55 protein-coding genes and 1 pseudogene (2 of these 56 running past the window's edge) are annotated in these 55797 nt (G+C 66.3%); 27 read left to right on the top strand and 29 right to left on the bottom strand.

Going from position 1 to position 55797, the window contains the following annotated elements; translation table 11 throughout:
• On the bottom strand, positions 1–685 hold the 5' portion of the coding sequence (locus AC0GNR_RS09975) for a YggS family pyridoxal phosphate-dependent enzyme (protein ID WP_472900804.1). It extends 20 nt beyond the left edge of the window; only the first 685 of its 705 coding nucleotides appear in the window; the start codon lies at positions 683–685; its stop codon lies beyond the left edge, outside the window.
• Positions 686–723: 38 nt separating this feature from the next.
• Between AC0GNR_RS09975 and AC0GNR_RS09980 the strand changes: the two genes are divergently transcribed.
• From AC0GNR_RS09980 to AC0GNR_RS09990, 3 genes are all read left to right on the top strand, one after another.
• Positions 724–1767, top strand: a complete 1044-nt coding sequence (locus AC0GNR_RS09980) for a type IV pilus twitching motility protein PilT (RefSeq protein ID WP_472900805.1) — start codon at positions 724–726, stop codon at positions 1765–1767.
• 173 nt (positions 1768–1940) lie between these two features.
• The gene (locus tag AC0GNR_RS09985) at positions 1941–3077 is read left to right on the top strand and encodes a PilT/PilU family type 4a pilus ATPase (RefSeq protein WP_472900806.1); all 1137 of its coding nucleotides are present in this window, start codon (positions 1941–1943) and stop codon (positions 3075–3077) included.
• A gap of 118 nt (positions 3078–3195) precedes the next feature.
• Entirely contained in the window at positions 3196–4098 is a 903-nt protein-coding gene (locus AC0GNR_RS09990; protein WP_472900807.1) for an NAD(P)-dependent oxidoreductase, read from the top strand.
• A 51-nt stretch (positions 4099–4149) separates the two neighbouring features.
• On the opposite strand, the gene AC0GNR_RS09995 is transcribed toward AC0GNR_RS09990, so the two are convergent.
• The 3 genes from AC0GNR_RS09995 to AC0GNR_RS10005 are packed head-to-tail and all read right to left on the bottom strand — an operon-like array spanning position 4150 to position 5895.
• The gene (locus tag AC0GNR_RS09995; RefSeq protein WP_472900808.1) at positions 4150–4809 is read right to left on the bottom strand and encodes a BON domain-containing protein; all 660 of its coding nucleotides are present in this window, start codon (positions 4807–4809) and stop codon (positions 4150–4152) included.
• Positions 4806–5426: an SIS domain-containing protein gene (locus tag AC0GNR_RS10000; protein ID WP_472900809.1), complete on the bottom strand. Its 621-nt coding sequence runs from the start codon at positions 5424–5426 to the stop codon at positions 4806–4808. The genes AC0GNR_RS09995 and AC0GNR_RS10000 overlap by 4 nt, the downstream gene beginning before the upstream one ends.
• 28 nt (positions 5427–5454) lie before the next feature.
• The gene (locus AC0GNR_RS10005; protein ID WP_472900810.1) at positions 5455–5895 is read right to left on the bottom strand and encodes a YraN family protein; all 441 of its coding nucleotides are present in this window, start codon (positions 5893–5895) and stop codon (positions 5455–5457) included.
• Here AC0GNR_RS10005 and rsmI point away from each other — a divergent pair.
• Entirely contained in the window at positions 5895–6830 is a 936-nt protein-coding gene (rsmI, locus tag AC0GNR_RS10010; RefSeq protein ID WP_472900811.1) for a 16S rRNA (cytidine(1402)-2'-O)-methyltransferase, read from the top strand. The genes AC0GNR_RS10005 and rsmI overlap by 1 nt on opposite strands.
• Positions 6831–6880: 50 nt before the next feature.
• On the opposite strand, the gene AC0GNR_RS10015 is transcribed toward rsmI, so the two are convergent.
• Positions 6881–7258, bottom strand: a complete 378-nt coding sequence (locus tag AC0GNR_RS10015) for a hypothetical protein (protein ID WP_472900812.1) — start codon at positions 7256–7258, stop codon at positions 6881–6883.
• 146 nt (positions 7259–7404) lie between these two features.
• Between AC0GNR_RS10015 and AC0GNR_RS10020 the strand changes: the two genes are divergently transcribed.
• The 5 genes from AC0GNR_RS10020 (at position 7405) to AC0GNR_RS10040 (ending at position 13366) form a co-directional block, all read left to right on the top strand.
• Positions 7405–8052 carry a hypothetical protein gene (locus tag AC0GNR_RS10020; protein WP_472900813.1) on the top strand — a complete coding sequence of 216 codons (648 nt, stop codon included), beginning with the start codon at positions 7405–7407 and terminating at the stop codon, positions 8050–8052.
• Between the two features lie 96 nt (positions 8053–8148).
• Positions 8149–8781 (top strand): DUF502 domain-containing protein, encoded by a 633-nt coding sequence (locus tag AC0GNR_RS10025; protein WP_472900814.1) that lies wholly within the window; start codon positions 8149–8151, stop codon positions 8779–8781.
• On the top strand, positions 8778–11477 hold the full coding sequence (locus AC0GNR_RS10030; protein WP_472900815.1) for a bifunctional acetate--CoA ligase family protein/GNAT family N-acetyltransferase: 2700 nt from the start codon (positions 8778–8780) through the stop codon (positions 11475–11477). The genes AC0GNR_RS10025 and AC0GNR_RS10030 overlap by 4 nt, the downstream gene beginning before the upstream one ends.
• A 40-nt stretch (positions 11478–11517) precedes the next feature.
• Positions 11518–12156 carry a dioxygenase family protein gene (locus tag AC0GNR_RS10035; RefSeq protein ID WP_472900816.1) on the top strand — a complete coding sequence of 213 codons (639 nt, stop codon included), beginning with the start codon at positions 11518–11520 and terminating at the stop codon, positions 12154–12156.
• A gap of 151 nt (positions 12157–12307) precedes the next feature.
• On the top strand, positions 12308–13366 hold the full coding sequence (locus tag AC0GNR_RS10040; protein WP_472900817.1) for a metal-dependent hydrolase: 1059 nt from the start codon (positions 12308–12310) through the stop codon (positions 13364–13366).
• 213 nt (positions 13367–13579) lie between these two features.
• Here AC0GNR_RS10040 and AC0GNR_RS10045 read toward each other — a convergent pair whose 3' ends face one another.
• The 4 genes from AC0GNR_RS10045 to AC0GNR_RS10060 form a co-directional block, all read right to left on the bottom strand.
• A complete protein-coding gene (locus AC0GNR_RS10045) occupies positions 13580–14050 on the bottom strand; it encodes a CopD family protein (RefSeq protein WP_472900818.1) in 471 nt (156 codons plus the stop codon).
• Positions 14051–14164: 114 nt separating this feature from the next.
• A complete protein-coding gene (gene dinG / locus AC0GNR_RS10050) occupies positions 14165–16558 on the bottom strand; it encodes an ATP-dependent DNA helicase DinG (protein WP_472900819.1) in 2394 nt (797 codons plus the stop codon).
• A gap of 102 nt (positions 16559–16660) precedes the next feature.
• Entirely contained in the window at positions 16661–17887 is a 1227-nt protein-coding gene (locus tag AC0GNR_RS10055) for a type II toxin-antitoxin system HipA family toxin (protein ID WP_472900820.1), read from the bottom strand.
• Positions 17888–17889: 2 nt separating this feature from the next.
• On the bottom strand, positions 17890–18234 hold the full coding sequence (locus AC0GNR_RS10060) for an XRE family transcriptional regulator (protein WP_304841056.1): 345 nt from the start codon (positions 18232–18234) through the stop codon (positions 17890–17892).
• A 109-nt stretch (positions 18235–18343) separates the two neighbouring features.
• Between AC0GNR_RS10060 and AC0GNR_RS10065 the strand changes: the two genes are divergently transcribed.
• The 3 genes from AC0GNR_RS10065 (at position 18344) to AC0GNR_RS10075 (ending at position 19891) form a co-directional block, all read left to right on the top strand.
• A complete protein-coding gene (locus AC0GNR_RS10065; RefSeq protein WP_472900821.1) occupies positions 18344–19219 on the top strand; it encodes an alpha/beta hydrolase in 876 nt (291 codons plus the stop codon).
• 46 nt (positions 19220–19265) lie between these two features.
• Positions 19266–19412: a hypothetical protein gene (locus tag AC0GNR_RS10070; RefSeq protein WP_472900822.1), complete on the top strand. Its 147-nt coding sequence runs from the start codon at positions 19266–19268 to the stop codon at positions 19410–19412.
• A 149-nt stretch (positions 19413–19561) separates the two neighbouring features.
• Positions 19562–19891 carry an addiction module antidote protein gene (locus tag AC0GNR_RS10075; protein ID WP_472900823.1) on the top strand — a complete coding sequence of 110 codons (330 nt, stop codon included), beginning with the start codon at positions 19562–19564 and terminating at the stop codon, positions 19889–19891.
• 187 nt (positions 19892–20078) lie between these two features.
• On the opposite strand, the gene AC0GNR_RS10080 is transcribed toward AC0GNR_RS10075, so the two are convergent.
• Positions 20079–20459 (bottom strand): VOC family protein, encoded by a 381-nt coding sequence (locus AC0GNR_RS10080; protein WP_472900824.1) that lies wholly within the window; start codon positions 20457–20459, stop codon positions 20079–20081.
• A 126-nt stretch (positions 20460–20585) separates the two neighbouring features.
• On the bottom strand, positions 20586–22127 hold the full coding sequence (locus tag AC0GNR_RS10085; RefSeq protein ID WP_472900825.1) for an NADP-dependent isocitrate dehydrogenase: 1542 nt from the start codon (positions 22125–22127) through the stop codon (positions 20586–20588).
• A gap of 149 nt (positions 22128–22276) precedes the next feature.
• On the opposite strand from AC0GNR_RS10085, the gene AC0GNR_RS10090 reads away from it, so the two are divergent.
• Positions 22277–23245, top strand: a complete 969-nt coding sequence (locus tag AC0GNR_RS10090) for a LysR family transcriptional regulator (protein WP_472900826.1) — start codon at positions 22277–22279, stop codon at positions 23243–23245.
• Positions 23246–23384: 139 nt separating this feature from the next.
• Here the strand turns inward: AC0GNR_RS10090 and AC0GNR_RS10095 are convergent, their stop codons facing one another.
• The gene (locus tag AC0GNR_RS10095) at positions 23385–23531 is read right to left on the bottom strand and encodes a hypothetical protein (protein WP_472900827.1); all 147 of its coding nucleotides are present in this window, start codon (positions 23529–23531) and stop codon (positions 23385–23387) included.
• 171 nt (positions 23532–23702) lie between these two features.
• On the opposite strand from AC0GNR_RS10095, the gene AC0GNR_RS10100 reads away from it, so the two are divergent.
• Positions 23703–24278, top strand: coding sequence for an ORF6N domain-containing protein (locus AC0GNR_RS10100; protein WP_472900828.1), 576 nt, complete (start codon positions 23703–23705; stop codon positions 24276–24278).
• A gap of 45 nt (positions 24279–24323) precedes the next feature.
• Here AC0GNR_RS10100 and AC0GNR_RS10105 read toward each other — a convergent pair whose 3' ends face one another.
• The 6 genes from AC0GNR_RS10105 to AC0GNR_RS10130 form a co-directional block, all read right to left on the bottom strand.
• Positions 24324–25220, bottom strand: coding sequence for a DUF2971 domain-containing protein (locus AC0GNR_RS10105; RefSeq protein WP_472900829.1), 897 nt, complete (start codon positions 25218–25220; stop codon positions 24324–24326).
• A 30-nt stretch (positions 25221–25250) separates the two neighbouring features.
• Entirely contained in the window at positions 25251–29054 is a 3804-nt protein-coding gene (locus AC0GNR_RS10110; protein ID WP_472900830.1) for a class I SAM-dependent DNA methyltransferase, read from the bottom strand.
• Between the two features lie 54 nt (positions 29055–29108).
• The gene (locus AC0GNR_RS10115; RefSeq protein WP_472900831.1) at positions 29109–29258 is read right to left on the bottom strand and encodes a hypothetical protein; all 150 of its coding nucleotides are present in this window, start codon (positions 29256–29258) and stop codon (positions 29109–29111) included.
• A 113-nt stretch (positions 29259–29371) separates the two neighbouring features.
• Positions 29372–29749 carry a type II toxin-antitoxin system RelE family toxin gene (locus AC0GNR_RS10120; protein WP_472900832.1) on the bottom strand — a complete coding sequence of 126 codons (378 nt, stop codon included), beginning with the start codon at positions 29747–29749 and terminating at the stop codon, positions 29372–29374.
• A complete protein-coding gene (locus tag AC0GNR_RS10125) occupies positions 29736–29987 on the bottom strand; it encodes a type II toxin-antitoxin system Phd/YefM family antitoxin (RefSeq protein WP_472900833.1) in 252 nt (83 codons plus the stop codon). Before AC0GNR_RS10125 ends, AC0GNR_RS10120 begins: the two co-directional genes overlap by 14 nt.
• A gap of 83 nt (positions 29988–30070) precedes the next feature.
• Complete coding sequence (locus tag AC0GNR_RS10130; protein WP_472900834.1) at positions 30071–30958, bottom strand: energy transducer TonB family protein; 888 nt, start codon at positions 30956–30958, stop codon at positions 30071–30073.
• Between the two features lie 137 nt (positions 30959–31095).
• Between AC0GNR_RS10130 and AC0GNR_RS10135 the strand changes: the two genes are divergently transcribed.
• Positions 31096–31755 (top strand): ArsR/SmtB family transcription factor, encoded by a 660-nt coding sequence (locus tag AC0GNR_RS10135; RefSeq protein ID WP_472900835.1) that lies wholly within the window; start codon positions 31096–31098, stop codon positions 31753–31755.
• 29 nt (positions 31756–31784) lie between these two features.
• Entirely contained in the window at positions 31785–32690 is a 906-nt protein-coding gene (locus AC0GNR_RS10140) for a sterol desaturase family protein (RefSeq protein WP_472900836.1), read from the top strand.
• Here AC0GNR_RS10140 and AC0GNR_RS10145 read toward each other — a convergent pair.
• The 7 genes and pseudogenes from AC0GNR_RS10145 to AC0GNR_RS10175 all read right to left on the bottom strand — a co-directional run bounded on the left by AC0GNR_RS10145 (position 32611) and on the right by AC0GNR_RS10175 (position 38816).
• Positions 32611–32928 (bottom strand): annotated as a pseudogene (locus AC0GNR_RS10145) (chromate resistance protein ChrB domain-containing protein). The gene AC0GNR_RS10140 and the pseudogene AC0GNR_RS10145 overlap by 80 nt on opposite strands.
• On the bottom strand, positions 32925–33560 hold the full coding sequence (locus tag AC0GNR_RS10150; RefSeq protein ID WP_472900837.1) for a rhodanese-like domain-containing protein: 636 nt from the start codon (positions 33558–33560) through the stop codon (positions 32925–32927). Before AC0GNR_RS10150 ends, AC0GNR_RS10145 begins: the two are co-directional and overlap by 4 nt.
• A gap of 18 nt (positions 33561–33578) precedes the next feature.
• On the bottom strand, positions 33579–34949 hold the full coding sequence (chrA, locus tag AC0GNR_RS10155) for a chromate efflux transporter (RefSeq protein ID WP_472900838.1): 1371 nt from the start codon (positions 34947–34949) through the stop codon (positions 33579–33581).
• The gene (locus AC0GNR_RS10160) at positions 34946–35902 is read right to left on the bottom strand and encodes a chromate resistance protein ChrB domain-containing protein (RefSeq protein WP_472900839.1); all 957 of its coding nucleotides are present in this window, start codon (positions 35900–35902) and stop codon (positions 34946–34948) included. The genes chrA and AC0GNR_RS10160 overlap by 4 nt, the downstream gene beginning before the upstream one ends.
• Before the next feature lie 135 nt (positions 35903–36037).
• Positions 36038–37087, bottom strand: a complete 1050-nt coding sequence (locus AC0GNR_RS10165) for a DMT family transporter (RefSeq protein WP_472900840.1) — start codon at positions 37085–37087, stop codon at positions 36038–36040.
• Between the two features lie 68 nt (positions 37088–37155).
• Positions 37156–38481, bottom strand: a complete 1326-nt coding sequence (locus tag AC0GNR_RS10170) for an MFS transporter (protein WP_472900841.1) — start codon at positions 38479–38481, stop codon at positions 37156–37158.
• 56 nt (positions 38482–38537) lie between these two features.
• Positions 38538–38816: a metal-sensing transcriptional repressor gene (locus AC0GNR_RS10175; RefSeq protein WP_472900842.1), complete on the bottom strand. Its 279-nt coding sequence runs from the start codon at positions 38814–38816 to the stop codon at positions 38538–38540.
• Positions 38817–38882: 66 nt separating this feature from the next.
• Here AC0GNR_RS10175 and AC0GNR_RS10180 point away from each other — a divergent pair, with 66 nt between their 5' ends.
• From AC0GNR_RS10180 to AC0GNR_RS10225, 10 genes are all read left to right on the top strand, one after another.
• On the top strand, positions 38883–39302 hold the full coding sequence (locus AC0GNR_RS10180; protein ID WP_472900843.1) for a hypothetical protein: 420 nt from the start codon (positions 38883–38885) through the stop codon (positions 39300–39302).
• A gap of 160 nt (positions 39303–39462) precedes the next feature.
• Positions 39463–40104 carry a HupE/UreJ family protein gene (locus AC0GNR_RS10185; protein ID WP_472900844.1) on the top strand — a complete coding sequence of 214 codons (642 nt, stop codon included), beginning with the start codon at positions 39463–39465 and terminating at the stop codon, positions 40102–40104.
• A gap of 20 nt (positions 40105–40124) precedes the next feature.
• A complete protein-coding gene (locus tag AC0GNR_RS10190; RefSeq protein ID WP_472900845.1) occupies positions 40125–40772 on the top strand; it encodes a transmembrane anchor protein in 648 nt (215 codons plus the stop codon).
• A 196-nt stretch (positions 40773–40968) separates the two neighbouring features.
• Positions 40969–41541 (top strand): class I SAM-dependent methyltransferase, encoded by a 573-nt coding sequence (locus tag AC0GNR_RS10195; protein ID WP_472900846.1) that lies wholly within the window; start codon positions 40969–40971, stop codon positions 41539–41541.
• A 241-nt stretch (positions 41542–41782) separates the two neighbouring features.
• A complete protein-coding gene (locus AC0GNR_RS10200) occupies positions 41783–42406 on the top strand; it encodes a TetR/AcrR family transcriptional regulator (protein ID WP_472900847.1) in 624 nt (207 codons plus the stop codon).
• Entirely contained in the window at positions 42403–43611 is a 1209-nt protein-coding gene (locus AC0GNR_RS10205) for an efflux RND transporter periplasmic adaptor subunit (RefSeq protein WP_472900848.1), read from the top strand. Before AC0GNR_RS10200 ends, AC0GNR_RS10205 begins: the two co-directional genes overlap by 4 nt.
• Positions 43608–44798 carry an ABC transporter permease gene (locus tag AC0GNR_RS10210; RefSeq protein ID WP_472900849.1) on the top strand — a complete coding sequence of 397 codons (1191 nt, stop codon included), beginning with the start codon at positions 43608–43610 and terminating at the stop codon, positions 44796–44798. Before AC0GNR_RS10205 ends, AC0GNR_RS10210 begins: the two co-directional genes overlap by 4 nt.
• 111 nt (positions 44799–44909) lie before the next feature.
• The gene (locus tag AC0GNR_RS10215; protein WP_472900850.1) at positions 44910–45626 is read left to right on the top strand and encodes an ABC transporter ATP-binding protein; all 717 of its coding nucleotides are present in this window, start codon (positions 44910–44912) and stop codon (positions 45624–45626) included.
• Positions 45627–45806: 180 nt separating this feature from the next.
• A complete protein-coding gene (locus AC0GNR_RS10220) occupies positions 45807–46910 on the top strand; it encodes a patatin-like phospholipase family protein (protein WP_472900851.1) in 1104 nt (367 codons plus the stop codon).
• Positions 46907–48349 (top strand): GntP family permease, encoded by a 1443-nt coding sequence (locus tag AC0GNR_RS10225; RefSeq protein WP_472900852.1) that lies wholly within the window; start codon positions 46907–46909, stop codon positions 48347–48349. The genes AC0GNR_RS10220 and AC0GNR_RS10225 overlap by 4 nt, the downstream gene beginning before the upstream one ends.
• Positions 48350–48408: 59 nt before the next feature.
• Here AC0GNR_RS10225 and AC0GNR_RS10230 read toward each other — a convergent pair whose 3' ends face one another.
• From AC0GNR_RS10230 to AC0GNR_RS10240, 3 genes are all read right to left on the bottom strand, one after another.
• On the bottom strand, positions 48409–49491 hold the full coding sequence (locus AC0GNR_RS10230; RefSeq protein ID WP_472900853.1) for a TRAP transporter substrate-binding protein: 1083 nt from the start codon (positions 49489–49491) through the stop codon (positions 48409–48411).
• A 225-nt stretch (positions 49492–49716) separates the two neighbouring features.
• Positions 49717–52209: an ATP-binding protein gene (locus AC0GNR_RS10235; protein ID WP_472900854.1), complete on the bottom strand. Its 2493-nt coding sequence runs from the start codon at positions 52207–52209 to the stop codon at positions 49717–49719.
• A gap of 336 nt (positions 52210–52545) precedes the next feature.
• A complete protein-coding gene (locus tag AC0GNR_RS10240) occupies positions 52546–52974 on the bottom strand; it encodes a BLUF domain-containing protein (protein WP_472900855.1) in 429 nt (142 codons plus the stop codon).
• A gap of 270 nt (positions 52975–53244) precedes the next feature.
• On the opposite strand from AC0GNR_RS10240, the gene lhpI reads away from it, so the two are divergent.
• Entirely contained in the window at positions 53245–54183 is a 939-nt protein-coding gene (gene lhpI, locus AC0GNR_RS10245; RefSeq protein ID WP_472900856.1) for a bifunctional Delta(1)-pyrroline-2-carboxylate/Delta(1)-piperideine-2-carboxylate reductase, read from the top strand.
• Positions 54184–54210: 27 nt separating this feature from the next.
• Here the strand turns inward: lhpI and AC0GNR_RS10250 are convergent, their stop codons facing one another.
• Positions 54211–55797: the 3' portion of an SLC13 family permease gene (locus AC0GNR_RS10250; RefSeq protein ID WP_472900857.1), read on the bottom strand. 312 nt of this gene lie beyond the right edge of the window; only the last 1587 of its 1899 coding nucleotides appear in the window; its start codon lies off the right edge, out of view; it ends in the stop codon at positions 54211–54213.

Consider the following 55797-nt stretch of genomic DNA (forward strand, 5'->3'; position numbering starts at 1 on the left):
TGCCAAAAATCGCCCGCCCCACCCGCACCATCGTCGAGCCGGCCGCCACCGCCGCATCCAGGTCGTCGCTCATGCCCATGGACAAGGTGTCCAGCCCCAGGCCTTGGGCGTTCAGGTGGTCAAACAGGGCTTTGGCCTGCAAAAACACCGCCCGCTGCGCTTCAAAGCCGTCGGCTGGCTCGGGTATACACATCAAGCCACGCAGCTTCAGGTGCGGTAACTGCGCCACCGCCTCGGCCAGCGCGGGCAGCTCGGCGGGCGACACGCCCGATTTGGTGGGCCCCCCGTCCACATTCACCTGCAAACACACCTGCAACGGCGGCAACTCTGGCGGGCGCTGCTCGCTCAGCCGCTGGGCAATCTTGAGCCGGTCCACCGACTGCACCCAGTCAAAATGCGCCGCCACCAGGCGCGTCTTGTTGCTTTGAACCGGCCCGATGCAATGCCACTGAAAAACTGCGCCGGGGTGCGAAACACGCAGCGCCTGGATTTTCTCCACGCCTTCCTGGATGTAGTTTTCCCCAAAGGCGTGCTGCCCTGCGGCCAGCGCCTGGGCCACCGCATCGGGGCCAAACGTCTTGGAAACCGCCAGCAACGTGACGGCGTTCACGTCCCTGCCCGCCTGTGCACAGGCGGCTGCCATCTGGCGGTGTACCTGTTGGAGATTGTCTTCAATCGTCGTCATAATCAGTCCGTCTTACCAATACAGCACGGGACCCCGGGATGGATATCACGCAACTGCTCGCCTTCAGCGTCAAGAACAAAGCATCGGATCTTCACCTCTCGGCCGGTCTTCCGCCCATGATACGGGTGCATGGTGACGTGCGCCGCATCAACGTCGAGCCGCTGGACCACAAGATGGTGCACAGCATGGTGTACGACATCATGAACGACAGCCAGCGCAAGCAATACGAAGAGTTTCTGGAATGCGACTTCTCGTTTGAGATCGAAGGTCTGGCGCGGTTTCGGGTCAATGCCTTCAACCACAACCGCGGCGCCGGTGCGGTGTTCCGAACCATTCCCAGCAAGATCCTGACGCTGGAGCAGCTCAACGCGCCCAAGATTTTTGGCGATCTGGCGCTGCGTCCGCGTGGCCTGGTGCTGGTCACCGGCCCCACCGGTTCGGGCAAGTCCACCACGCTGGCGGGCATGGTCAACCACCTCAATGAAACCGAATACGGGCACATCCTGACCGTGGAAGACCCGGTGGAATTTGTACACGAGTCCAAAAAATGCCTGGTCAACCAGCGCGAAGTGGGCCCGCACACGCTGAGCTTTTCCAACGCCCTGCGCTCGGCGCTGCGCGAAGACCCCGACGCGATTCTGGTGGGTGAAATGCGCGACCTGGAAACCATTCGCCTGGCCATGACGGCGGCCGAAACCGGCCATCTGGTGTTTGGCACGCTGCACACGTCGAGCGCAGCCAAGACGATCGACCGGATCATTGACGTGTTCCCGGCGGAAGAAAAAGACATGGTGCGCGCCATGTTGTCCGAATCACTGGTGGCCGTGATCTCGCAGACGCTGTGCAAGGTCAAAGACGGTAGTGGTCGCGTGGCGGCGCACGAAATCATGCTGGGCACCAGCGCCATTCGCAACCTGATCCGCGAAGCCAAGGTGGCTCAGATGTATTCGGCCATCCAGACCGGCAACGGCGTGGGCATGCAAACGCTGGACCAAAACCTTTCCGAACTGGTCAAGCGCAACGTCATCAGCCCGGCTGAAGCGCGCAGCAAAGCCAAGATACCTGAAAATTTCCCGGGGTGAACATGCCCCACCCCCGTCGCTTGCCCACTGCGTGTGGCCGCATCCCCCCTCAAGGGGGCAACGCGAGTGGCCCGGCAAAGCCGGTTCCACCGCGTTCTGGGTTGGCGTGTTTGCTTCCAGCATCTCCCTCTCTCCGGAGCAAGGGTCTCGAATTTCTCACAAGGTAGCTCTTCATGGAACGCGACCAGGCATCCAAGTTCATCAACGATCTGCTCAAGCTCATGCTGAGCCGGGCCGGCAGCGACCTGTTCATCACCGCCGACTTCCCGCCCGCCATCAAGGTGGACGGCAAGGTGGTGAAGGTGTCGCCGCAGCCGCTGAACGCTTCGCACACCCTGGCGCTGGCGCGCGCCATCATGAACGACAAGCAGGCTGCAGAGTTCGAGCGCACCAAAGAATGCAACTTCGCCATCTCGCCACCGGCCATCGGCCGCTTCCGCGTGAGTGCTTTTATTCAGCAAGGCAAGGTCGGCATGGTGCTGCGAACCATTCCTGCGGTGCTGCCCACCATCGACAAGCTCGGCCTGCCCCAGGTGCTGAAGGACGTGGTGCTGTCCAAGCGCGGGCTTTGTATTCTGGTGGGCGCCACCGGCTCGGGCAAATCCACGTCGCTGGCTGCCATGGTCGACTGGCGCAACGAAAACACCCACGGCCACATCATCACGATTGAAGACCCGGTGGAGTTTGTGCACCCGCACAAGAACTGTGTGATCACGCAGCGCGAAGTGGGCCTGGACACCGACAGCTGGGAAGCCGCCCTGAAGAACACGCTGCGCCAGGCGCCCGACGTGATCCTGATGGGTGAGATCCGCGACCGCGAGACCATGGAACACGCGATCCAATTCTCGGAAACCGGTCACCTGTGTCTGGCCACGCTGCACGCCAACAGCGCCAACCAGGCGCTGGACCGCATCATCAACTTCTTCCCGGAAGACCGCCGACCGCAACTGTTGATGGACCTGTCGCTCAACCTGCGCGCCCTGGTGTCGCAGCGCCTCGTGCCACGCCAGGACAACAAGGGCCGCCACGCTGCCGTGGAAGTGATGCTGAATTCGCCCCTGATCTCCGACCTGATCTTCAAAGGCGATGTGGCCGAGATCAAGGAGATCATGAAGAAGAGCAACAACATGGGCATGCAGACCTTTGACCAGGCGCTGTTCCATGCGTTTGAGGCCAACCTCATCACCTTTGAAGACGCGCTGCGCAACGCCGATTCGCTCAACGACCTGCGTCTGCAGATCAAGCTCAACAGCCAGCGTGCGAAGACGCAAGACCTCGCCGCTGGCACCGAGCACCTCACGATCGTCTAGCGAAACACCCCCGCCGGGCTTCGCCCGCCCCCCTCAAGGGGGCAACGCGAGCGACCCGGCAACGCCGGTTCCACCGCGTTCTGGAGCAACTCCCCCTCTCTCTTGCAGGACCCTTCTGATGAGCAGCATCGCATCCAAAACCTACGAATCCGCCCCGCTGAAAAAAGTCGCGTTTCTGGGGCTCGGCGTCATGGGCTACCCCATGGCCGGTCACCTCGCGCGGGCCGGGCATGCCGTCACGGTCTACAACCGCTCGCCCGCCAAGGCCCAGGCCTGGGTTGCCGAGTTCGGTGGCGCCGCCAAGAGCTCACCGCGTGAGGCCGCAACGGGCGCCGACATCGTGTTTTCTTGCGTGGGCAACGACGACGACCTGCGCTCCATCGTGCTGGGCGCCAATGGCGCTTTCGCCGGGATGCAGCCGGGCGCCGTGTTGGTGGACCACACCACCGCCTCGGCCGACGTGGCGCGTGAACTGCATGGCGCCGCCAAAAACCTGGGGCTTTCGTTCATCGACGCGCCCGTGTCGGGTGGCCAAGCCGGTGCACAAAACGGCGCCCTGACCGTGATGAGCGGCGGCGATGAGACAGGTTTTGAAGCGGTCAAGCCAGTGGCGCTGGCGTTTTCACGCGCGTTCACCCTCATGGGCGCCAGTGGCTCGGGGCAACTGACCAAAATGGTCAACCAAATCTGCATTGCGGGACTGGTGCAAGGCCTGTCCGAAGCCATTGCGTTTGGCCAAAAAGCTGGCCTGGACATGAACCAGGTGCTGGACGTGATTGGCAAGGGCGCCGCGCAAAGCTGGCAGCTCGACAACCGCGGCAAGACCATGGTGGCCGACCAGTTCGACTTCGGTTTTGCGGTGGACTGGATGCGCAAAGACCTGGGGCTGGTGCTGGATGAAGCCAAGCGCAACGGCGCCCGCTTGCCCGTGACGGCGTTGGTGGACCAGTTTTATGCCGACGTGCAAGCCATGGGCGGCAACAGGCTGGACACATCCAGCCTGATCAAACGGCTGAAGTAAAGCCCCCCGCGCCGCCGGCGGCTCACCCCCAAGGGGGGGCGCTGGTGGTCCTTACTTGGCGGGCGCTGCTTTTTCGCTTTCAGCTGGCTTGGGCAGCAGACGCGCCAGCTCTTCTTCGCTGATGATTTCCAGCACGCGCACCACACGCTGCACGCCTTGGGTGTTGCGGGTGATTTCGGTGGCGCGGTCGGCCTCGCGCTGGGTCAGGCGCCCCATCAGGTACACCGTGCCGCGGGTGGTCAGCACCTTGACCGCAGACGCGGGCAAATCGCGCGCGTCGATCATGGCGGCTTTGACGCGGCCCGTGATCAAGGTGTCTGACGAACGCTGGGTGAGCGACGAAGCCCCCAGAACATCCAGCTCATTGACGACACTGCGCACGTTTTCCACGCCCGCCACGGTGGTTTCTGCCAGCGCTTTGTCTTGCTCGCTGGCCACTTCGCCGGTGAGCAGCACCTGGCGGTTGTAGCTGGTCACGGACACGTTGCCACGCTGGCCAATTTGTTCACGCAGGCGGTTGCCCGCGCGCAGCTCGATACCCTGGTCTTCCACCTGGGCGCCTGAGGTGCGGCGGTCGGTTGCCATCAAGGCACCGGTCATGGCGCCACCCACGATGAGCGGTGCGCAGGCAGACACCGCCGCCCCCAGCAACACAGCGCTCAGGGTGGTGGTGGCAACGCGGCGCCAGCGGTTTGGCTTCAAAGACTTCATGCGGGGTTCTCCTGTTCGTTGCTGACCGCGTCGGGCAGGCCCAGCAACTGGGCGTCCACACCGTCGCAAATACAGTGCAACACCATGTGGTGCACCTCCAGAATACGGGCCGGCACCTCGTGAGGCACACACACCAGCACATCGGTGTCGCGGAGCATTTGGGCCAGGCGGCCACCGCGCCCACCGGTGAGGGCCACCACGGTCATGTCACGTTCGTGCGCCGCTTCCACCGCCGCCAGCAAATTGCCCGAATTGCCGCTGGTGGACAGCACCAGCAACACGTCGCCGGCCTGACCCAGCGCACGCACCTGGCGGGCGTACACGGCACGGGCATCGAAGTCGTTGGCAATGCCGGTGAGCACGGCGGCGTCGGCCGAGAGCGAAAACGCGGCCAGCTCGGGGCGCTCGCGGTCGTAGCGGCCCATGAAGCTGGCGGCAAAGTGCTGTGCCGCAGCGGCAGACGGGCCGTTGCCACAAGCCAGCACCTTGCCGCCGCCCGTGACGCTGACCAGCACTGCGGTGGTGGCGGCTTCGACCACCGGGGCCAACGACTGCGCGCACTGGTATTTCAGGTCGGCGCTGTCGATGAATTGTTGTTGTATTCGTTGCAAAAGCATGGGGCGATCATAGCGGTCAGGGGGTGTATCAAAAGCTTGCGGATGCATCAAAAGCCGCACGCAGCCAGTCGATGTGCAGGGGCTCTGGCGCTTCGGCTGGCTGGGCCAGCCGACCCTGTATCAGCACCACATCAAACCGGCATGGGGGTTCTGATCCGAGTTGCAGCAAAAAGTGCCGCGCCGCCAGCACAATGCGGCGCTGTTTGGTGGCGGTGATGCTGGCAGCGGCGCCGCCCTGGCGGGCGCTGGCGCGCTGGCGCACCTCCACAAACACCAGCGTGCCATCGGCCTCGCGCATAATCAAATCGACCTCGCCGCCGCCCCGGCCCGGGGTTTTGAAGTTGCGCTGCACCAGCGCCAAACCGTGGCGCTGCAAATGCGCCAGTGCCATGTCTTCTGCGGCGTCGCCCAGGCCCTTGGTTGTGGGCTGGGCGGGCACCGGTGCCACCTGTTTTCTGGAAAACCACATTGTCTGCAAGCACTCCATCCCTGTTGGCCGCCGCGCGCGAGGCAGCCGCTCACCAGCATTATCCGCAGGGCGCGCTCTATATGGTCGCCACCCCCATCGGCAATCTGGCTGACATTGGGCTGCGCGCCTTGCAGGTGCTGTCGCTGGCCGACACCGTGGCCTGCGAAGACACGCGCCACACCGCTGGCCTGCTGCAAGGCTACGGGCTGCACAAGCCGCTGATGGCACTGCACGAACACAACGAAGCCGAGGCCGCACAAACCGTGGTGCAGCGCCTGCAAGAAGGCCAGCGCGTGGCCTATGTGAGCGACGCTGGCACCCCTGGCGTGAGCGACCCTGGCGCGCGCCTGGTATCGGCCGTGACGGCCGCGGGCCTACGCTGCGTGCCCATTCCGGGCGCGAGCAGCATCACCGCGCTGCTGAGCGTGGCGGGCTCACCGCGCACCGGCGGCTGGGACGGCCGGTTTGTCTTTGCCGGTTTTTTGTCGCCCAAGGCGGCCGAGCGGCAGCGGGAAGTTCAGCAGATGGGCGGCGACGCACGGGCCTGCGTGCTGCTGGAAGCACCCCACCGCATTGAAGCACTGGCCAAAGACCTGGCCGCCCTGGGCGAGCGCATGCTGACCGTGGGGCGCGAACTGACCAAGCAGTTTGAAGAGGTGGCGCACCTGAGCGCGGCATCGTTTCCGGCCTGGCTGCAGGCCAATGCCCACCGCACGCGGGGCGAATTTGTGTTGCTGGTGCACCCGCAAGCGGCCGACAAGGCCGACACGGGCACGCTGGACGCTGCCACCCAGCGCACGCTGGACGTGTTGCTGGCTGAGTTGCCGCTGAAAACCGCCGTGAAACTGTGTGCCGAGATCACCGGCCAGCCGCGCAACACCTTGTACGAAACGGCCCTGGCGCAGCGCAAAAGCCGGCAGGCTGAAGAAGACTGAAGGGCCGCAAGTCGTGTGCGGCGCATCAAAGCACCGCACACACCGCCGTTTCAAGGCAGCATGCGCGCCATGGGGTCGTTGCCCGAGCGCGGTGCGCCAGTGGTGCCAGGCGCGGCGGCCTCGGGCACTTCGTGGGCCTGCACGTCCACCACATCACCCAGGTCGGCCCCACGCGCAGCGGGGTGGCCGGCGCCCGCGCGGCCTGGCCACACACCGCCCGCGTAGCGCTGCGAGGTTTGCCGAAAGTGGTTGAACATGACCACGGGCGCTGGCTTGCGCCCGGTCACCAAGGCCCATAGCGAAGCCACCAGCACCACAACCAGCACCGCCAGCAAGAGGCTCAGCACAAAAACGGCGAGCGCCAGGCCCAACGCCAGTTTGAAGATGCCGCTGACCACACGGCCCAGAAAATCAGAAAAACCATTCATAGTAGAAAGAGCCCGACGGGCCAGTGGAGTTCCACAAGGATCGGCACAAAGCGAGCCGATTTGTCCAACAATGGACCGCTCAGAAGCCCAAACGGGTATTACATGGGGACAAGCGCCCCGGTTGCAAGCATTTTCTGGAATCTGCCATGGCCCTTGCCCACCCCGAACGCCTTTACCGGCCACTGTTGCTGCTGGCCTTGGCCCTGCCCCTGGCGGCCCAGGCGCTGGAACTGTCCGACGTGGCGCTGGAAGGCGAGTTGCGCTTTTTGAGCGAACGCCCCGATCCCGGCGCCTACCACTACGCCTCGCAGGTGCAGATCAGCGACGACAGCCTGTCCAGCGGCGTGGTGCAACTGACCACCTGCCACCACCAGCTGGACCCCAACGCCAAGATCGTGATCGCCTTCAACCCCCAGCGGGTGCAGCGCATTGAAATTGCGTCCACCGAGGGCGTGGAGCGTGCGCAGGTGCAAGGCCACATGGTGGAACTGACCCAGGTCAAACGCGGCGGCAGCGCCTGCATCAACCTCACGTCCAAAGCCCTGGAGCAGGTGGACGCACACACCTGGCGCCTGCACGCCGGGCCACTGATGCGGCGCTACCTCGACGGCTACCTGCCCATGCAGGCCCGCCTGGCCTTTCAGTGGCCCGACGGCCTGCTGCGCCTGAAAGGCACCCAACCTGCCGGACAACCCGGCGTCACGGTGAACAACAGCAGCACCGGCGCGCAGCTCGACCTGGTGTTTGCCGGGCGCATGACCGCCACCCTCGACCTGGTGCGCGGCACACCCTGAACACGCCGCGCTGCGGCGTGTCATGCGGTTGCGGGTGCCGGCTGCTATGCTGAGAAATGCCGCACGCATTCGACGTGTGGCTTTTTACTGCCCGTCATGAAACCGATTTACCAATACTTCTTCCGCGGCCTGATCACGTTTTTGCCCTTGGCACTGACGATCTACGTGCTGTTCCTGTTTGTCACCTGGACCGAGGGCGTGGCCATGGCCCTGATCCGCCCCGTGATTGGTGACTTTTACCTGCCCGGGCTGGGCATTGTGCTGGGCGCCGGACTCATCATCGGCTTGGGCTTTCTCATCTCGCAGCCCTACACGTCGCGCCTGCTGTCGTGGGTGGAACTGCCGTTCACCAACCTGCCGGTGGTGAAAAGCATCTATTCGTCGCTGAAGAACTTTGCCGACTATTTCGCCCCCCACGAAAAAGACGCCCAGCAAGTGGTGCTGCTGCGCATGCCCGGCGGTGAACTCTCCACCGTGGGTCTGGTCACGCGCCAGTCCATGAAAGGCCTGGCCCGGGGGCTCAACGAACTGGAAGACCACGTGGCGGTGTACCTGCCCATGGGCTACATGATCGGCGGCTACACCGTGTTTGTGCCGCGCAGCTGGACCACGCCCATTGACATGACGGTGGAAGAAGCCATGCGCTCGGCGCTGATCGCCTTCATGTCGTCCAACCGCAGCGAAAAAATCGCCGACAAAACACCTATCCAGGAAAGCGCCCAACCATGAGCATCCGCCACCTCGACGCCCTGTTTGCCCCCGCCTCGGTGGCCGTGTTTGGCGCCTCCGAGCGCCCGGGCAGCGTGGGTGGCACGGTGTGGCGCAACCTGCTGGGCGACGGCACCAGCGGCTACCGCGGCCGGCTCTACCCGGTCAACCCCAAGCACAGCCACCTGAACGGCAGCACCGCCTACCCCAACGTGGACGCACTGCCCGAGGCGCCCGACCTGGCCGTCATTTGCTCCCCACTGGCCACCGTGGCGCCGCTCATTGCAGCGCTGGGCGCGCGTGGCACGCGGGCGGCCATTGTGGTCACCGCCGGGCTCAGCCAAGCGCAAAAGCAGGCCATGCTGGACGCGGCCAAGGTGCACACGCTGCGCATTCTCGGCCCCAACTGCATCGGCATGCTGGTGCCCCACCTGGGCCTGAACGCCAGCTTTGCCCACATCGGCGCGCTGCCGGGCGACCTGGCTTTTGTGTCGCAGTCGGGCGCGCTGGTCACGGCCATGCTCGACTGGGCGGGCTCGCGCGGCATCGGGTTTTCGCACTTTGTCTCGCTGGGTGAACGCGCCGACGTGGACTTTGGCGACATGCTCGATTTTTTGGGCACCGACCCCAAAACCCGCTCCATCCTGCTTTACATCGAAAGCATCGACGAGGCACCCAAATTCATGTCGGCAGCCCGCGCAGCCGCCCGCAACAAGCCGGTGATCGTGGTCAAGGCCGGGCGCTCGGCTGCTGGCCAGCAGGCCGCTGCCTCGCACACCGGCGCGCTCGCCGGTTCTGACGCGGTGTTTGACGCGGCCATTGCCCGCGCCGGCATGCTGCGCGTGGACACGCTGCACGAGCTGTTTCTGGCCGCTGAAACCCTCTCGCGCTTTCGCGACGGTCCTTCTGGCCAACTGATCGTGCTCACCAACGGCGGCGGTGCCGGCGTGATGGCGGCCGACGCCGCGGCCACCGAAGGCGTGCCGCTCGCGCCGCTGGACAGCGCCATGCTGGCCCGGCTGGACGCCGTGCTGCCCGCCAACTGGTCGCGCGCCAACCCCGTGGACATCATTGGCGACGCACCCGCCGCGCGCTACCAGGCCGCGCTGGAAGCGCTCTCGCACGAGACCGACAGCGCCGTGCTCTTCATCCACGCGCCCACCGCCATCGTGCCCAGCGCCGAGATTGCGCAGGCACTGCTGCCGCAAGTCACCGCGCAGCCCCGGCGCGTGCTGGGCTGCTGGCTGGGCGACGCCGCCGTGGCTCAGGCCCGCCACACCTTTCGCCAGGCCGGCGTGCCCGACTTCAACACCCCCGAAGAAGCGGTGCGCGCGTTTTCTTTTCTGCGCACCTACCGCCTGCACCAAGAAGCGCTGCTGCAAACCCCACCGGCACGCAGCGCCGCCCAGCCGGTGGACTTGCCGCGCCTGCGCGCCATCGTGGACGCCGTGCTCAGCAGCGGGCGCGAACTGCTGACCGAGCCCGAAGCCAAAGACTTTCTGGCCGCCGCCGGGCTGCCGGTGGTACCCACCCAAATCGTCGGCACCGACCCCACTGAAGCCGTGGCCGCCGCCGACGCCATGGGCTACCCCGTGGTGGTCAAAATTTTGTCGCACACCATCAGCCACAAGAGCGACGTGGGCGGCGTGCGCCTGAACATTGGCAGCGCCAACGAACTGCGCGAGGTCTGCACCAGCATGCTGGCCCGGGTACGCGAACTGCGGCCCGACGCCGACGTGCAAGGCTTCACAGTGCAGCCCATGGTGCGCAAAAAGCACGCCCACGAACTCATCATCGGCGCCAGCGTCGACCCCATTTTTGGCCCCGTCATCTTGTTTGGCGCCGGCGGTACGGCGGTGGAAGTGCTGGCCGACCGCGCACTCGCCCTGCCCCCGCTGAACACCCCGCTGGCGCTGGCGCAAATCAACCGCACCCGCATCGCCAAGCTGCTGCAGGGCTACCGCGACGAACCCGCCGCCGACACCAACGGCATCGCCCAGGTGCTGGTGGCCGTGTCGCAGTTGCTGGCCGACGTGCCCGAGCTGGCCGAACTCGACATCAACCCCCTGCTGGCCAACCACGAAGGCGCCGTGGCGCTGGACGCGCGCGTGCGGGTGTCGGCCGCGCGCCCGGCGGGTGCGGCCCACTTCGCCATCCAGCCCTACCCGCAGCATCTGGTGGAAAGCTGGGCCTGGCAGGGTGAGGCGATCACGCTGCGCCCCATTCGCCCGGAAGACGAAGCCCAGCACCGCCGTTTTCTGGAGCAGCTGGACCCGGAAGACATTCGGCTGCGCGTGTTTTACAGCCGCCGCAGCATCGAACACAGCGAGCTGGCGCGACTCACGCAGATTGACTACGCCCGCGAAATGGCCTTCATTGCCACCCGGCCCCTGTCCGATGGCAGCGAAGAAACGCTGGGCGCGGTGCGCGCCTCGGTGGACCCGGACAACGAAACGGCCGAGTTCGGCGTCATCGTGCGCTCCGACCTGAAAGGGAGCGGCCTGGGCCACCGGCTCATGAGCAAAATGATCGAGCACCTGCGCGCGCGCGGCACACAGCGCCTGGTGGGCACGGTGCTGCGCGTCAACACCGGCATGCTGGAACTTGCGCAGTCCCTGGGCTTCCAAGAACGCAGCGACCCTGGCGACCCGGACGACCACCAGGTGCGCTACGTGTCGCTGGAACTGCAAACCAACACGGAAGCCCGCGCTGTTTGAACCTGAACGGCCGCGGTGAAACCCATTGAAGGAGCCCGCCATGCCGACATTGCCCAGCCCCTCGCGCCGCCACCTGCTGGTGGGTGGCGCTTCCGTGCTCGCCGCCACGGCCGCACCCGCCTGGCTCACGCCTGCACTGGCACAGCCCAGCTTGCGGCCCACGCCCAGCCAGACCGAAGGCCCGTTTTACCCCGTGGCCCTGCCCGCCGACAACGACTTTGACCTGCTGAGCAACGGCCGCGCCGCCTACGGCAAAGGCCAGCCCGCCTGGGTCGAAGGCCTGCTGACCGACACGCGCGGCGTGCCCGTGTCGGGCGCCGTGGTGCAAATTTGGCAGTGCGACCAGGCCGGCCACTACCACCACCCCGGCGACGGCAGCAAAGCCGACCCCGCCTTTCAAGGCTTCGGCCAGGTCACCGTGGGGCGCGACGGCCGCTACCGCTTTCGTACCCTGCGCCCCGCGCCGTACAGCGGGCGCACGCCGCACATCCACTTCAAGGTGCAACTGGACGGCCAAGACCTGCTCACCACCCAGCTTTATGTGGCCGGCGACCCCGGCAACGAACGCGACTTTCTGTGGCGCCGCCTCAATGCCGAAGGCCGCGCCGCCTTGACGGTGCCGTTTGTGCCCGGCGATGACGGCGCGCGGGCCACGTTTCCCATCGTGGTGCAGGCTTAGGGACTCCCCCCGCGCCGCCTGCGGAGCCGGTTCCGCGGCATCCTGGATATGGGCACGTCGCGCCGGTCAGGCGTTCAGCCGCCGAAGGCTCAGCGCCTGAACATCTCCCGCTCCCACCCAAGGCTTTGCACCAGCCACTAAGCTCGCCCCCATGGATTCTTTGACCCAAATCGCCCTCGGCTCGGCCGTCAGCGTGGCCGTGATGGGCCGGCGCACCGCTGTGTGGAAAGCCGCCCTGTGGGGCGCTGTGGCGGGCACCTTGCCCGATCTCGATGCGTTCATCGACCACGGCAACGCCATCCTCAACATGACGCGCCACCGCGCCGAAAGCCATTCGCTGCTGCTGCTCACCCTGGCATCGCCGGTGCTCGCGTGGGTGGCGTCGCGCGTCCACCGAAACCCCAGCACGCCAGCGGCAAGCGACACCCTGCAACACAGCCCACAGCAAGGGCCAACGTTCTTGCGCTGGTGGCTCGCGCTGTGGCTGGTGCTGTTCACCCACCCGCTGCTCGACACCATGACGGTGTACGGCACCCAGTTACTGCAGCCGTTTTCTGACTACCCGTTTGGCGTCGGCAGCGTCTTCATCATCGACCCGCTCTACACCGTGCCACTGATCGTGGGCGTGGTGGCTGCGCTGCGGCTCAAAAGCGTGCGTGGCCTGCGCTGGAACCTGGCCGGTGTGGCCCTGAGCACGCTCTACCTGGCCTGGAGCTTCGGCGCCCAGCAACACGCCACCCAGGTGGCCCGCGCCTCACTCGCCACGCAAAACATCAGCGCCCAAGGCCTGCTCGTCACGCCGTCGCCGTTCAACACCGTGCTCTGGCGCCTGGTGGCCACCACGCCCACGCAATACCTTGAAGGCCACTATTCGCTGCTCGACAACGGCCGGCGCATCACCTGGACCGCGCACGACCGCGGTGCAGCGCTGATAGAGCAACACCGCAACGAACCGTCGGTGGCCCGCATGGCGGCGTTCACGCATGGGTTCTACAGCCTGTCAGAAACCGACGGCCGCCTGTTTGTGACCGACCTGCGCATGGGCCAGGAACCGGCCTACACCTTCCGCTTTGACCTGGGCAGCGCACCCGCCCGCGCCAACGGCCAGCACCTGCCGGTGCAGCAAAGCATGCGCCCCGACCTGGGCACCGCCCTGCCCTGGCTGTGGCAGCGCATGTGGGGCAACGACGTGGCGCTGCCGCGGTTGTAGGGGCTGGGGCGGCGGCTGCAGTTTTCATAAGCTTCGCAAGCGCAGAGCCCCCACCCCAACCCTCCCCCAGAGGGGGAGGGAGCGAACCGCTCTTCACCCTTCATGCAGTCAAGGGACGGTTTCTGCGCATGGACCCTTACCCCTCTGGGGGAAGGCTGGGATGGGGGCCGTCAGCTCAACAGCCCATCGGTTCAAAACCGCTGCCGCACCGCCTCAAGCCATCCAGAACGTGACCGCAATGATCACCACGCCCAGCGCCAGGTTGATGCCGACCGCCGTGCGGATGCTGGAGAGTGCGGCGCCGCCGGCAGGCCAGTCGCTGGCGGCCACGGCCTTGGTCAGGCGCTTGAACAGGGCAAACCGGATGTGGCCAAAGATCAGCATCATGATGATGCCGAGCGTGGCCATGATGGTCCAGTTCAAAGGCATGGCGAAGCCCAGGCCGGCTTGCACCGACTCTTTGGCCACGCGCCCGATCATCCACAAGCCGCTGGCCAGCACCACCCCAATGGCCACCAGCACGGCGGCAAAAAAGCGCTGCAGCGTGGCGTGCATCAGGCGCACGCGCACCGGCGCTTCAAGCTGCATGGCGGCCGGGCGCAGGAAGAAGTGGGCAAACACCATGCCACCGATCCACACCACAATGGCCAGGACGTGAAGCAGCTTGAGGGTGGCGTAAATCATGTGAAGGCTCTCGTTGAGGGTGAAACAGGTTTTTCAAATCGCACGGCATGTGCGGCGAACAAGAAGGACCCACGCGCTGGCAAAACGTTCAACGGCGCGGTCCCAAAGGGTGGTTTAGGCGCTCACGTCCGTCAGCACGCCGTCCTGGCGGCGCTGCAGCCGGTACGGTGGCAGGCCCTTGAGCATGCGCCGCCCATACGACTGGCGCAGCAGCCGCGCATCGTAGCAAACGACCACCGCTTCGTCGGTCTCGGCGCGGATGGCCCTACCCGTCCACTGCAAAAGCCGAGCGCCGGTGGCGGGCACCACCAGTTCGCTGAACGGGTCGCGGCCCTGGCTTTTGAGCCAGTCGGCACGGGCCTGGCCCACCGGGTCGCTGGGCGAGGCAAACGGCAGCTTGGTGATGAACACCCATTCGCACAGCTCGCCGGGCAAATCGAGCCCTTCACCAAACGACTGCAGACCAAACAAGATGGATGCGCTGCCCGCCGCCACGCGCTCGCCGTGTTTGCGCAGCAGCTGGGTGCGTGAGGCATCGCCCTGCACCAGCACCTTGTCGCGCAGGTCGCTGTGCAGGCCGCGTTCCAGCAGCTCTTGCGCGCGCCGCATCAACGCCTTGGACGTGAACAGCACCAGCGCCCCGCGCCGCACCTCGGCCAGGTCGGTCATCAGCGCGTCGAGCATTTCGCGGGTGTAGGCCTCCACGTCTTTCGGGTCGGCCTGGGTTTGCACCACCACCAGGCGGCCCTGGCGGGCGTGGTCAAACGGGCTTTGCACTTCGCGCGCCACCACCGCGTCGTCGTAGGCCAGGCCCGACTCGTGCAGAAAATGGTCAAACCCGCCACAGGTCACGAGCGACGCCGACGTGACCACCGCCCCGCGCACCTTGCTCCAGAGCTGGTTGCGCAGCAGGCTGCCAGGCTGCAGCGGGCAGGCGTGCGCGGTGAGCGTCACCAGCCCGTGGCTGATGCCCGCTTCAAGCCACTTGGCCAGCGGCGCCTGTCGGGGCTGGCCGGGTTCGCCAGACCCGGGTTCTTGCAGCCACAGCGTGGCGGTTTCTTGTGCGCTTTGCAGGCGCGGCGCCAGCACGCCCAGGCGGCTGTAGAGCTTGGCGCAGCGGGCGGCGTCGCCCGGGTTGTCGCGCGCGTTGGCCTTGAGCTGGGTGGCCAGCGCTTCAAACACCTTCAGCAGCGCGCTGGCGTTGGCTTGCAGCCGGGCCACGGTTTCCAGCCAATCGGGCGGCAGCGCGCCGCCTTCAAAGCGGTCCACCACCGGGGCGCCGCCGTCGGCAAAACCACCCTTGGCGGGTCCGCCGGCAAAGCCACCGCGCCCAGCCGCCCGCGCCGGGGCGCGGCCGGTCAGGGCCAGCCAGTCGGGGTTGTCGCCCATGCGTGCCATGGCCATGCGCGCCAGCTCGCCTTGCGCGGCTTTCAGCTCGCGCGCCAGCGTGGCCACGTCGGCGTTGGGCGTGTGCTGCAGCGCGCCGGCCACCTCGTCCACCGCGCGCGGCAGGCGGTCGAGCCATTGGGTGCGCATCAGGTCCATCGAGGCGGTGAACTGCCCCTGCGCCACCGCGCCCAGGTGGTGCGCCTCGTCAAACACCAGGTAGCAGTCTTCTGGCGCGGGCAGCGCGTGCAGGCCCAGCGTGGCCAGCAGCAGGTCGTGGTTCACCACAATCACCTGCGACTGCGCCAGCTTGGCCCGCGCCTGGTAGTAGCTGCAGCTGTTGTAGCTGGGGCAATGGCGCGCGGTGCAGCTGTGGCGCTCGGCCGCCACGGGGCTCCACACATCGCCCTCGGGCGGCTCGTCCAGGCGGTCGCGGTCGCCGTCCCAGGCGCCGCTGTCCAGCTGGTGCGTCCACTGCATATATTGCTTGGCGCGCTCGCCCCAGCGCTCGGCCATGCGGGCGCTGGCCGCCGCCTGCGCTACGGTGTGCGCCGCCACGCCCGCGGCCGATTCGTCGGCAGCCGCCGGCGCATCGTCGCTCTCAAACAGGTCGGCGCTGGCCGCGTCGCCGCCGCTCAGCTGGTCGAGCTTCAGGCGGCACACATAGCGCCCGCGCCCCTTGGCCAGCGAAAACGTGAACGGCTCGGGCAGCGCCGCCGCCAGCGCCGGCAGGTCTTTGGCAATCAGCTGCTCTTGCAGCGCCACTGTGGCGGTGGAAATGATCACGCGCTTTTGCTGCGCCAGCGCCAGCGGGATCACGGTCGACGCATACGCCGCCGACTTGCCCACACCCGTGCCGGCCTGCACCACGGCTATGCCGCGCTCGGGCAAACCGGCCTCGCCACTCACCGAGCCGTCGCCCAGGCTCACGCCGCTGAGCGTGTGGGCAATGAGTGCGGCCATTTCACGCTGCCCGGGCCGCGCCCGAAAGCCGCTGGCGTGCGACACCATGTGGTCAAACGCGGCCAGCGCCAGCGCCTCACGCGCCAGTGGGCCAGACGGCAGCGCCTCGGGCGTTTCAGAGTCAGCGGGGGTGGCGGTGGATTCAGGGGCTTGAGACATGCGGGGCTGACAACGGGGCGAACGAAAAGGCGAAACGCCGGACGGCGGGTCGAGCGCGCATTGTCCCAGACCCATGCCAGCGCTGCTCCCGGGAACGCCAGGTCAGCCCAAGGCTTCCAAACGCTGCGCGGTCAAATGAGCACCGTCCAGGTATTGGGCCAACACGGCCAGATCCGCCGCGGGCACACCCAAGCCCTGAAACACCGGTTTCCATTGCGCCACTTGCTGGCCAATGTTGGCGGCCATGCTGCGCGCAGCAGCGGCGCTGAGCCCAAACGCATGGGCTTCGGACAAGGCGTTGGCGAGGCTGGCCTCATGGCCTCGCTGGCCCACGCGCATCTGCTGGTAGCCCAGACCTTGCGCGGCGGGCAGCACGTCGAAGGCCGCAGACAAGGCATAAAAACCATCTGTACCGCGCACCAACGCATGGTTTTTTTCGTGGTCGTCCGTGTTGTCGATCAAGATATTGAACACCATGCGCCTGAACAGCTCCTGCTGCTGTGCGCGCACCTGCTCCGGGCGGCCCAGGCGCCGCAGCAACTGCGCCAGCTCGGGGTACCCCATGGGCTCACCCGCTGCACGCAGCGCCACAAAGGCCGACTGCACATGCAGGCGGCGAGCGCCCTCGCGGTCAAACCGGCGCACGGCCACTGCGTGCCCTTGCGGCAAAGGCAGCGCCCGGGTCTCGGCCGTTTGAATGCCGCACAGCTGGGCCAGTTGCATGCTGGCGTGCTCAATCAGCGGCGCGTCCAGCTCACCGCCGTCTGAAAACTTGACCACCCAGGCGTGTCCGTCCATGTGCATCAAAGACTTGGGCCGCGCCCCGCCCATGCTCACACCCGGCTGCAACAGGCGGCGCTGTTGTTCGTTGAGGGCGTCCCCCGCCATCACGCGCTGCACGGTGCGGTGCAAGTCGCTCAGCGCATCAAAGCTCGCCATCACCGCCGTGGGTGCGGGTTCATACACCCCGTCCTGCAACGAAACGCCCAAGGCCCCAAACCGGTCATCGCCCGCGAAATACAAATACTCGAGCAACGACAAGCGGGCGGGCCGCTCAAGGAGCCGAATCACGCGCTCGCCCCATTGGTCTGGCCGGGCGTCGTCCACCGCACCGGCAGCCGTGTCGCGCTCTGCGGACAGGTGCAAACCGGGCTGCAACGGCAGGTCTTCGCTCAAGGCAAAACCGTGCGGCCCCGCCAACCAGCCCGGTGCGTAGCTCAGACCCACCTTGCGGCGGTTGTCCTGCAAACTTAAGGTGCCGATGCGCTGCGGGGCCGCCGGGTTGGCCAGGTACCACAGGCTCATGCTGTCTTGGGCTTGGTACGGCATGCTCACACCACCTCTGCCGGTTTGCGCGACATGCGCCGCCCCCGCTGGCGCACGGCTTCAAGGTCTTGCTCCAGGGCATTCAGATCGTGCGCAGGCGCAGCCACTTCGGGCAAGGCGGCGTGGCGGCCCATGAGCCACAACGCCGTGGCGTACACCCCCATGCCCACCGAAGGGTCGCCTTTTTCCATGCGGATCAATGTGGGCACCGACACCGCCATGCGGCTGGCCCAGGCGCGCAGGCTTTCCCTGCGGCGCTGGCGGGCCAGCGCCAGGTTTTCACCCAGGTCGCGCAGCGCCTTGGCGGCCGACGCGGGCAGCTGTTCGGCCGCAGCAGATGGTTTTGGCATAACGCAAACTTTAACAGAATACGTTTTTTGTGTCGTTTTGATTTTTCAGAAAAACCATAAGGCCGAACCATGCGCATTCATAATGCACACACCCGCAGCCCCCTCCCGCATGACGCTCAACCCCCTCGTCCTCTCCCTCGCCCTGGCCGGCGTCGCCCTGCTGGGTGCACGCCAGCTGCTGCGCTGGGGCCTTGCCCCCACCGCCACTGTGGCCGGCACCCAGCCCGCCGAACTGGGCCTGAGCGCCCGCAGCATGCACCTGAACGGACCCAACGGCCTGCGCCTGTTTGCCTGGTACCTGCCGCCGCTGGCGCAGGACGGCGCGGCGCCCGCTGTGGCGCTCATGCACGGCTGGGGCGGCAACGCCAGCACCCTGCTGCCCGCCGCGCAGGCCCTGCACGCCGCCGGCTACGCCGTGCTGCTGCCCGAGTCGCGCAACCACGGCCGCAGCAGCCGGGACGACCACAGCTCCCTGCCCCGATTTGCCGACGACCTCGACCGCGCCCTCGACTGGCTCGCCCAGCAACCCGAAGTGGACGCGCAGCGCCTGGCCGCGCTCGGCCATTCGGTGGGGGGTGCGGCGGTGTTGCTGGTGGCCTCGCGCCGGCCGGGGCTGGCAGCGGCGGTGAGCGTGGGCGCCTTTGCCCACCCCGAACAGGTCATGCGGCGCTGGCTGGCCACCTACCGCGTGCCCTACTGGCCGCTGGGCTGGCTGGTCAACCGCTATGTGGAATGGGTCATCGGCACACGTTTTGATCGAATCGCCCCGCTGGCCACTCTGGCGCAAGCGCGCTGCCCGGTGTTGCTGCTGCACGGCGCACAAGACACCGCCGTGCCCCTGACCGACGCACAAACCCTCATCGCCCAGCGCGGTGATGCCAACGCCCGCTTGCTCACCCTGGACGGCACCCACGAAGCCTTTGCAGACCCGGCTGCCGCTGAACGGGTGGTGCTGGAGTTTCTAGCTGAAAAGACGGCAGCGTAACGATTCAACCATTGCACAGATGTAGCTCAAGAGCTACACTTTGCCGATGCAAGTGGAAAAGACCGACCAGTACCGCGACTGGATTGACGATCTGAAAGACCGAACCGGGCGGGCGAGGGTGCTCATGCGCGTTGATCGCTTGATCCATGGCAATGCGGGCTCTCACCGCCATTTGACGGAAGGCGTCTCGTAACTCAAGATCGATGTTGGTCCCGGCTACCGGGTGTACTACTCGCAACGCGGTAACAAGATCCTTTTGCTCATCGCAGGCGGCGACAAGTCAAGCCAGACCAAAGACATCGCGCTTGCTCTGGAACTCAACCGAAAATTTGTGGAGTCGTCATGACAAAAAATGCCACCAAAGCGCCTGTGAATCCAAAGACCTCGGCCTACGACGTATCCGAACACCTGCGCACACCCGAAGAGATGGCCGCCTACCTCGACGCGTGGTTGGATGAAGCACCGGAAGACGCCGCCGGCATTGCCCGCGCTTTGGGCGACATCGCGCGGGCAAAAGGTATGTCACAAGTAGCCAAAGACGCCGGCCTGAGCCGCGAGAGCCTTTACCGCGCCCTCAGTGCTGAGGGCAACCCCAGCTTCGCTACGGTGCTCAAGGTGGCCAAGGCTCTTGGCGTCAGGCTTCACGCACAGGCAGTGCCCACGGGCACTTGATCCAGCAGGCCGCTGCGCCAGACACCGCCCGCCGAAGCGCCGGGCCGGGCTCCCTTCCCCACTGTAGGAGGGCTGGGGTGGGGGCTCTCCCCGGTTGGCGGCTTCAGCGCGCCAACACCGACCCATTATGCCAACCAGCCGCCACGCCAGCACTGCCCGGGTGGCTACCGCCTTTCAAGCCAACAAATCAGCGCGGCACGCGGTGCAGCGCGCAAATCTTGTTGCCGTCGGGGTCGCGCAGGTAGGCCAGGTACATCTGCGCGCCGGGGGTGCCGCGCAGGCCCGGCGGGTCTTCGCAGGGGGTGCCGCCATGGGCTACACCGGCGGCGTGAAAGGCGTCGGCCTGCTCGGGCGAGTTCGCGTTAAAGCCAATGGTGCTGCCGTTGCCGTGGCATGCGCTCTCGCCGTTGATGGGCGTGGTGATGCCAAAGGTGCCGGTGGGGCTGCGGTAGAAAAAGCGGCTGCCGTTGGCCACGCCGGGGCCAATGCCCAGCGTGCCCAACACGGCGTCGTAAAACTGGCGGGATTTTTCGAGGTCGGCCGTGCCGACCATGACGTGACTGAACATGGCTCTGTCTCCTGTTGTTGGCCCACAGCGGGGCGGTGTGAAAAGGCGGCCCGATGTTACCCGCCAACCCCACGCACCTCCGGCCAGCCAGCGCCTTGTCCCCATAGCCCGGCGGCCTTGGCGGCCTCACTGCCCCTGGCCGAGGGCGAAGCCTTTCACGCCATCAAAGGTGCACAGGTTTTCGGTCTTGATCACGTCCACGCCGGCGTCGGTCAGCGCACCCAGCAGGGCCACAATGTCGCGCTGCGCCACCTCGCCGCCGTCGCTGGCCGCCACGAAACGGCAGCGCCAGTGGTCGGTGCAAAAGGTTTCGGGGAAGCCGCCCGGCCACACCTTCACACCCCGGTTGGTGATCATCTGCAACGCCAGCGCGGCGGTGTTGCTGGACTGAAGCTGCACGGCCAGGGCGTCGGCGCTCAGCGCCGACTGGTGCACAAACACGTCCACCCCCACCACCGCTTTGCGCGCCGCCGGTGCCCGCACATACAGGGGTTTGGCTGCCGTGCCCGGCGGCAGCGCAGCGGCCTGCTGGTAACGCACCGGCTTGAACTGCTGGGGCAAGCGCCCCAGGCGCTCAATGATCGCGTCGGCAAAGTCCATGCTGCCAAACGGCAGCGGCAGCCCGGTCTTGACCGCACCCGCTTCGCCGCCCTGCAAGTCGGCGGTGAACACGCCGTCTTCCAGCGTGCGCAGCCAGGCGTTGTGGATCTGGGCCGCCACCTCTGGCTGGCCAATATGCACCAGCATCATCACCGCGCCCAGCAGCAGACCGCTGGGGTTGGCAATGCCCTGGCCGGCAATGTCGGGCGCGCTGCCGTGGATGGCCTCAAACATCGCCACATGCTCGCCAATGTTGGCGCTGCCCGCCAGGCCCACGCCGCCGGTCATTTCGGCGGCAATGTCGCTGATGATGTCGCCATACAGGTTGGGCGTCACGATCACGTCAAACAGCTCGGGCCGCGTGGCCAGCCGCGCCGCACCAATGTCGATGATCATGTGATCGGTTTCTATTTCGGGGTATTCCACGCGAATTTCGTCGAACACCTGGTGAAACAGCCCGTCGGTCATCTTCATGATGTTGTCCTTGCTCATGCAAGTGACCTTTTTCCGGCCGTTCGCCCGCGCGTATTCAAACGCGTAGCGCACGATCTTTTCGCAGCCCGGGCGGGTGATGAGCTTCAGGCACTGGAACACCTCGTCGGTCTGGCGGTGCTCAATGCCCGCGTACAGGTCTTCCTCGTTTTCCCGCACGATCACCAGGTCCAGCTTGGGGTGCTTGGTGGCCACAAACGGCGCGTAACTCACGCAAGGCCGCACGTTGGCATACAGCGCCAGCGTCTTGCGGATGGTCACGTTCAGGCTCTTGTAGCCGCCACCGCTGGGCGTGGTGATGGGCGCCTTCAAAAACACCTTGGTGCGGCGCAAGCTGTCCCACGACTCGGGCGCAATGCCGCTGCTGTGGCCCGCCTGGTAAAGCCTTTCACCAATCTCGATGGTTTCGGGCGCAATGCGCGCGCCGGCGGCCATCAGCACCTTGAGCGTGGCGGCCATGATCTCCGGGCCAATGCCGTCGCCGTGCGCCACGGTGATCGGCACCAGCGTGTCGGCCGGTGTCTGCCCGGTGGTCTCGGCTTGGTTCAGCAGGTCTTGGGGGGTGTCGTTTTTCATGGTGTGTCCTGGGTTGTGCCCAGCGGCTGCTAGGGGGTAGACGCACTGTAGGCAAGATCACGCATTAAGAAAAATACTTTGTTTTCATTGAACACATAGACCAAAATCTATGTGTTCAACCCGCCGAACCACCCCGCTCCACCCGCCCCATGCCCACCGCCATCAAACGCCTGCTGCGCACCTCGCCCCAGCAACTGCGCGCCTTTGAAGCCACCGCCCGCCTCATGTCGGTGACCCAGGCCGCACGCGAACTGCATGTGAGCCAGCCCACCGTGAGCGTGCAGCTGCGCGAGCTGGCCGAGCTGGTGGGTGAACCGATGTTCGAGCCGCTGGGCCGGGGCATTCGCCTCACGCCGGCGGGCGAAGCGCTGCAAGCCACCGTGACCGACATCGCCGCCTGCTGGCAGCGCTTTGAAGACCGCCTGGGCGACCTGCACGGCCTGCTGCGCGGGCGCCTGCGCATCGCCGCGGTGACCACCGCCGAATACTTCGTGCCCGACCTGCTGGGCCCGTTTGCCGCGCTGCACCCCGGCGTTGAAATTGACCTGGCCGTGGAAAACCGCGACCGCGTCATCACCCGCCTGCACCGCCAGGCCGACGACCTGGCCGTGATGATGCTGCCCCCCGCCGAACTGCCGCTGCAAAGCCTGCCGTTTCTGGACAACCCGCTGATCGTCATCGCGCCCAGCAGCCACCCGCTGGCCCACAGCCCGCAACCCCTGCCCCTGAGCGCGCTGAGCCACGAACGCTGGCTCATGCGCGAAGCCGGCAGCGGCACCCGGCTGGTGGCCGAGCGCCACTTTGCCGACCACGGCTTCGCGCCCCGCATCGCCATGAGCCTGGGCAGCAACGAAGCCATCAAACACGCCGTGGGCGCCGGCCTGGGGCTGGCCGTGGTGTCGGCCCTGGCGGTGGAACCGGCCGGCGCGGCCTCAGCCACCGCCGCCGGCGCGCCCTGGGTGCGCCTGCCGGTCGAAGGCTTTCCCATCGAACGCCAGTGGTCGCTGGTGTGGCGCAGTGACGCGCCGCTGGCCGCGCCGGCCCGGCAACTGGTGGCCTACCTGCAAAGCGCGCAAGAGCCCTTGGACAAGCGCGCCGCCGGGCGGCAGCCGCACTGAGCGCTAAACGCCCGGCCAGCCGCCCCGTCGCGCAGGGGTGCCGCACGCGGGCCATGAGCGTCTGGTGGGGCATGTCCTGTTGCAGCGCGTTGGCCTGAAAGTCTCGCCAGTCGCCAGTCGCCCGACGACAGGCGGGTGCTCACCAGCTCACCAGCTCGCCTTGCAAGGCGGTGGCGCGCGCCGCCGCTTTGAACTTCGCCAGCTCGGCCTTGGTGGCGACCGACTTCAGCGCGCCCTTGTCGAAAGCGGCCATCAGTTCGAGTTCACAGGCATCAGTCTTGGACATGGGGTCGTCCTTTGTCAAATGGTCTATGGTGTCATTGCTGCGGCAGGGGGTTGTGATTTAGTCACCGCATCGAACATACGGGGCCGTCTGGCATGACTGGCTTACCATGCACTGCGTTTCCGCACGGTCGCGGAAAGAATCCAGGGAGGACCAAACATGAACACACTCAGCGTGCACCGCATCGAACCGCGCATCCAGCTAGTGCGCGGCGTCAAAGTCATCATCGACGCCGATCTGGCCGAACTCTATGGCGTGCCCACCAAAGCACTGAATCAAGCGGTCAAACGCAACGCCAGTCGCTTTCCGTCCGATTTTCTTTTCCAGCTAATTGAGGCTGAGAAAACGGAGGTGGTCACAAACTGTGACCACCTCGCCAAGCTCAAATTTTCCAAAACGCTGCCCCACGCCTTTACCGAACACGGCGCCATTCAGGCCGCCAACGTGCTGGCGTCGGCCCAAGCCGTTGAGATGGGCATCTATGTCGTGCGTGCTTTCGTCAAGCTGCGCGAAGCGGCCATTGAACACCGCGACCTCTCCAAAAGGCTTGATGCGCTGGAGGAGAAAACCGATGCGCTCGCGATGGACCATGACAGCTTTAGCCGCAACACCCGCCTCCAGCTCAGGCAGGTGCTCGACGCTCTGCGTGAACTGACCACGCCGCCCGAAACGCCCAAGCGGCCCATTGGTTTTGTGCCGCCCGAGGACAAGGGCGCCGTCAAGGCGCCCAAGGCCCAGCGCAAAGCCTAAGCGTCAGCAATTAGTCCCAGTTGAGCAGACCCGCAACGTTTCGCCTCAAGCCTCAATAGTGACCACCTCCCGGACCCACGTCAGCGGATTTCGAACAACGCGCTTGAGCGCAATATCTGGTCGAACTTTCTTCACACGAGAGGCGAATTTCTCGACCGTTTCCTGTGGTGTACTCACACCAAATATCACTGCGGCGACTGCACCTTGGATTTTGATTTTGCAGTTGGCTTGCCAATTGCCCTCAAACGGCGGAGCGGTCTGCAAGACGGACGAAATGCGCCACTCTTCCTCACCGCGCCATTCACGAGATTTCATGTAAAGCACTTGTGCAAAGGCCTCTTCGTTCCTATCGACCGGATTGATTTCCGGCACATCGTCCGAGTAGCGGACCGGGTGAAGAGCCCCAACGTGCCACAACTTGTCGCATCGATATTCAATGCAAATTCCCGCGTGATCTGCAGCATGGCCGTCTGCGTCTTTGTGCTTCGCGTAGTTGGCCCACATGGAAAAGTTTGTCGGACTGGTTGTAAAGCAGGCCACACGAAGGACGTGCATCAAACAGTGCCTCGTGTAGTGAAAAACGTGATCTGTGGGAACAAAATTGTTGTCCCGCAATTCTTGAAAGTTCTTCTGCGCGATCGCCATCACGGCCTCGTCAGACAAGAACGGCTGTGATTCACGAATTCCCCGCCAAAAGTACGCAACCATGTCCTCGCCGTTCCCTGCGAAGCGCAGGTGAAATCGGGCCTCATCTGGATCGTTCAAGTCCTTCAAAGCGGACAGGTAGATCCCGTCCTGAGCTATCTCGAAATCGATGAGTCGATCCAACGTGTCCGGCGCTACCGTCCTGTACCGGAACAGTGCAAATGGAAACTCCCCTTGATAGGTCAGGTACGACTTTTGATAGGTATTTCGCTCAGTCCACTGTGTCATTTTTTCCATATTTTTTTTCGAAAACCCTAGCCCGGCGCATCACCCGCGCCAGGCGCCGCCCACTTCGGTGTCCACCCGCTGCGCACGGCCCAGGGCTTCCAGCGTGTCCAAAATGCGGGGCAAGCCTTTCTTCCACGGGCCTTTGCCTTTGAAGCTGGCTTCAATGGCCGCCAGCGCCAGCGGGGCCGGGCTGGCGCCCAGCAGCTGCGCCACCGCGCGCACCTGCTCGGGCAGCGTGGGCGGCCAGGGCTGGGTAATTGTGGTGGTGGCGGCTGCGGGCGGGAGCGCTGCGGCGGGCTGGGCGCTGTCGTCAGCGCTCTCGCGGGTGTCTGCGCGGGTAGCTTCGGCGCGGGACTGTGCTTCGGCCTCGCTCTCCACACCGTCAATGCCCGCCTGCTCGCCGCCCTGTTCGGGCTGAGCCCCCTCCCGTTCGGGCTGAGCCTGGATCCCCGATCGCCCTGAGCCTGTCGAAGGGAGCCCTTGCGCCGTCTCGGCGGCCGCGCGCCGCGCCGGGTCTTGAAACTCGGGGCGCAGCCAGCGCACGGTGCCGGCCGCTTCTTCGGCGGCGCGTTTGGCGTTCAGCGCCACCAGCCGCTCCAGCAGGGTTTCGGTCCACGCGGCGCGAGCGGTTTCATCGGCCCACGGCACGGCGCCCAGGTCGCTCCAGCCGTAGGCCATCAACACCGCCGCGTCCAGCTCGTCGTGCAGGCTTTGCAACACGCTCACCAGGCCCTGCTCGTGCAGGGTTTTGTCCTTGGGCGTAAGCGGCTCGTGGCGGCGCAGTTTGTCGAGCACGTTGTACATGCCGGTGAGCGTGACGGATTCATGCGCCGCCTGGCGCGCCTTGCGGTGCGCGTCCAGCTGCTCGGCCAGGTGGCGGATGCGCTCGGTGAGTTCGGGGGTGAGGCCGGTGTCGTCGCTGGGGAAGGGGAAGGTTTCGAAGCAGCGGGACTTGACGTAAACGGAGTCGTTTCCCACGCCAAGCCAGCTGCCGGTCGCCAGCGCCCATGGAACATGAATCGCGCTCGAAAGCACGCCAAGTTGCCAAGCTTCGCTGAGCGCCACAGCGACTAACTTGTTGTCTGGCAACACGCTCGCGTCGAGGAACTGAAACATGCGATGCCTACTTGTCTCGACCGTAGCGATGTAGCGCGACATTCCGGCGAGTTGCAAACGCAGTTTGGGATTTGTCTCGCCGAACAACCACCAGTTTTCGCGGCGACTGACTCGGTTGTTCAAGTCACGCTCCGGTTTAACGCGTTCCACCAACCACTGGAACACCGCCGGAAAGCGCTCGCGCAGTTGCTCGGCGCTCAGGCCGAAGGCGTCGATCACCAACACATCGCGCGGCCTTGCGTTGAGGTCGCGGCCGTTGCGGTATTCGCGGATGAGGGGCACCTGGGCGGGCGAGCCCCCACCCCCGCCCTCCCCCAGCGGGGGAGGGAGCAAGGCAGCGGCTTCTTCGCGGGTGACGATAAAGCCCGCGCCGAATAGCTGCACGCCCCGGTTGCTCAGGTTCAAATTGGCTTGTAGCGGCTTGGCGCTCGCCACGTTGGCGCCGAGGCGCAGGTCTGCGTGCAACAGGCCGCGCTGTTCGTCCAGCATCACCGCCACTTCGCCGTCGCCGGTGGCGCGCTCTTCGCGCACGGTGAGCAAGCGCCCGGGCTCGGCTTCAGCAGGCTCGGCCCGCGCGGCGGGGCACTCGCCCACGCTCATGGCAATGCGCACATTGGCGTCGCCCGCGCCGTCCACCCACGGGTGGTCGGGCACGGCAAAGGCCAGGGTGAGCGGGTTTTTGGGCGCGCTCAGGTGCGCCTCGATCACGCGGCGGTTGAACGTCTGGCGCAGGCTGTTGGTGGTGATGAAGCCGAAGCGCCGGGCGCTGCCCGCCCGCACCTGAACTGCAGCGTGGTGCCACCAATACATCACAAAGTCCGCGCTCTCGGGCACCTCGGGCCAGGCGGCGCGCAGCGTTTGCGCATACCCGTCGCCCAGCGCGGCGCGCATGGCGCCCGCGCCAATGAACGGCGGGTTGCCCACAATGAAATCGGCCGCCGGCCACTCGGCGGGGCTCGGGTTCACATAGGCCCACTGCACCACCTGCGCCGCATCGTCGGGCACGGGCTCGCCGGTGACGGGGTGGGTTTTGAAGGTGGTGCCGTCCCAGCGGGTGATGGTGTTGCCCGCAGCGTCCAGCGCGGGTTCGGCGCGCTCAAAGGCCAGCACGGCGTCGCGGTGCTCGATGTTGCCGTAGTCGTGCACCACGGGCTCGGCCACGCTGGCCAGGCCGCGCGTGCGCACATGCCATTGCAGCCAGCCGATCCACAGCACCAGCTCGGCCAGGGCGGCGGCGCGCTGGTTCAGCTCTATACCGCGCAGCTGCTGCAGGGTGACGGTTTCGCCTTCCAGGCCCAGCTTGTCTTGCGTTTCGCCAAAGGCTTCGAGCTGGTTCATCACCTCGCCTTCCAGGCGCTTCAGGTGTTCCAGCGTCACATACAAAAAGTTGCCGCTGCCGCAGGCCGGGTCCAGCACGCGGGTGGTGCAGAGCTGGTGGTGAAAGCGGCGCAGTTCGGCGCGGGCTTCTTCCAGTTTGGCTTCGCGTTTTTTGCCGTCCAGCCCGTCGGCCTCGCGCGCCAGCACCACGGCGGCGGCCTGAGCGTTGGCCCAGTCGGCGCGCAGCGGCTCCACCACGGTGGGCAACACCAGCCGCTCCACATAGGCGCGCGGCGTGTAGTGGGCGCCCAGGGCGTGGCGTTCGGTGGGGTCGAGCGCGCGTTCCAGCAAGGTGCCAAAAATGGCGGGCTCCACTTCTTTCCAGTTGGCGCTGGCAGCGCGCAGCAGGCCGTCAATTTGCGTGGTGTTGAGCGGCAACACGTAGCCGTCCACCCCGGCGCCTTTGAAGAGCTTGCCGTTGAAGCGCAACACGTCTTGCGCAATGGCCGCGTTGAAGCCGCCCACGTCCATGCCCTGCCAAAACACCTTGAGCATTTGCGCCAGGGTGGCGGGCTGTTCGCGGTAGGTTTTGAGCAGGTGGGCAAAGCTGCCGGTGTCCGTGGCGCCGGGCTGCTGGTTGTCGGGGAGCAGGCCCACGTCTTCGGCAAACATGCTGAAGAGGCAGCGGGTGAGAAAGGCGGCCACGGGCTCGGGGCGGTGGCCGGCGGCTTCCAGGCTTTTGGCCAAGTTGGCCAGCTCGGCGGCCACGGCGCGCGTCACCTTGGCGCTGACGCGCGAAGGGTCGAGGCTGAGCGGGTCGGTCCACAGCGCTTTGAGCCGCGCGCGGATGGCGGGGTCGGCCAGCTGCGCCAGGCGGATGCGGTGGCTGCGCGGGTCGGGGTACGGCGTGTAGGTGGCGCCGCTGCGGGTGAATTCGGCGTAAAGCTCAATGACGTGGCCCACGTCGACCACCACCACAAAGGGCGGGCGGCCCTCGGCGGCCGGCAAGGCACGGGCGTAGTTTTCGGCCTGGGTGCGGGCTTTGAGCAGCGCGTCGTCAAAGGCTTTGGTCGGCGCTGCACCGGCTTGCTGGGCGGTGATGCCGGCCTTGAGTTTTTTGCTCTCCCACACAAAGTGGCCGCGCTTGTAGCAGTCCACCCGCCCGGCGCTGGTGGAGCCGTCGCCGTGCTGAAAGGTGATGGGCCGCTCAAACTGGTAATGCGGCTCGTGCGTGGGCGGGGCCACGCCCAGCAGCGCGCACAGCTCAATGACAAAGCTCTGCGAAGTGGCCAGCTCAGAAGCGGCCACGCCGTGCCAGCGCTGGATGAAGCCTGCAGCGGCCTCGGTGGCGGCAGCGGTGACAGCGCTGTCGTCGGTGGTGGGGGTCCCTGGGGGGTTTTTGTGGTGCATGGGCTCCGATGATAGAAGCCGGGCACGGTGGTTAGCCCTTGTCGGGGGCTGCGTTCAGCGGGTCAGTACTTTCAGCGCGTCCATACACAGCGCCAGCGCACCCAGCGCAAAGCCCAAAACACCCAGCACCAAACTCAAACCCGTGGCACCGCCACCCAAAGCCATCACGGTCAAACACAGGGTGAAGAGCGCCAGTTTGTACATAAGACCCATGGTATGCGATGACCATGAAAGTCGGAACGGAGCGGAGGTTTGGGCGCGGCCCCCATCCCAGCCTTCCCCCAGCGGGGGAAGGGGCAAGACGGGCTACGCGGAAATCAAGCGCCGGGTTTGCGTCGACGGGTGGACGGGGCCAGCGGCGGTGTGGCGGGTGCAGCTTTGGGCCAACGCGCTGCGGCCGACCCGTAGACCACGCCGTCTTCACGCTTGTCCACCGCGAGCACGAGCACGACGAGCTGGTGGTCTTCGACTGCATAAACCAAGCGCACGCCCTGCTTCAGCAGCTTGATCTTGTAGCAACCAGCCAGCGTGCCGTGCAGCTCACCGCCAGGAACATGAGGGTTGTCCAGCCGCTTGGCGAGCAGTTTCTTGAGTGGGGCTCGTACGGACCCGTCCAGCGCGTTCCATTCGGCCAGCGCTTCGGCTTTGAAGCGCAGCGTGTAGCGGTGGGTGGTGCAGCCCTCAGAGCTGGTCAAGGCTGACCTCGACCGATGGAGACTTGTCGGCCAGACGGGCCGCAGCTTTGCGGTAGAGATCGCTGTCGGCCAGCTCTTCCATCATGGCTTCAAACAGCTGGGGTTCGATCATGTAGAAGGCGGGTCGATTGTGGTTAAGCACTGCCACGGGGCGGTTGCGGGACTCGCGCAGGATGGCGGCCGGATTCTTTTTGAACTCGGACATGCTCACAGACAAATTGGCGTGGACGGATTCCATATTTAGCTCCAGTAATGACGCTAATTTTGGCGCTTAAAAAACACAGCGTCAACCGGGACGCAAAGCCAATACGGGTCGCTGCCTCAGCGCCCCAGCGTGGGCGAGGCCCATTGCTTTTGCTGGCGCTCGTCGCTGGCGGCTTCGGCTTCGATGCTGTCTTGGGGCAGTTGCTTCAGGCATTCGGCGTAGGCGGCGGGGTCGAGCGGTTGTGCTGGCGCTTTGGCAGCGGCGGTGGTTTGGGGCGAGCGGCCGTCCCACACAAAGCGGTTGCCGTGCTGCACCGGGTCGGGCTCGCAGTCGTCCTTGTAAAGCGGTGGGGCTTCAGCGGTGTAGGCGTCAAACACGATGGTTTTTTCAAACACCAGGGGCTTGCCGTTGGGGGTGGGTGGCAGCGGCGGCATGCGCTGCACGGCCTGGCGGGCGCGTTGTTCCACCGTGGGCGAGGTGGTCCACAGGGTGTCGAGCTGGGCGAGCTGGCCGCTGGGCGCGATTTCGATGCGAAAGCGCACGGCCCCTTGCTCGGGGCCTTCCAGGGCGGTGCCCATCATGCTGCGCACTTGCTGGCCCCAGTTGTGGCGGTAGCGCTTGGCGTTTTTGAGGGTGTAGGTGGCGGCCATGGCCCACTCTTCGGCGGTGGGTGCGGGCGGCGCGTCCATGTAAGCCTGGCCGGGTTGCGGGGTGGCCAGGTCGGGCGCGTTGGGGGCGGGCGGCTCTGGCTTGGCGGGGGTCGCCAGGTTGGGTGGGGTGGCTGGCGGCGTGGGCTTGGGCTCGGGCTCAGCCGGGGGCGGCTCGGCGGGCAGCATGTTGGCCAGAAAGACGAGGGTTTCTTGTGGGGGGTCCGGGCGGTCGGGCACGGAGGGGCCGGCTACCTGAATGAGCAGCCCTGCGGCGACGATGTGCAGCACCAGAGACAAGCCCAAGGCCCAGCGCTGGTGCTTGCGTTCGGGCGCGGGGGCGTCTGGGTCAGCCATGCAAGGGCGTGCGGTCACTGGCCGGCCCTGGGCTGTGCGGCGCGCAGGCATGTGAAGGGCGTTGGCCAAGCGCCGGTGCGGCGCAGCGTGGTGGGGACATAAAATGGCAACATTCTAACGATCATTGGATTGTATTCATGGATGAACGCGGCCTGAAAACAGCCTTGTACGAACAGGTGGCCCGGATCGGCAAAGCCTTGGCAAGCCCCAAGCGGCTGGAGCTGCTGGAGGCGTTGGCACAGAGCGAGCAAACCGTGGACGCGCTGGCGCAGCAGCTGGGCATGGACATCCGCCTGACGAGCGCCCACCTGAAGGCGCTGCGCGAGGCGCAGCTGGTGGAGGGCCGGCGCGAGGGCAAGTTTGTGGTGTACCGGCTCACGGGGGCCGATGTGGCGGTGCTGGGCGTGCAGTTGCGCGCGGTGGCCGAGGCGCATTTGCTGGAATTTCAACGCGCTTTTGCGCAGCTCGTGCAGGCGCCGGAGCAGATGGAACCGTTGGACCGCAAGGCCCTGATGGCACAGGCGCGGCGCGGCGAGGTGGTGGTGATTGACGTACGGCCCGCGCACGAATACGCCAGCGCCCACCTGCCGCATGCGCGCAGCGTGCCGCTGGACGAGTTGCGCCAGCGCCTGGCCGCGCTGCCCAAAGACCGCGAGATCGTGGCGTATTGCCGGGGGCCGTTTTGCCTGATGTCGGACGCGGCGGTGGAGCTGCTGCGCGCCGAGGGTTTCAGGGCCCGCAAGATGCTGGACGGCGTGAGCGAATGGCAGGCGGCCGGGCTGGCGCTGGCGGTTTGATGGACTTCATCGACTTGGGAGAAACCGGCATGGCATTTGAAACCTGGGTGATGGCCAACGAGCCGCTGATCCGCATGGGGTTTTTTGTGGGGGTGTTTGCGTTGGTGGCGTTGTGGGAAACAGCGTCGCCACGCCGCGCCCTGCTGCTGAGCCGCAGGCAGCGCTGGACGGCCAACCTGGGGCTGGTGCTGCTGAACACGGTGGTGGTGCGCCTGATGTTCCCGCTGGCAGCGGTGGGCGTGGCGGCGCTGGCGGCCGAGCGGGGCTGGGGCTTGCTCAATCTGTACGCCGTGCCGCTCTGGCTGGCCGTGCCGCTGGCGGTGGCGGCGATGGACTTTGCGATCTGGCTGCAACACGTGATGGTGCACGCCGTGCCCGCGCTGTGGCGGCTGCACCGGGTGCACCACGCCGATGTGGACTACGACCTGACCACCGGGGCGCGCTTTCACCCGCTGGAGATCGTGCTGTCGATGGGCATCAAGTTCGCCACCATCGTGCTGCTGGGGGCGCCGGTGTTGGCGGTGCTGGTGTTTGAGGTGCTGCTCAGCGCCTGTGCCATGTTCAACCACGGCAACATCCGGCTGCCCACGCGGGTGGACCGGGTGTTGCGCTGGTTTCTGGTGACACCGGACATGCACCGCGTGCACCATTCGGTGGAAGACGACGAGAGCAACAGCAATTTTGGCTTCAACCTGACCTGGTGGGACCGGTTGTTGGGCACCTACCGCGAGCAGCCGCGCGCAGGCCAGCTGGGCATGACCATCGGCATTCATGACCACACCGACCCGCACGAGGTGGCGCGTCTGCCGGGCCTGCTGAGCTTGCCCTTCAAGGGGCCGGTTACCGACTACGCCGTCAACCGCCGCCAATACGGTCCCAAAGCGGCACCAGACGCCTCCGCGCCCACAGCCCCACCCCGGCAAAAAACGCCATGAAGCGGAAGCCGACCCGCGCGTGTTGAGACAGAAACGCGTCGAAGCTGCACCGCTCGACCGCGTGCGTGATGTCCGCGCCGGGGATGTCGTAGGGCGTGGCGCCCGTTCCAGCAGCAAACCTCAGCACACCGGCTGCCGGCGCCTACAAAAATCCAGCGGCCGGGTTGATGATGCCGCTGATGAGCCACAGGCAGGCGATGCGGTCGATCTTCGGGCGTTTGCGGGTGATCCATTTCATGGTGCGGCTCCTTTGGATTGGGTCGGGCGGCCATCGGCCTGCCAGCTGTGAATGCCGCCGCGCAGGTAGCGCGCGTCCATGCCGGCCGCGCGCAGGCGCAGCGCTGTGGCACGGCTCACCTCGTGTCCATGGACGCAGTAGACGATCACGGCGCGGTCGGTCGGCAGCTCGGCGGCCCAGGTGCCCACGGCGGTAGGGTCGCGCCAGCGGGCGCCGGGGATCACCGTGCCCGCCTGCTCGTACACGCCGGCTCGGCGCACATCGATCATCACCGCGTCACCCACCGCGTCGGAGGTCACGCTGTGAGCCTCGCTCGAGGCGTGCACCGCCAGCTGGTAGCGCGCGTACACCAACGCCCAGTCGATCTGGGTCATGAAGGCTTCGACCTGGGCCGCTGCGTCTGGCGAGGGCTTGGGATCGTCCATCTCCAGCATCAGGATCGGCGAGCCCTCCTGCGCTGGCGTTTTGTCCGTCACCCACCAATTGATCAGCGTGCCATCGCATGGCTGAAATACCAGCTGCATCTTGCCAGCCCTGCCCGCAGAGCCCTTGGCGCCAGCCGCAAATGCCTCGCGCCATCTTTGGACGCTACCGAAGTTGGCGCTCAGGGCCAGGGTGCATGCGGGTTCCATGGAAGCTCCTTGGGTGAATCAAGAAAACAAATGGCTGGCTGCAAGCCCGGTCACCGCACAGGCGCCGAGGAGCTGCAGTACACCCACCTTGTAGCGAAACAAGGCCACCGCAGCGCTCGCGGCGATGGCGGCGGACACGGCATCGAAGCGCCCGTTAAAGCCCTGCGGCCACAGCACGTGGTACGCGAAGAACATGGCGAGGTTCAGGATCACGCCGACCACCGCGGCGGTGATGGCCGAGAGCGGCGCGGTGAAGCCCAGCTTGCCGTGGGTGGCCTCGACCACCGGGCCGCCCACCAGGATGAACACGAACGACGGCAGGAAGGTGAAAAACGTCACCACCGTGGCGGCCAGCGCACCACCGAGGAACAGCGCATCGGGCCCGAGCACTTCTTTGAGCCAGCCGCCCACGAAGCCCACAAAGGCCACCACCATGATGAGCGGGCCGGGGGTGGTCTCGCCCAGTGCCAGGCCGTCGATCATCTGCGGGCCGCTGAGCCACTGGTGGGTCTCGACCGCACCCTGGTACACGTAGGGCAGCACGGCGTAGGCGCCGCCGAAGGTGAGCAACGCGGCCTTGGTGAAGAACCAGCCCATGAGCGTGAGCGTGCCTTGCAGGCCGTTGACGGCCACCAGCAGCGCCATGGCCAGCAGCCACAGCCCCAGGCCGACCGCGAGCACCTTGGCCAGGTGGCTGCGCGAGAAACGGGCGTGGGCCGGCGTGGGCGTGTGGTCGTCGATCAAGGCTGGTCCATAGCCTTGTTTGGCACTGCCATGCCCGCCACCCAGGGCAAACACGGCCGGCCAGCGCTGAGCGCCGTAGTGACCGATGAGCGCTGCGGCCAGCACGATGGCGGGGAACGGTGTGTCGAACGCAAAGATGGCTACGAACGACGCGGCAGCGATGCCCCACATCCAGCGGTTCTTAAGCGCCCGCGTGCCGATGCGGTGGGCGGCGTGCAGCACCAGGGCGGTCACGGCCGGCTTGAGCCCGTAAAAGAGCCCGGCCACCAGCGGCACGTCGCCAAAGCGCAGGTAGATCCAGCTCAGGGCGATCAGGATGAACAGCGAGGGCAGCACAAACAGCGCGCCGGCCACGATGCCGCCCCAGGTGCGGTGCAACAGCCAGCCGATGTAGATGGCGAGTTGCTGCGCCTCGGGGCCGGGCAGCAACATGCAGTAGTTCAGCGCGTGCAGGAAACGCTGCTCGCTGATCCAGCGGCGGCGCTCCACCAGCTCGGTGTGCATGATCGCAATCTGCCCGGCCGGGCCGCCGAAACTGATGAAGCCGAGCTTGAGCCAGAAGCGGAAGGCCTCAGCGAAGCTGACGGCGGCGGGTGCGGCCAGCGCTTCGATGCCCGCTTGGGCGGGTGGGGTTGTGGGGGTCATGGTGCGGTTACCGTCGAAGGCGAAGGCGCGGCGTACAAGGCATCGAACACGGCAGCTGCGGCGGCGACCAGCGCGTCGTCGTCGGCGTGCAGTTCGCGCAAGCCGCCCAGCACACCTTCCAGACCCGGCGCCTCCGGCACCGGAATTCCGCCCGCGTCCAGGTAGTGCACGGCGCCGGCGATGCGCTGCAGGCGGGCGTCCGCATCGAGGCCGAAGGCGGCGATCAGCACCTCGAAGCTGACGCGTGCGCCCACGTGGGTGAAGCGGGCGCCGTCGAAGTCGAAGCCCAGCGCACCGCGCGGCGCGGGCGTGCTGCCCGCCGGGTCGGGCAGCCAGACGAAACGGGCCTGCGGATCGATGAATCGCCGGATCAGCCAGGCGCAGGCGAGCCGGTCCACCCAGGGCCGGGCGCGGGTGGCCCAGCGCTTGCCCTGGAACTTGCGCCGGTCGAGCCGCTCGATGCCGTGGTCGCGCTGGGCCTGGGGCTCACCGCGCGAGAACCGCGCGTCCAGCGCGAGCCGCAGCGCATCCAGCTCGGACTGGGCCTGTCCGGCGGCCGCGCCGGGGTAGTAGTCAATCCGGCGCAGCGCTTGCAGCGCCTCGGCCACCGCGCGGCCACGCCGGCGCGCCTCGGTTTCGCTCAGCGCGGGCAGCTCCTCCTGCAGCGCGGTGGCGGTGTCGCGCCACAAGGCATAAACCTCGGTGCGGTCGAACAGCGCCAACAACTCGTCGCGCTGAGCATCGCCTTGCGGCGAGAGCGACAGCACCATGGCCGAGCCGCCGTGTTCGCGCACCTCGGCGGCGAGCGGCTCAAACAGCGCCGCGTGTTCTGCAGGGAGCAGGTAGGCACCGTCGCGCAAAGCACCGCAGCCCAGGTTCTTGAGCGCACGCCAGACGCGCACGCGCACCGCGTTGGGCTGGGTCGGAAGGGTGAGGATAAGGATGGCCAGCATGGATTGAAATATATATCACAAAAAAAGTAACGTATATATTAATACCTCAGGCAAGAGAAAAGCACTGAAGCTACGGTGTCACTCGCACCGCCGCCCCCGGAGGGACTCGCGCGAAGCGCGGCGGGTGTATTTCTCTCAATGCCGGTGCGTGTGGTGCACATCGGGCATGTGCGGGTGGCTGTGGCGCAGCGGGCTGTGGTGGTGCGGGTGGCTGTGTGGGCCGGTGGGCATGGGGCTGTGGCGGTGCAGGTGGTGGCCGTCGTCGTGGGCGTGGGCGTGCTCGTGGTCGAGCGCTTCGTGGCTGTGTTCGTGGGCGTGGTTTTCAGCCAGGTGAATCAGCACACCGGCCACCATGAGCGCGCCGCCGGCCAGCAGCAAAACACTGGCCGAGCGCTCGCCCAGCGCAAACGCACCCAGCGCGCCGATAAAGGGCGCAAAGGCAAACACCGAGCCGGTGCGCGCGGCGCCAAAGCTGCGCTGCGCCAGCAAATAAAAACGCAGGCTCAGCCCGTAGCCGGTGGCGCCCACGGCCAGCAGCGCCAGCGCGGCGGGCCATGCGGGCCGTGGCTCGCCCCAGGCGAGTGCGATGGCGGTGGTGACGCTGGCACCCAGCGCGGCTTTGACGAGCACCACCTGGCCGGGGTCGCGCTCGGCCACGCCGCGCGAAAGCGTGTTGTCCACGCCCCAGGCCACGGTGGCCACCGCCACAGCCAGCAGCCCGAGCAACTGCACCTGGCCGGTGAGGCCCTGGTCCAGCACCAGCAGCGCGCCACCGGCCAGCAGCAGGGCCACGGCGGTTTTGACCCGCCCGTCGAGCACCTCGCCATACCAGCGCCAGGCCAGCACGGCGGTGAACACCGCTTCAAGCGTGAGCAGCAGCGAGGCGCTGGCGCCGCTGGTGCGCTGCAAGCCCCAGGCCAGCGCCACCGGCCCCACGACGGCCCCGGTGGCGACCATGGCGAGCAGGCGCGGCATGTCGCTGCGGCGCAGTGGCGCTTCAACCGCCGCACCCCGGCGCAGCCACAGGGCCACCAGCGCGGCGCCGGCGTAGAGCAAAGCCGCCGTGCTGAATGGGCCGAGCCCTTGGCCGAAGCGCTGCACCAGCGGCGTGCTGAGGCCAAACAGGGCGGCAGCCAGCAACGCCAGCGCGCCGCCGCGCAGGGCGGGCGAGACCGTGGTGCTCATGGCGATGGATGGCTTGCGGCGCGGAGGCCTGTCATGGCGAGTCCTTTAGGGGATGTCGGATGAGGCCATCACTTGCCTGCACGGGGCCAGCGTGGATGGTGGTCATCGACCACAAAGGGGTGCGCATGACGCATCCCGTTTTGGCTGGCGAGGGCACCTTGCGTGTGGGCATGCCCGATGGGCAATTCGGGGTGGTCGTGCTCGAGGACCTCCGGGTCTTGGGAAGGCCAGACCATCGAAGTGACCCAGAGGCTCAAGGCGCCCGCGCAGCCCAGGACCGCAAAGGTCGCCGGCATGCCGTAACGCGAACCGAGCCAGCCCGCCAAGGGATAAAACAACAACCAGCAGGCGTGCGACAGGGCGAACTGCGCGGCGAACAACGCAGGACGATCCTCCGGATGCGAGGATCGTCGCAACAGGCGCCCGGAGGGTGTCTGGGCGGTGGCGTAACCCAGACCAAGGGCAAACCACAGCGTCATCAGCGACACCGGTCCCACCACCCAGGCGCCGGCGAACAGGCCCGCCACCATCAACCCGATGCCGCCGAGCATCACGCGTCGATCAGCCAGTTTCTCCAGCAGACGCGGCAGCACCAGTGCCGCCACCATGGAGCCGGCACCAAAACTGGCCAGCGCCTGAGCCACCGCGATCTGGGTGAGGCCCATACCGGCCTGGACGATGACCACCGTATTGACAAACACCATGGAGCCGGCCGCAGCCACGGCCGCGCTGACGGCCAGCAGACCACGCAACCGGGGGGTAGCCAGGTAGATGCGCAGCCCGCGCGTGGTGCGGTCGTAGATGCCGCGGCGCGGCGGTGCCGGATGCGCTGGCAGCACCACCGACACCACCAACGCTGCCGAGGCCAGGAACCCCAGCACCGTGCCGGCGAACAGATCGTGAAAACCCATCACCGTGAGCAAAGCCGCTGCCAGCATGGGACTGACCAGGCTCTCCATGTCGTACGCCAGGCGGGAGAGCGACAAGGCCTTGGTGTAGTCCTTCTCATCCGGCAGCACGTCGGGGATGGTGGCCTGGAAGGTGGGCGTGAAGGCGGCCGAAGCTGCCTGCAACACAAAGATCAGCACATAGACCTCCCAGATCTGGCTGACAAACGGCAACAGCAGGGCCACGGCCGCCCGAACCAGGTCCAGCGTGACGAGCATGGTGCGCCGGGGCAGGCGCTCGGCAAAAGCCGCTGCGACCGGTGCCACGCCGACGTACGCGATCATCTTGATGGCCAGCGCCGTGCCCAGCACCATGCCCGCGTTGTCGCCAGCCAGGTCGAAGGCCAGCAGCCCGAGTGCCACGGTGGCCAGCCCGGTTCCGATCAAAGCAATCACCTGTGCGGCGAACAGATGGCGGTAGGTGCGGTGGGAAAGAATGTCCAGCATGTCGGGTCTCGGGGTTGAAGCTTTCGGAGGCCGCAGGAGCCGCAGGAGCCCCAGGCTCAGAGGTAGCGGGTGATTTCCCTGAATTCGTCCAGGGAATCGCGCTGTCCGGCGCCCAGAGGGCCCACGAGGTCTTCGAGGCAGTGATCCAGATGGTCCCGGATCAGGGCCTTCTTGGCTTGCTGAATCGCTTTCTCCACCGCCTGCAACTGCTGCGCAACCTCCAGGCAGGTGCGCCCGTGCCCGAGCATGTCGATGGTGCTGCTCAGGTGTCCGCTGGCCCGGCGCAGGCGTTTGATGATGGCGGGATGGGAGGCATGTGTGTGCGCTTGTGTCATGGCTGTTCGTATCCCCTCGGGGAGGTTACTATAATCGACCCCTTGCTCTTGAAACGAACACACCCCATGACCCGGCCCTGCCCCCCTTCCTTGCGCCCCGACAGGGCTGTGCTGGGCGTGCGGTGGCTGGTTCTGGTGGTGATCCTGTTCGGAACCGTCTTGTCGTCCATCGGGGGCACGAACTCCCACGGCCTCGCTGTCATCGCAGCACCGTCCCACGGCGCTGCGCTTTCCCCTGACGGTTCGCACGAACATGGACATGCGCACGACGATGAAGCGGGTGAAGTCGGCGACTTGGCCATGGTGACATCGAACGCAGCGGCCGACCACCCCCACCATGCGGCAGATCACTCGCACGACAAGGCGCACGCCCTGCCCGCCACCTGGCGCTCGGCAGCACCGCAGATCCCCGGGTGGTTCGGGCACGTGCGGCCATGGATTGAAATGGTGCAGGCATCCAGGCTGGAACGCCCACCCATGGGCTGAGACGCTTCCCGCCTTCGCGCTGCGCCACGCAGTGCGCCCCTTCTTTCAGACCATCGGAGTCTTTATGCACAGCCTTGTTCATGACAGGCTGCCGGGTTCGCCATGGGCGACTTGGCAATCCCGTCTGCTTCTACTTTCAGCCTTCTTCATCTGCCTTTTATTGGGCAGCACAGAGGCCTTTGCCCACGCCGTCACGGCGGGCGACAAGGGCTACATCCAGGAAATTTCGGGCGTCAATCTCCTGCCCTTCATGTACCTGGGTGCCAAACACATGATGACGGGCTACGACCACATCCTGTTCCTGTTCGGCGTGATCTTTTTCCTCTACCGACTGCAACACATAGCCATCTATGTGAGCCTGTTTGCGTTGGGTCACTCCACCACCATGATCCTGGGCGTGTACTTCAACGTCGGGATCAACAGCTACCTGATCGACGCGATCATCGGTCTGTCCGTCGTCTACAAGGCCTTGGACAACATCGGTGCTTTCCAGCGCTGGCTGGGGTTCCAGCCCAACACCAAGATCGCCACCCTGGTGTTTGGCCTGTTCCACGGCTTTGGCCTGGCGACCAAGATCATTGAGTACGAGATCTCTCCGGACGGATTGGTGCCCAACCTGCTGGCCTTCAACGTGGGCGTGGAAATCGGCCAGTTGCTGGCCCTGGCGGTCATCCTGATCGGCATGAGCTACTGGCGCCGCACCCCCAGCTTTGGGCGCAACGCCTACACCGCCAACGTCGCCATGATGAGCGCCGGCTTCATTCTCGTGGGCATGCAGCTCACCGGCTATTTCGTGTCTTGAACACCCAAGGAATATTCAACATGTACAACAGCGATACCCCCCTCCGCGCCGAACTGCCTTCTTCCAGGCAACTGGTGCGGTCCACCATCCTGGCCGCCGTCTCTGCGGTGGTGCTCCTGGTTGCCGTCGTGCTGCCGGCCGAATACGGCATTGATCCCACCGGCATCGGTCGCGTCCTGCGGATGACCGAAATGGGTGACATCAAGCAACAACTGGCTGCGGAGGCCGCTGCCGATGCGGCCACCACCGCCCCGGCGGCACCGGCACAGGCCACCAGCCCGACGCCGGCCATGGCCTCGGCCAATGCGGCGCCACCACCAGCGGCCGCTGTGGTGGCGGCTGCACCCAAGGTGCAATGGCGCGATGAAATCCCCTTCACGCTGACCCCGGGTGAGGGCACGGAAATCAAGCTCAAGATGGCCGAAGGCGGCAAGGTGCAGTATTCATGGGTCGTCGAAGGCGGCTCGGTCAATTTCGATACCCATGGGGATGCGCCGGGCAAGTCGATCAGCTATGAAAAAGGCCGCAGGGTGGCCTCCGACGAAGGTGTTCTGGTGGCGGCGTTCACGGGCAATCACGGCTGGTTCTGGCGCAACCGGGGCCAAACCAACGTGAAAGTCATCCTGAGCACAAGCGGCGATTACACCGACATCAAACAAGTCAAGTGATCTAGAAGCAGACCTGCGTTGCAACTGCATCTCTCCCAGCACGTGGACGGCATGCAATGCAGGTCGCGATCAGACGCAAAAGACGCCTGGGTGCACTGCGCAAGGCAGCCATGCGTCAGAATGCATTCGATGAACTGCCGCGCCCCACCCAACTGGGGGCACAGAGGGCGATCGATGTGCTCAAAAGGATTTGTCCGTGTCTTTACCCACTGATCAAACCATCTTCCTCAAAAGCTGGCTCAAGCGGCCCATGAGAATCGGCGCCATAGCCCCATCCAGCAACACCTTGGCGCGCCTGATCACCCGCGACATCTTGCCCGACGGAGGACCTGTCATCGAACTGGGCCCGGGAACCGGGGCTTTCACCCGATGCATTCTCTCAAAAGGCCTGCCCGAGTCCGACCTGACGTTGATCGAGAACAATCCGGACTTCGCGGCCTTGCTGCGCCAACGCTTTCCCGGGGCGCACCTGCTTGAAATGGATGTATCTCGAATGCGCCCGTGGGACCCCGCTTGGAAGACGATGCAGGCGCAAGCCGTGATATCGGGCCTGCCCCTGTTGAACATGGGTGTGCGCACGCAATGGAACGTGCTGGGTGCCTGCATGCAGAGCCTGCGCCCCGGGGCGGCGCTTTACCAGTTCACGTACTTGACCAAGTGCCCCATTGCACCCGAGATTCTTGCCCGGATGGGCTTGAGAGCTGAACGCATCGGCCGCTCGATTCTCAACCTGCCGCCCGCCGCTGTGTTTCGAATCTCTCGAGCCTGAGGTGAACAAAACGAGGTCATCGGTGGGCGCCGCGGTGGCTCGCCGGCAGCGACAGATTCGGTTTATTGGGACGCTCACCCGCGACGGGTCAGGGTATTTTTTGATTTGACCCAAACAGCTTCATGCCGTGTCCTGCGGCCAATGGGGTGGGCCGTTGGGTAACCGTACGGTGTGCCGCAAGGTGCTTCATGGCTGGATGCTGCACTTGAATATAAGTAATTGTTGAATTACATTCAGTGTCATGCCCAACAAACAACCCACACAAACCCGCCAAGCCGCGTTGGTGGCGGCCGCGCTGGCGCTGGCAGCCGAGCGCAGCCCGGCCGCCGTGACCACCGCCGACCTGGCGCAGGCCGTGGGGATCACGCAGGGCGCGGTGTTTCGCCACTTTGAGAACAAAGAGGCGATCTGGCTGGCGGTGATCGATTTCGCGCACCAAGACCTGCTGGCCCGCCTGAACGCAGCGGCCGCCACGCAAGCGCTGCCGCTGGCGGCGCTGCGCGCGGTGTTTCTCGCGCATGTGGACTTTGTGGTGGAGCAGCCCGGCGTGCCGCGGGTGATCTTCCAGGAGCTGCAGCACCCCGAAGACACGCCGCTGAAGGCGCGCGTACGCGGGCTGATGCAGGCCTACCGCACGCTGATCACCGGCTTGCTGCAGCGGGCGCAGGCCACCAGGCAACTGGCGCCAGGCACCGACCTGCAGGCGGCGGCGGTGCTGTTTGTCGGCTCGGTGCAGGGGCTGGTGATGCAGTCGCTGCTGAGCGGCCAGGTGGGAGCCATGGCGGCGCAGGCGCCTGCCGTGTTTGACCTTCTTCAACAAGCGATTGCCGCGCAAACCACGCGCCCCCAGGAGACCACCGCATGACGATGAACCCTCAAAACACCCGTCGCCTGCTGCTGGGTGGCCTGGCGCTGGCACTGCTGGCCGCACTGGCTTTTGTGGCGCTGCGCACCGGGCCGCTGGCACCGGTAAAGGTGCAGGTCACACAGGTGAAAAAAGGCAGCGTGAGCCCCGAGATTTTTGGCATTGGTCAGGTGGAGGCACAGCGCAGCTGGATGGTCGGGCCCACCGTGGCCGGTCGGGTGCGTGCGGTGCAGGTGGACGTGGGCGATACCGTGCAGCCGGGCCAGCCGCTGGCCGAGATGGACCCGGTGGATCTGGACCAGCGGCTGGCGGCGCTGGACGCCACGCTCGCCCGCGCGCAGAGCACGCAGCAAGCGGCGGACGCGCAGGTGGCCGACGCGCAGGCGCGGCGCGCACTGGCGGCAGCGAACCTGAAACGCAACCAGGACCTGGCGAACCAGAACTTCATCAGCGCTGGCGCGCTGGAGGCGCGCACGCAAGAAGTGGCTTCGGCCCAGGCGGGCGTGCAGGCGGCTCAGGCGAACCTGGGCGGCACGGCGCAGGACATCACGCGGCTGCGCGCCGAGCGCGCGGCGCTGGCGCAGCAGCGCGGCAACCTGAGGCTGGTGGCGCCTGCAGTGGCGGTGGTGACGGGCCGCGACGCCGAGGCCGGCAGCACGGTGGTGGCGGGCCAGGCGGTGCTGCGGCTGATCGACCCGGCCAGCCTGTGGGTGAAGTTGAGGGTGGACCAGGGCCGATCGGCCGGGTTGGCGCCAGGGCTGGTGGCGCGCATCGCGCTGCGCTCGCGCCCGGGCGAGGTGTTCGCCGGCAAGGTGGCGCGGGTGGAAGCGCTGGCCGACAGCGTGACCGAAGAGCGGCTGGCAATGGTGGCGTTTGACACGCTGCCTGCCGGGGTTTCCGTGGGTGAGATGGCCGAGGTGACGCTGGCGCTGCCGGCCACCGCCGAGAGCCTGCTGCTGCCCAACGCAGCGGTGGTGCAGCACGAGGGCAAGACCGGCGTGTGGCGGCTGAAGGACGGCGGGCTGGCGTTTGTGCCGGTGACGCTGGGCGTGCAGGGGCTGGATGGCTCGGTGCAGGTGCTGGGTCCAACAGAAGGTGGCCTGAACGAAGGCGATACCGTGGTGCTGTACAGCCAGACCGCGCTGAGAGCCAGCGCCCGCATTGCGGTGGTCGACCAACTGGTGCCCGCCGGAGGCGCCAAGTGATCAGCCTGGCCGGGCGCGACATCCTGCACGGCTGGAGCAAGTACGTGCTGACCGGGCTCGGCCTGGGTCTGCTGATTGGTGTGACGCTGACCATGGCCGGCGTGTACCGCGGCATGGTGGACGACGCGCACGCGCTGCTGGCCAACAGCCGCGCCGACCTGTGGGTGGTGCAGAAAGACACGCAGGGGCCTTACGCCGAGTCGTCGAGCATCAAGGACGATGTGGTGCGCAGCGTACGCGGCATGCCCGGTGTGGCCGCAGCGGCCAACGTGACCTACCTCACCATGCAAGTGGCCCACAAGGGCCGCGAAAACCGTGTGATGGTGGTCGGCATGGAGCCCGGAATGCCGGGCGCGCCGGGCTACCTGGTGGCGGGCCGGCACCACACCCGCAACCACTACGAAGCAGTGGCCGACGTGAAAACCGGCTTTGCGCTGGGCGACCAGGTGCGCATCCGCCGGCACGACTACACGGTGGTGGGGCTGACGCGGCGCATGGTGTCGTCGGGCGGCGACCCGATGCTGTTCGTGCCGCTGAAGGACGCGCAGGAAACGCAGTTTTTGAAAGACAACGACGCCATCGTGAACGATCGCGCGCGCACCGCGGCCAACCCGGCCTTCAACCGCCCGGGCAGCCCCGGACTGCTGGAAGCGGTGCAAGCCCTGCAGACCAGCAGCCGAAGCGTGAACGCGGTGCTGGTGCAGATCGCACCGGGCTTCACGCCCGAGCACGTGGCCGAACCGATCCGGCGCTGGAAGCACCTGAGCGTGTACACCCGCGACGGCATGGAAGACATCCTGATCGTCAAGCTGATCGCCAACTCGGCCAAGCAGATCGGCATGTTCCTGGTGATTCTGGCCATCGTGAGCGCGGCGATCGTGGCCTTCATCATCTACACCATGACCATGGGCAAGCTGCGCGAGATTGCGGTGCTCAAGCTCATCGGCACGCGCGACCGCACCATCGCCGGCATGATCCTGCAGCAGGCGCTGGGCCTGGGCCTGATCGGCTTTGCGGTGGGCAAGGTGGCGGCCACGGTGTGGGGGCCGGCGTTTCCGAAATACGTGTTGCTGCTGCCGGGCGACGCTGTGACCGGCCTGGTGGTGACGCTGCTGATATGCGCGCTGGCCAGCACGCTGGCGATTCGTGTGGCGCTGAAGGTGGACCCGGGCGCGGCGATCGGATGAACCACCCCCCGTTCGGGCTGAGCCTGTCGAAGCCCCGTTTTCCGATCATCCTGAGCATGTCGAAGGACAAGCTCAGGACGAACGGATTCTTTTGAGCAACCAAACGAAGCCATGAACACCCCTACCCAAGGCGGCATCCTCATTGAAGGCCTGCGCAAGGTCTACGGCAGCGGCGACACCGCCGTGGAAGCGCTCAAAAACGTGAACATGCAGGTGGCCCCCGGCGAGGTGGTGGGCCTGGTGGGGCCGTCGGGCTCGGGCAAGAGCACGCTGCTGAAATGCCTGGGCGCCATCATCGAACCCACCAGCGGCCGCATGACGCTGGGCAACGACGTGATTTACGACAACGGCTGGATCGCGCGCGACCTGCGCGCGCTGCGGCGCGACCGCATCGGATTCGTGTTCCAGGCGCCCTACCTCATTCCGTTTCTGGACGTGACCGACAACGTGGCCCTGCTGCCCATGCTGGCGGGCATGTCCAATGGCAAGGCCCGCGAGCGCGCACTGGAACTGCTGATCGCGCTGGACGTGCAGCACCGCGCGCGCGCCGAACCGTCGCAGCTCTCGGGCGGCGAGCAGCAGCGCGTTTCCATCGCCCGCGCGCTGGCCAACAAGCCGCCCGTGATCCTGGCCGACGAGCCCACCGCGCCGCTGGACAGCGAGCGCGCACTGGGCGTGATGCGCATCCTGAACCAGATGGCGCAGCACGCGCAAACCGCCATCATCGTGGTGACGCACGACGAAAAGATCATCCCCACCTTCAAGCGGATTTACCACATACGCGACGGGCAGACGGTGGAAGAAGCGGGCGAAGGCCGCAGCCTCTGAGCATCGACCGTGGTGGGTGGCGGCCACCGCCAGAAGCCTGCGTCAGCCCCTTCCCCCGCTGGGGGAAGGCGGGGATGGGGGCTCTTCGCGCACACAGGCCGTTGGACTCGCAGTGCCTCTTGGCGCCCAATATGTTGCAGTGCACAATGGCGCTTGCCCACGACTTCCGCAGGACCGCCCATGACACGCCCGACCCGCCCACGCACGCCAACCGCCCCCGCCCGCGCGGTGGGCACCAAGCTGCAACTGGACCTGGCCTTGCAAGGCGGTGGCTCGCACGGCGCCTTTACCTGGGGCGTGCTCGACCGGCTGCTGGAAGAAGAATGGATGGAAATAGCGGCGGTGAGCGGTACCAGCGCGGGCGCCATGAACGCAGTGGCGCTGGCCGCGGGCCTGATGGACGGCGGGCGCGAGGGCGCACGCGCCACGCTGCGCCGATTTTGGCAGCGGGTGGCCGAGCTTTCACCGTTTCACCACATACAGAGCAGCCCCCTGGGTGGCCTGATGGGGTCGGCCACAGCCTGGATGGCGCCGTGGGTGGAGCCCTGGCAACAAGCCGCCAGCGCACTGGGCAGCCAGCTGTCGCCCTACCAGCTCAACCCCCTCAACCTGAACCCGCTGCGCCAAATACTGGTGGACACGGTGGACTTTGAGCGCGTGTGCCGCTGCGACAAAACGCAGCTGTTCATTGCGGCCACGCAGGTGCGCACCGGCGCGCTGAAGGTGTTTGACCAGCAAGGCCTGACGCCCGACATGGTGCTGGCCTCGGCCTGCCTGCCGCTGCTGTTTCAGGCGGTGGAGATTGAGGGCGAAGCCTACTGGGACGGCGGCTACGCGGGCAACCCGTCGCTCATGCCGCTCATCACTCAAAGCACTGCGGACGACCTGCTGCTGGTGCAGATCAACCCGATCGAGCGCGCCGATCTGCCCACCCGCGCCAGCGACATTCTGGAGCGCATCAGCGAGGTGACGTTCAACGCCAGCCTGCTGAAAGAAATGCGCTCGATTGCGCTGCTCAAGCAACTGATTGAAGACGAAGGCCGACCGGGCCACCAGTACCGCAACCCACTGTTTCAGCGCGTGGAGGCGCTGCGCGTGCACCTGATCGACGGCGGCGCTTCGCTGAGCGACCTGGGTGCGGCGAGCAAGAACAACACGCGGTGGAGCTTTTTGCAGGAACTGCATGGGCTGGGCCGCGCAGCGGCCGGGCAGTGGCTGGAACAGCACGGCGCCGACATGGGCCAGCGCAGCAGCTACGACCTGGCACAGGTGCTCGCGCCATGACCAGCATTGCAGGCATTGTGTTGGCGCTTGTGCTGCTGATGGCGCTGGCCTACCGCGGCGTGAGCGTGCTGCTGCTGGCGCCGCTCATGGCGCTGCTGGCCACCTTGTTCAGCCCGCAGGCGCCACTGCTGGCCAGCTACACGCAGGTGTTCATGCCGGCGCTGGGCGGTTTTGTGATCGCGTTCTTTCCGCTGTTTTTGCTGGGCGCGGTGTTTGGCAAACTCATGGAAGCCTCGGGCGCGGCGCGCGTCATTGCGCACGCCATCGTGGCCTGGCTCGGGGCGCAGCGCGCCATTCTGGCCATTGTGCTGGCCTGCGCGGTGCTCACCTACGGCGGGGTTTCGCTGTTCGTGGTGGCGTTTGCGGTGTACCCCATTGCGGCGGCGCTGTTTCGCCAGGCCGACCTGCCCAAGCGGCTGATCCCCGGCACCATTGCGCTGGGCGCCTTCACCTTCACCATGACGGCGCTGCCCGGCACGCCCGCGATTCAAAACGCCATCCCCATGCCCTACTTCGGCACCACGCCGTTTGCAGCGCCCGGCCTGGGCCTGATCGGTGGGGCCGTGATGCTGGTGCTGGGCACGCTGTGGCTGGTGCGCCGCGCGGCCACCGCCACGGCCCGGGGCGAGGGGTATGGCGAACACGACGAGGCGGTAGCCCTCAGCGACCCGGCTTCGGCCGCACCCCCTGCTGCACGGCCCGCGCCCGCCGCCGCCTCAGAGGCCGACTTCAACGGCCGCGCCTTTGCACTCGCCATCGCGCCGGTGGTGCTGGTGATTGCGCTGAACTACCTGCTGGCCACCTGGCTGCTGCCGGCACTGGACACCGCCTACCTGGCCGAGCCGCGCTTTGGCGCCACGGCCATTGGCAACGTGCGCGGCATCTGGGCTGTGATCGCTGCGCTGGCGGCGGCCATTGTGTTGCTCGTGGTGCTGCAGCGCCCGCACCTGCCCCACTTGCGCCACACACTGGAGCAAGGTGCCAGCGGCTCGGTGCTGCCGCTGCTCAACACCGCGTCCCAAGTGGGCTTTGGGGCGGTCATTGCGTCGCTGGCGGGGTTTGCCATCATCCGCGACGCGGTGCTGGCCATTGCCCCAGGCAACCCGCTGGTGTCGGTGTCGATCGCAGTCAACATCTTGGCGGGCATCACCGGCTCGGCATCGGGCGGCATGAGCATTGCCCTGCAAACCCTGGGCGACACCTGGCTGGCCATGGGCCAGGCCGCCGGCATTGCGCCCGACCTGCTGCACCGCGTGACCGCCATCGCCACCGGCGGACTGGACGCCCTGCCGCACAACGGCGCGGTGATCACACTGCTGGGCATTTGCGGCCTGAGCCACCGCCAGGCCTACGCCGACATTTTTGTGGTCGCCGTGGCCATTCCGGTGCTGGCGCTGGTGGTGGTGGTGGTGCTGGGCAGCGCTTTGGGTTCGTTCTAAACAACGCCACCAGAAACGACAAAGCCGCCCGCAGGCGGCCTTGTTGGGTCGGCTCAGACTCAGATCTTCACGCCGGCGATGTAGCTGTCGTAGCGCCACTCCGAGAAGCGGCTCCACAGGATCTGGTCGCGCTGGAAGGCGCGCATGTCCTGGTGGATTTTCTTGAACTCGGGCGACTTGGCTTCGTGCTCGGCAAACACCGACATGGCGGCCTTGAAGCCCGCGTCCATCACGTCTTTGGAGAAGGGCTTGAGCTTGGTGCCCGCTGCCACCAGGCGCTTGAGCGCCAGCGGGTTCTGCGCGTCGTACTTGCCAGTCATGTCGCGCGCGGCCACGGCGCCCGCGGCACGCACGATGGCCTTGTTCTCGGCCGACAGGGCCTCAAAGGCTTTCTTGTTGATGAAGAACTCCAGCTCGGCGCCGCCTTCCCACCAACCGGGGTAGTAGTAGAACGGCGCGACTTTGTTGAAACCGAGCTTTTCGTCGTCGAACGGACCCACGAATTCGGTGGCGTCCAGCGTGCCTTTTTCCAGCGCCTGGTAGACCTCACCAGCCGGCAGGTTTTGCGCCACCACGCCCAGCTTGGCCATGGTTTCACCGAACAAGCCACCGCCCAGGCGCATTTTCAGGCCCTTCAGATCGGCCACGGTCTTGATCTCTTTGCGGTACCAGCCACCCATCTGGGTGCCGGTGTTGCCACTGCTCATGGAGACGATGTTGTAGTTGGCGTAGAACGCGTCCATCAGCTTTCGGCCGTTGCCGTGCTCCATCCAGGCGTCCATGTGGCGTGCGGTCAGACCAAAGGGCACGGCGCAGCCGAACGCGAAGATGGCGTCTTTGCCGGTGAAATAGTAGGGCGCGGTCTGCGCCATTTCAACGGTGTTGCCCTGGATGGCATCGACCACGCCGAAGGCCGGCACCAGCTCGCCAGCCGCGTGCACAGACACCTCAAACCGTCCACCCGACAGGGCCTTCACGGTTTCAGAAAATTTCTCGGCGGAGCCAAAGATGGTCGGCAGCGACTTGGGAAAGCTCGACGTCAGGCGCCAGCGAACAGCAGCTTGCGCGTGCACAGCCGGTGCGATACCAGCGGCCAGGACGCCGGCGATGCCGGTGTTTTTGATGAGGGAACGACGATCCATGGAAACAGCTCTCCTAATTGATGACATCGGCGCACACGGGGCAGATGGGCCTGCGAGTGTACCCCTTGGAAAACACAAGGGGCATAACCATAACCCACCGGGTAAACCCTCAACGGGTTCCAACGCAAAAAAGTGTCAGGGATGCGACCCATGAACAACCGGGCGCCCCCCACCGCAGCACACAGCGCGGTTGATCGCAAATTCCAGGCGAGCACCTGAAGACCGTCAGAGATTGCCCCAGGTGGTGGTGTCTGGCTCAACCGCCTGCACCGGCAGCGTGAAGTAAAACGCAGCGCCTTTGCCCACGGCGCCCTCGCCGCGCACGCTGCCACCGTGGCGCTGAACGACACGGTGCACCGTGGCCAGGCCCACGCCGGAGCCCTCGAATTCGTGGTGTGCGTGCAAGCGCTTGAACGGTTGAAACAGCTGCTGCGCGTAGGCCATGTCAAAGCCGGCGCCGTTGTCGCGCACGCAAAATTCCAGCATGCCCCGCTCGTTGCGGGTTTGTTCAAGCGAGATGTGCGCCTCGGGCACCAAACCGGTGTATTTCCAGGCGTTGCCCAGCAGGTTTTGCAGCACCGCCCGCATCAGGCCCGGGTCGGCCTGCACCTGCAGGCCTTCTTGTATGTGCCAATGCACTTGGCGCTGGGGGTCGCTGCGGTCCAGCTCGCTGGCGATGGACTTGGCCATGTCGCCCAGGCTCACCGTTTCCTGGCGAAGGTGCGCGCGGCTGAGGTGGGACATGGACAGCAGGTCGGAAATGAGTTGCCCCATGCGTTTGGCGGACTCCTGGATGCGCAGCAGGTACGAGCGGCCTTCGGCCGAAAGGCCCTCGGCGCCCTCTTCTTCCAGCAGGCTGGCAAAGCCATGGATACTGCGCAGCGGCGTGCGCAGGTCGTGCGACACGCTGTAGGCAAACGCTTCGAGCTCGCGGTTGAGGGTGGCGAGTTCGCGGGTGCGGTCGGCCACGCGCAGTTCCAGTTCGTCGTTCAGCCGCTGCAGCTCGGCCTGCGCGGTGCGAATTTCGGTGATGTCCTGCACCGTGCCCACGCTGCGCACCGGGCGGTCGTCGGCGTCAAACTGGATCACGCACAGCTCACGCACGTACTTGCAGCGGCCGTCGGGAAACAGCAGGCGGTGCACCACGTCGTAAGGCGTACGTGTTTGCATAGACGCCACGTAGGCGGCTTGCACGAGCTTCCGGTCGTCCGGGTGCACGGCCTGAATGAAACCTTTGTAGGTGGGCACAAAAGTGGCCGGGTCGAGTTCAAAAATGCGGTACACCTCGTCCGACCAGATCAGCCGATCGTTGAGCAGGTCGCCTTCCCAATTGCCCAGGCGCGCAAGCTGCTGGGCTTCTTTCAGCCGCGCTTCGCTGTCTTGCAGAGCGGCCTGCGTGCGCTTGCTTTCGGTGATGTCTTGCAGGGTGAACTGCACCAGCGGCTGCCCGTCAGAGTCAAAGCGCATCAGGTGCACTTCGGCGTCCCACAGCTCGCCGCTGGGTCGCTGGTGGCGCCATTCAAACACGATGGACTTGGACGCCATGACCTGCGCCAAGTGTTCGTCCACCAGTTCGGCCGAGGGTCTGCCGTTGGGCTGCACGGGGGCAGACACCGACTCGGGCGTGGCGGCCAGCACCTCGGCGCGGTTGTTGAAGCCATAGATGGCGCTGGCGGCGGGGTTGCAGTCGATGAAACGCCGGGCCACGGGGTCAATGACCACGGTCGGCACATGGGAGCTGTCAAACAAGCGCATGCGCAGGGCTTCGCTGGCGGCCACGGTGGCCTGGTTGCGCGCCAACCGCAGCTGCAACCCAATGATCAGGGCGCCACCCGCCAGCACCAGCAAGCTCAGCGCAGCGGCCACACTTTGGTTGCGCTGCAAAGCAGGCGCCAAAGGCCCCAGCACCGATTCGTCGGCCAGGCCAATGACGACCACCAGGTCGGACACGGGTGAACGCTGCCAGCCGTAGGTGCGGGACGCACCGTCCAGCAGGCCTTTGAGCTTGAAGATGCCGCTCGCCATGGAGGTGTCCACAAGGAACGGGCGGTCCGGTGGCAGGCGCTTGCCCATGGCACCCGGGTTGTCCCGGCTGCGCGCCATAAAGTGGCCGTCTTTGTGCACCAGGGCGACCACGTCCTGGGGGGACAGCTGCAGCGCCGCGAGTTTGCTGGCCATGAAGTCGGACGAGACCACCATGTTCAGCGTGCCGTCAAAACGGCCATCTCGCAGCAGGGGGCGGCTCACAATGAACAACCAGCGGTTGGTGAGCCGGGAGGCCACCGGCGCCCCGATGTGCAGCTGGTCCACACCCGAGCGCTGGGCCTTGAAGTGCTCGCGGTCGCCCACGTAGGTACCGGACTCCAGGCCCAGACTGTTGTAAACGACGTAGCCTGCGGCGTTCACCACCGCCACGTGCGACACGAGCCCGGCCGGCAAGGTCTCGATCACGTCGCGGGTCTGGGCGGTGAAGCGGCCCGCATCACCCCGCAGCCACTGGCGGCGCAGGTCTTGCAATGCCAGGTCCACGGTGCTGAGCAGACCGTCCACCTGGCCGGCCATGGCATCGGCCAGGTGCAGGCTGCGCTGCTCGGCTTGCAGCAGCACCTGTTCGCGCAGCAGGGTCTGCGAGCGAACCGACTGCCACCACAACACGGTCGCAGCCAGGCACGTGAACAAAGCCACCAGCACCGCAAAAGAATGCAGACGGTTCTTCAAGGCCACGTTCCCCAGTGAAACCGGTCAGCAGTCAGCCAGGACAGATGCGCTTGGACCATTGTTTTTTTGTTGGGGTGGCGTGGGTACCTGCCGACGACCCGGGTGGGGGCCTGAGCAGGCGAATGGGTGCATTCTCTCAAGAATCGCGGTTTGCTGAAGCCGCGATAACCCCCGAAGAGCCACCCCATTTTGAGCCGTGAAAAGCCCTGGAGGCCTGGCAGGCTGAGCGTGCGCTGAGGGGCGCGGCAGAAAAGGCAGGCCAGCGCAAACCACGGCCCAGCGGCTGAGCGGGGGTGTTTTGAGGTGGTGAGCGGACACGCCCGAAAGCCTTCGCTCTCAGTGCGCCGCAGCCAGAAAATCGTCGCGCAAATTGCACAATATTTTCTTGCCCCGAGAGCCCCGACTGGATGCCGCCAACCCTTGCGCCAGCAGCGCGTCGTAACCCTGGCGGCCTTGCAAGGCGGATGCGCCGGGCGCCACAAAGCCCATGGCCCAGCCGCTGAAACTGCGCTCGGCAATCGGCCCTTCCCACATCTTGTACATCTGCTGGTGCCGCGGGTCTTTCCAGATCGCGTCATACAGCGCCGTCACCTCGGCCTCTTCGCCCTCGATCAGCTGCAAAAACTCTTGCCCGTGATACAGCAGCATGCCGGTGATGCCGTGGCGTTCGTTGTAGACGCGCGCCTCGTCCAGCAATTGGGTGAGGGCAGCCGTGTCCATGGACTGGCTGGCCAGACTGACATAAATGATTTCGTGCAGTGCCATCGCTTGACTTTCGTTGAACCGCCCGACCCGGCCGCGGCTGGACGCCGCTCTGTCTATCCATGAAACATGAGCAGCGAATAATCGCACCCGCCCAATACCCCTGTTTGCGCCAGATCAAATGGCGCTGCCGGGCTCCAGAAAAAAAGAAAAACCCGTGCAAAACATGCAAACCTTTGATGGACAGTGGGCACCGCATGAATACCTATGCGTGACGTATCGGCCATTGGCCCGCAAGATTGAGCCGCAGGCCCGGGCGGCTACCATCTAGGCATGCTCACCTTGACCTCTGAAGCCGCTCGGGCGGCCCTGCCTTTTGACCGCCTGATTGCTGCGCTGCGCGAACACTTCACCAGCACCTGCGAGGTGCCGTTGCGCCATGTGCACGAGATCGCCAGCCCTGGCGGCGGCAAGATCACCTCGCTCATCATGCCGGCCTGGTTGCCTGGCCGTTACTACGGCGTGAAGATCGTCAACATCGCGCCGGGCAATGCCGCTGAAGGCCTGCCGGGTCTGCATTCGGCCTACCTGCTGTTTGACGCGCGCACCGGCGTGCCGCTGGCCCAGATTGACGGCGACCAGATCACCACACGCCGCACGGTGGCGGCCTCTGCGCTGGCCGCCTCTTACCTGGCGCGTGCCGACGCACGCCACCTGCTGGTGGTGGGCGCGGGCGCCGTGGCGGCCTTGCTGCCCGAGGCCTACCGCACGGTGCGCCCCATTGACCGCGTGACGGTGTGGGCGCGCCGCGCCGACGAAGCCCAGGCGCTGGCGGCGCGCTGGCGCCAAGACGGTCTTGACGCCAGCGCCACCACCGATTTGCCCGCGGCCTGCGCACAAGCCGATGTGGTGAGCTGCGCCACGCTGGCCACCGAACCGGTGGTGCGCGGCGCGTGGCTGGCGCCCGGCTCGCACCTGGACCTGATCGGCAGCTTCACCCCGGCCATGCGCGAAGCCGACGACGTGTGCTTTGAAGACGCGCGCGTGTTTGTGGACACCGAAGAAGCGCTGCAAAAAAGTGGCGACCTCATTGGCCCGCTGTCGCGCGGGGTGCTGCGGGCCGACGACGTGCGCGGCACCCTGACCACGCTGTGCAAAGGCATGGCCACCGGGCGCAAAACACCCACCGAACGCACGGTGTTCAAGTCGGTGGGCACCGCGCTGGAAGACCTGGCGGCGGCGGTGCAGGTGTACGAGGCGGCACGCGGCTGAAGGCGCCAGCAGGCACCGGCATGCAGCTCAGAGCGGCCAGGCCACCAGCAGCAGCGGCAGGCTCACGGCAATCACCAGCAGCTCCAGCGGCAGGCCCAGGCGCCAGTAGTCGCCAAACTGAAAACCGCCCGGCCCCAGGATCAGGGTGTTGTTCTGGTGCCCGATGGGGGTGAGGAAGGCGCACGACGCGCCGATGGCCACCGCCATGAGGAAAGCATCGGGATTCACGCCCAGAGCGCCCGCGGTGCCGATGGCGATCGGGCACATCACCGCCGCCGTGGCCGCGTTGTTCATGAGGTCGGACAGCGTCATGGTGACCACCAGCACCAGGGCCAGCGCCATGACCGGATGGCCTTGCGCCACGCCGTCCATGAGCGCGTGCGCGAGCAGGTCGGCGGTGCCGGTGGTGGTCATGGCGCCGGCCACCGGAATGAGTGCCGCCAGCAAGGTGATGACGGGCCAGTCGATGTGCTCGTACACGCTGCGCGGCGGCACGGTGCGCAGCACCAGCGAGGCCAGCACGCCCAGCGCAAACGACACAGCGGCCGGCAGCCAGCCCAGCGCCGCACCCAGCACCGCGAGCGCCATCACGCCCACCGCCAGCCGGGCTTTGCGGGGGCTGGGCATGTGCAGCTCGCGTTCGGCCAGCGGCACGCATCCCCGGTCGGCGGCAAACGCCAAAATAGCCTCGGCCGGCCCTTGCATCAGCAGCAGGTCGCCCACATGAAAGGGCCATTCCCGCAGCCGGCGCCGGGCCCGGCTGCCCTGGCGTGAAACCGCCAGCAGGTTGATGCCGTAGCGCGTGCGCAGCTGCAGGTCGCTGGCCGACAGCCCTTGCAAACTCGCGCCGGGCAGCACCGCAAGCTCCATCAGCACAATGTCGCGCGCTGCGTCGGACGGCGCCACGTCGGGTTCAGCCGGTTCGGCCGCACGGCCTTCTGCGGCGTTGTCTGCAGACGAGGCCGCTGGCGCCGCCAGTGCTGCGGCCCGGGCTTGCGGTGCGTCGGCCTCGGGTTCGGCCGCGTCCTGCACCGGGCGCTTGGCCTCTTCCAGTTTCAGGCCCAGGCTCGACAACAGGGAAGACAGGGCGTCGGCCTCGGCCTCCACGATCAAAATGTCGCCGGCCTGCATGTGCCGGCTCGGCGTGGGCGCGTTCACCCGCACCTCGTTTCGCACCAGGCCCACCACCTGCGCACCAGCGTCGTCGAGCTGCTGTTCGATCGCGTGCAGCGTCAGGCCCACGCATTTGCTCTCGGCGGGCACGCGCACTTCGCTCAGATAGGCGCCGGTTTCAAAGCCTTCCAGCGCCACCCGCTGACGCGCCGGGACCAGGCGCCACCCCACCAGCGCCACAAAGGCGGTGCCGAGCAAGGCCACCGCCAGCCCCACCGGGGTGAAGTCGAACATGCCGAAGCTGCCCACCCCGTTCTGCGCCCGAAAGGCCGAGACGATGAGGTTGGAGGGCGTACCGATCAGCGTGGTCATGCCGCCCAGGATGGTGCCGAACGCCAGCGGCATCAGCACGCGGCCGGGCGGCATGTCCAGGCGCCGCGCCAGCTGCAGGGCCACCGGCATCAGCAGCGCCATGGCGCCCACGTTGTTCATGAAGGCCGA

The sequence above is a fragment of the Hydrogenophaga sp. LT287 genome (assembly GCF_055702805.1).

Coding starts and splice junctions, on each gene's coding strand:
- AC0GNR_RS09980 (WP_472900805.1), top strand. CDS start 724: ATGGATATCACGCAACTGCTCGCCTTCAGCGTCAAGAACAAAGCATCG.
- AC0GNR_RS09985 (WP_472900806.1), top strand. CDS start 1,941: ATGGAACGCGACCAGGCATCCAAGTTCATCAACGATCTGCTCAAGCTC.
- AC0GNR_RS09990 (WP_472900807.1), top strand. CDS start 3,196: ATGAGCAGCATCGCATCCAAAACCTACGAATCCGCCCCGCTGAAAAAA.
- AC0GNR_RS09995 (WP_472900808.1), bottom strand. CDS start 4,809: ATGAAGTCTTTGAAGCCAAACCGCTGGCGCCGCGTTGCCACCACCACC.
- AC0GNR_RS10000 (WP_472900809.1), bottom strand. CDS start 5,426: ATGCTTTTGCAACGAATACAACAACAATTCATCGACAGCGCCGACCTG.
- AC0GNR_RS10005 (WP_472900810.1), bottom strand. CDS start 5,895: ATGTGGTTTTCCAGAAAACAGGTGGCACCGGTGCCCGCCCAGCCCACA.
- AC0GNR_RS10015 (WP_472900812.1), bottom strand. CDS start 7,258: ATGAATGGTTTTTCTGATTTTCTGGGCCGTGTGGTCAGCGGCATCTTC.
- AC0GNR_RS10020 (WP_472900813.1), top strand. CDS start 7,405: ATGGCCCTTGCCCACCCCGAACGCCTTTACCGGCCACTGTTGCTGCTG.
- AC0GNR_RS10025 (WP_472900814.1), top strand. CDS start 8,149: ATGAAACCGATTTACCAATACTTCTTCCGCGGCCTGATCACGTTTTTG.
- AC0GNR_RS10030 (WP_472900815.1), top strand. CDS start 8,778: ATGAGCATCCGCCACCTCGACGCCCTGTTTGCCCCCGCCTCGGTGGCC.
- AC0GNR_RS10035 (WP_472900816.1), top strand. CDS start 11,518: ATGCCGACATTGCCCAGCCCCTCGCGCCGCCACCTGCTGGTGGGTGGC.
- AC0GNR_RS10040 (WP_472900817.1), top strand. CDS start 12,308: ATGGATTCTTTGACCCAAATCGCCCTCGGCTCGGCCGTCAGCGTGGCC.
- AC0GNR_RS10045 (WP_472900818.1), bottom strand. CDS start 14,050: ATGATTTACGCCACCCTCAAGCTGCTTCACGTCCTGGCCATTGTGGTG.
- dinG (WP_472900819.1), bottom strand. CDS start 16,558: ATGTCTCAAGCCCCTGAATCCACCGCCACCCCCGCTGACTCTGAAACG.
- AC0GNR_RS10055 (WP_472900820.1), bottom strand. CDS start 17,887: ATGCCGTACCAAGCCCAAGACAGCATGAGCCTGTGGTACCTGGCCAAC.
- AC0GNR_RS10060 (WP_304841056.1), bottom strand. CDS start 18,234: ATGCCAAAACCATCTGCTGCGGCCGAACAGCTGCCCGCGTCGGCCGCC.
- AC0GNR_RS10065 (WP_472900821.1), top strand. CDS start 18,344: ATGACGCTCAACCCCCTCGTCCTCTCCCTCGCCCTGGCCGGCGTCGCC.
- AC0GNR_RS10070 (WP_472900822.1), top strand. CDS start 19,266: ATGCAAGTGGAAAAGACCGACCAGTACCGCGACTGGATTGACGATCTG.
- AC0GNR_RS10075 (WP_472900823.1), top strand. CDS start 19,562: ATGACAAAAAATGCCACCAAAGCGCCTGTGAATCCAAAGACCTCGGCC.
- AC0GNR_RS10080 (WP_472900824.1), bottom strand. CDS start 20,459: ATGTTCAGTCACGTCATGGTCGGCACGGCCGACCTCGAAAAATCCCGC.
- AC0GNR_RS10085 (WP_472900825.1), bottom strand. CDS start 22,127: ATGAAAAACGACACCCCCCAAGACCTGCTGAACCAAGCCGAGACCACC.
- AC0GNR_RS10090 (WP_472900826.1), top strand. CDS start 22,277: ATGCCCACCGCCATCAAACGCCTGCTGCGCACCTCGCCCCAGCAACTG.
- AC0GNR_RS10095 (WP_472900827.1), bottom strand. CDS start 23,531: ATGTCCAAGACTGATGCCTGTGAACTCGAACTGATGGCCGCTTTCGAC.
- AC0GNR_RS10105 (WP_472900829.1), bottom strand. CDS start 25,220: ATGGAAAAAATGACACAGTGGACTGAGCGAAATACCTATCAAAAGTCG.
- AC0GNR_RS10110 (WP_472900830.1), bottom strand. CDS start 29,054: ATGCACCACAAAAACCCCCCAGGGACCCCCACCACCGACGACAGCGCT.
- AC0GNR_RS10115 (WP_472900831.1), bottom strand. CDS start 29,258: ATGTACAAACTGGCGCTCTTCACCCTGTGTTTGACCGTGATGGCTTTG.
- AC0GNR_RS10125 (WP_472900833.1), bottom strand. CDS start 29,987: ATGGAATCCGTCCACGCCAATTTGTCTGTGAGCATGTCCGAGTTCAAA.
- AC0GNR_RS10130 (WP_472900834.1), bottom strand. CDS start 30,958: ATGGCTGACCCAGACGCCCCCGCGCCCGAACGCAAGCACCAGCGCTGG.
- AC0GNR_RS10135 (WP_472900835.1), top strand. CDS start 31,096: ATGGATGAACGCGGCCTGAAAACAGCCTTGTACGAACAGGTGGCCCGG.
- AC0GNR_RS10140 (WP_472900836.1), top strand. CDS start 31,785: ATGGCATTTGAAACCTGGGTGATGGCCAACGAGCCGCTGATCCGCATG.
- AC0GNR_RS10150 (WP_472900837.1), bottom strand. CDS start 33,560: ATGGAACCCGCATGCACCCTGGCCCTGAGCGCCAACTTCGGTAGCGTC.
- chrA (WP_472900838.1), bottom strand. CDS start 34,949: ATGACCCCCACAACCCCACCCGCCCAAGCGGGCATCGAAGCGCTGGCC.
- AC0GNR_RS10160 (WP_472900839.1), bottom strand. CDS start 35,902: ATGCTGGCCATCCTTATCCTCACCCTTCCGACCCAGCCCAACGCGGTG.
- AC0GNR_RS10165 (WP_472900840.1), bottom strand. CDS start 37,087: ATGAGCACCACGGTCTCGCCCGCCCTGCGCGGCGGCGCGCTGGCGTTG.
- AC0GNR_RS10170 (WP_472900841.1), bottom strand. CDS start 38,481: ATGCTGGACATTCTTTCCCACCGCACCTACCGCCATCTGTTCGCCGCA.
- AC0GNR_RS10175 (WP_472900842.1), bottom strand. CDS start 38,816: ATGACACAAGCGCACACACATGCCTCCCATCCCGCCATCATCAAACGC.
- AC0GNR_RS10180 (WP_472900843.1), top strand. CDS start 38,883: ATGACCCGGCCCTGCCCCCCTTCCTTGCGCCCCGACAGGGCTGTGCTG.
- AC0GNR_RS10190 (WP_472900845.1), top strand. CDS start 40,125: ATGTACAACAGCGATACCCCCCTCCGCGCCGAACTGCCTTCTTCCAGG.
- AC0GNR_RS10200 (WP_472900847.1), top strand. CDS start 41,783: ATGCCCAACAAACAACCCACACAAACCCGCCAAGCCGCGTTGGTGGCG.
- AC0GNR_RS10205 (WP_472900848.1), top strand. CDS start 42,403: ATGACGATGAACCCTCAAAACACCCGTCGCCTGCTGCTGGGTGGCCTG.
- AC0GNR_RS10215 (WP_472900850.1), top strand. CDS start 44,910: ATGAACACCCCTACCCAAGGCGGCATCCTCATTGAAGGCCTGCGCAAG.
- AC0GNR_RS10220 (WP_472900851.1), top strand. CDS start 45,807: ATGACACGCCCGACCCGCCCACGCACGCCAACCGCCCCCGCCCGCGCG.
- AC0GNR_RS10225 (WP_472900852.1), top strand. CDS start 46,907: ATGACCAGCATTGCAGGCATTGTGTTGGCGCTTGTGCTGCTGATGGCG.
- AC0GNR_RS10230 (WP_472900853.1), bottom strand. CDS start 49,491: ATGGATCGTCGTTCCCTCATCAAAAACACCGGCATCGCCGGCGTCCTG.
- AC0GNR_RS10240 (WP_472900855.1), bottom strand. CDS start 52,974: ATGGCACTGCACGAAATCATTTATGTCAGTCTGGCCAGCCAGTCCATG.
- lhpI (WP_472900856.1), top strand. CDS start 53,245: ATGCTCACCTTGACCTCTGAAGCCGCTCGGGCGGCCCTGCCTTTTGAC.